Origin of the sequence: Pseudoxanthomonas sp. CF385, assembly GCF_900104255.1 — a bacterium.
Classification (GTDB): domain Bacteria; phylum Pseudomonadota; class Gammaproteobacteria; order Xanthomonadales; family Xanthomonadaceae; genus Pseudoxanthomonas_A.
Window position 1 is genome coordinate 111206 of record NZ_FNKZ01000002.1, and the last position, 57318, is coordinate 168523.

The following is a 57318-nucleotide window of genomic DNA, read 5'->3' on the forward strand; positions in this document are numbered from 1 at the left end:
ATAGGTATAGCTGTCGGCGTCCTTCAGCCGCGCCACGCTGACCAGCGCGGTGGGATGCCGGTCGACCGAACCGGTGATCTCGTCCAGCAGCGGCATCACATGCTGGGCGTCCACGCCCTTGCCCAGCCGCACTTCGCGGAACATCGCCTCGACGGCCTCGCGGCCGTCGTCGCAGATGCGGCGGGCGCGGGCCAGCTCGGCGCCCAGGCTGACGTGGCCGTCGGGCACGATGACGCGGCGGCGGTCCGAAGCAGTGCCTTCTTCCGGTGCGGATCCGCCGGCACCGTCCGGCGTGGCGTCGGCCTCGTCGACGTCGGGCTCCTCCTCGACCTCGCTCCGCGACAGGTCCACGACCACCTGCTCGACCCCACTGTCCTGCAGCTCGGCCAGGCGCGCCTCGTCCAGCAGGAAGGACGTACGCCAGAACGGATGCTGCATCCACGGGCCGACCAGCTTCTGGACGAACATCCCAGGGCGCAGGTCGGCGACGTCGAGGGTCCTCAGCATGCATGGCTCCGGCGGGCTGGGGTCCAGTATTCTCCCGGGCGGCGACCGGGAACAGCGGGGGAACCCCTACACCCCGGAACCGATATCGGCACGGGAGGCCGCATGCTGAAGACCTATACCGGCAGCTGCCATTGCGGCGCCGTCCGCTTCCAGGCCGACATCGACCTGACCCAGCCCACCTACCGGTGCAACTGCTCGGTCTGCCGGCGCAACCGCTTCTGGCCGGCGATCGTCGCGCCGGACCGGTTCAGGCTGCTGGCCGGCGAAGAGACGCTGACCGAATACCGGTTCAACTCGCTGCGCAACTCGCACCACTTCTGCCGCACCTGTGGGGTGCGACCGTTCGGCATCGGCAACAACGTCCCGGACGGCGACCGGATCTACGGCGTGAACCTGGGATGCCTCGAGAATGCGACGCCGGAAGAGCTCGCTGCCGCGCCGATCACCTACGTGGACGGTGCGCACGACCGCTGGCAGGACGCACCCGCGCTGACCGGCTATCTGTAGTGCATCTCACGGCGGCCGAAAATACCCCCGTCCGGCGACGACGAATCGTGTCATGTGATTGCCACACTCACACGCCCTTTTGCTAGGCTGCGGGAACGTCGACACCCGGTCGCGCAGGGACTTCCCGTGAGCATTTCCTCCGATTATCTGGAAAACGTTTTCAGCGACACGCATGCGCCCGCCGAGTCGCCGCTGCGTCCGCGGCCCCAGGTCGAACTGTGCCGGCGCGGAGAGATCCGCGCCGAGAAATTCCTCGACGCCGCCACCGAGGTCTTCGCCGAGAAGGGATACCAGCACGCGCGCCTGAGCGAGATCGTCGCGCGCGCCGGCGGATCGCTGGCCACGCTGTACCGCATCTTCGGCGACAAGGAAGGCCTGGCCAGCGCGATCCTCGAGCGCCGGCTGGACATGCACACCCACCTGCTGCGCGACCTCAACCTGACCGAACTGCCGCCGGAACAGGCGCTGCGTCGCGTGGCCATCCGCATGGCACAGGTGATGGCACGCACGGACTCCCAGGTGGTGTACCGCATCGTGATCGGCGAAGGCCAGTCGTTCCCGGCGTTGCGCGACTGGTTCCTCGACCACGCGGTGGCCTCCATCCGCGCCACCCTGGCCGACTACTTCGAACAGCAGATCGCCGCCGGCCGCATGCAGCTGGCGTCCCCGAAGGCCGCCGCTGCGCAGTTCTACATGAGCCTGTTCGGCGACCAGATCTTCCGTCTCGCCGCCGGCAGCCAGCACCTGCCCGATGTGGACACGCTGGAAGCGCAGGCACTGGCCTCGGTCGACCTGTTCCTCGAGGGCGCCCTGCCGCGCTGACCGCTGCAGGCGCAGCCGCGCCTTCTTCACCTCGGCCTGAACGCCGCGATGCCAGCATGGCGCATCGCGACGCACGGGCATGGCATGGACCTGAAGAGTGGCTACCCCTACTGGGCCGTAAAGAACGGGCTGATGCACGCCTTTCCGGCGCTGCAGGCCGACCACCGCTGCGACGTGGCCATCGTCGGCGGCGGCATTACCGGCGCACTGATCGCCGACCGGCTGGCAGCGGACGGCTTCGATGTCGCCGTGCTGGAGCAGCGCGACATCGGCTGGGGCAGCACGGCCGCCAGCACCGCGCTGCTGCAGTACGAGATCGACACGCACCTGGTGGACCTCGCGCGCCAGTATGGCGAAGCCGATGCCGCCCTCGCCTATCGCGCGTGCGCGCAGGCCATCGACCGGCTGAAGGAGATCGCGTCGCCCTGGCGCGATGTGGAATTCGCCCGCGCCGACAGTCTGTACTACGCCAGCCGGCGTCGCGACGTGGCGGCGCTGAAGGACGAATACGAGGCGCGGCGACGCCATGGGCTCGCGGTAACGCTGCTCGATGACGCGCGGATCCGCGAAGACTACGGCTTCGATGCGCCGGCCGCGCTTCTCAGCACGCAGGCGGCGAGGGTCGACCCGTACCGGTTGACGCACCGCCTGCTCGAACGCCTGCAGCGCCAGGGCGCCGGCATTTTCGACCGCACCTGCATGGTCGACCTGAAGACGACCGCGCGCGGCGTCGCGTTGCAGACAAACTCGGGGGCCTGCGTACGCGCCGCCCACGTGGTGCTCGCAGGCGGCTACGCCAACCAGCACTGGGTACGCCAGCGGGTGGCGCGCAACCGCAGCAGCTATGCGCTGATCACCGATCCCCTCCCCTCCGATCGCCTGGGCTTCCTGCAGGACACGTTGCTGTGGGAGACCGCGCGCCCCTACCTGTATACGCGCAGCACCGCCGACGGCCGCCTGCTGCTGGGCGGTGAGGACGACGCCGTGGACATCCCCGCCCGGCGCGACGCGCGCGTGCAGAAGAAGGCCCGCACGCTGGTGAAACGGTTGCGCCGGCTGTTTCCCGGACTGGATATCACGCCCGCCTTTTCGTGGGCGGGTACCTTCGCGGAAACCGCCGATGGCCTGCCGTTCTTCGGCACGCATCCGCAGTGGGGGCCACGCGTCCACTTCGCGATGGCCTACGGCGGCAACGGCATCACCTACAGCGTGCTGGGCGCCGACCTGCTGAGCGCACGCCTGCAGCGGCGTCGGCATCCGCTATGGCCGCTGTTCTCGTTCGAACGGACGCGATAACCGCACGGCGTTGACATCCGCATCATCCGCCGCGCCCCAGGCTGCCCGCACGTCCACCGCAGGAGACGGCACCATGCCCCGTGGAGACAAGTCCGCCTATACGGACAAGCAGAAGCGCCAGGCGGAACACATCGAAGACAGCGAGATCGAACAGGGCCGCCCGCGCAAGGTCGCCGAACGCATCGCGTGGGCCACCGTCAACAAACAGGATGGCGGCGGCAAGCAGGCCGGCGCGGGCCGCAAGGCCGCGAAGAAGACGGCCAAGAAAGCGACGAAGAAGACCGCCACGAAGACGGCGACAAAGAAAGCGGCCGACAAGACCGCCAAGAAGGCCGTGCGGAAGACCGCCAAGAAGACGGTCCGCAAGGCGTCGAAAAAATCCGCGGCCAAGAAGACGGCACGGAAGACCACCCGGAAGGCATCCGGGAAAAAGACCGTCCGCAAGCGCACCGCGCGCGACGGATGACGGATACGAGAAGGCCCAGTCACGTCGGGTGTGTCCCGGGTGGCTGGGCCCTCCTTGCCGATCCGCATTGAACGGGTTCTTTGCGGGCTTCGGACGATGCTTACGCTACGCGCTCCGCTGTGTGCATGCGGTGAAAGACGGCGCGCCGTTCGTCGGTCAGCCTGCCGGCCACCACCCCTTCCCCGTCAGCGCGTAACGGTCGGCCGCGCGTTCGAACGGATTGCGCACGCTGACGCCGCCGCACAGCAGATAGACCGGCAGGAACAGCGGCCCCAGGACCATGTACTGGTATACGTGCGCGCGCTCATGGTCGCCCAGGCGGATGCGCGGATGCTGCGTGCGCCCGGCCCGGTGTTCGTAGGTGATGCACTCCGATTCCAGCGTATCGCCGGTGTGCAGGATGCTGTTGCCGAAGGTGATCGCGCCGCCGGGTCCCCAGGGCCAGCGATGGAACACGACCGCGAAATCGCGACGGCTCCATTCCGCGCGCGCACCGAAGGCCATGCCGGCGGCGCCGGCGAGCACGCCGATCAGGGTATTGGGCGCCGCCCACACGATACCGACCACGCGCGCGACCCAGAGCCCCGCGGGCGACATGGCATCAGTCCTGTTCGTTCGGCATCAGCAGCCAGAGGATCAGGTAGACGAGGATGCCGGGGAACGCCGCGGAGGCGATGGAGACGATCACGAAGATGACCCGCAGCAGCGTGGCGCTCCATCCATAGCGGTGGGCGATGCCGCCCATCACGCCCGCGATCATGCGGTCGTTCAGCGACCTGGCAAACGGCTTGGATTCGGAACTCATCGCCAACTCCCCACGGTTGTCCGTGGCCAGTCTAGCGCGTCAGCGGCCGGGAACGGCTGAACCGCGCAGCGCGTCCAGCCGCGTCTTGAACCAGACGGCGGCAGGTTGCACCGGCTGTCCCGGACAGCGCACCTGGTAGGCGCGTCCGCTGATGCTGCTCTTGCTGGCGGCACGCTCGATGAACTGCTCGGCGGTGTCGGCCAGGTCGCGTTTCAGCAGATAGTCGTACTTGCGCTGCAGGTGCTTGCGCGCCTCGTCGCGGCCATGCCACGTGCCGTTGCGCTGGAACTCGCACGACGACGCCGACAACGCATCCATCAGGCCCCTGATCTCGCGCTGGGCCGTCGCGGACGGTGCGGCCTGCGCGACGGCCGGGAGCAGCACCGCCAGCAGGACGGCGAAGCCGTGCATCGGCGTCCTCACCGCGCGCGCTGTCCCAGCCAGTGGTGGATGGCGGTAGGCACTTCGCGCTGGGCACGGCTGGACACGTAGATGCCGATGTGGCCGCCCTTGAAGCTCAGCTCGGTGTAGTCCGACGTGCCCACCACGTCCTTCAGCGCACGCGAGGCATCCGGCGGCACCAGGTGGTCCTGCTCGGCATAGATGTTCAGCACCGGCATGTCGACGAAGCCCAGGTCCACGGTCTCGTCGCCGATCCGGATGCCACCCTTGATGAAGCCGTTGCGCTGGTAGAACTGGGTGATGAACTGCTTGAACGCCTCGCCCGCCAGGTCCGGCGAATCGAAGATCCACTTCTCCATCCGCAGGAAGTCCTCGATGGCGCGCTTGTCGTCGAGGATGTCGACCAGGCCCACGTACTTCTGCAGGTTCAGCCGGAACGGCTTCAGCATCAAGTAGCACGCATTCATCATGTCGGCGGGCACGTTGCCCAACGCCTCGACGAACAGGTCCACGTCCAGTTCGCGCGTCCAGTGCGACAGCATGTTGTCCGCGGTGTGGAAATCCACCGGCGTGACCATCGTGATGAGGTTCTTGACCTTCTCCGGATGCAGCGAGGCGTAGCACAGCGAGAACGCGCCACCCTGGCAGATGCCCAGCACGTTGACCGCATCGCGGCCGCTGCTGTCGCGCAGGTGGTCCACCGCGCCGTCGATGAAGCGATTGATGTAATCGTCGAGCTCGAGGAAACGGTCGGAGCGGTCCGGGTAGCCCCAGTCGATGACGTACACGTCTTCGCCCTGCGCCAGCAGGCCCTTCACCAGCGAGCGGTCGTGCTGCAGGTCCACCATGTACGGCCGGTTCACCAGCGCATAGACGATCAGCAGCGGGACCTTCGCGGTCGGCGCCTTCTCGCCGACGAAGCGGTAAAGCACCACCTTGCCGTCGCGCCAGACTTCCTGCTTCTGGGTGGCGCCATAGTGGACATCCTCCACCTCCGGCAGCGTATGCAGGCCGGCGGAGAGCTTCTGCGTCAGCGTGGTGGCTTCCTGGGCCAGCGCTTCGGCGGTGAAGTTGAGCGGTCCGTTCATTTGCCTTTACCCCGCTTCGTCTTCCTGGCCGCCTTCGGCGCCTCGGTGGTCGCCGCACGCGTGGCGTTGCGCGCCACCCAGTCCTTCATGGACACCACCGACGTGGGCTTCGACGCGGGCGCCGGCGTCTTCTTCGGTGCTTTCGAGACCGGCGCCTTCTTCACTGCTTTGGCGGTGGATTTCGCCGCCTTGGCCGGCGTGCGCACGGCGGCCTTGGTCGGCATAGGCACGCGTTCCTGCTTGGTCACGGCCGGCGCCACGGCGGCGACCGCGCGTCGCGCGCGCTTCTTGGCGGCGGTCTTCTTGGCCGCGGCACGCGGCTTGGGCGCGGCCTTCGGCGGTGCCGGCTTGCGGCGGGCCGGGGCGCGCTTCTTCGCGGCCTTGCGCTGCGCCGGTACGGGCGCCTTCGCGGGTTTCGCTTCGACGGGCGCCGGTGCCGGCGTTTCCACTTCCACAGGCTGCGCCGTGGCACGCGGAGCGGGGGCGCGCCGGACGGGCGCCGCCTGCGCACGGGTGATCTTGCGCAACGCGCGTTCCAGCTCGACGATCTTGCGGTGCGCGGAATCGACTTCGGTACGCGTCGGCATGCCGAACAGCCCGCAGACCTGTTCGACCTCGCGCTGCACGCCGAGACGCAGGCGCGCTTGCGCATTCGCCAGGCCGCCGTAGACGTGGCGGAAGTCGTCGGACATCGCGACCTTGGCGTAAGCCTCCTCGGCCGCGTCGATCCACAGGTCGAACAGCGCGCGCGCGTTCTGCAGCTGGCGGCCGGGCTCGGCATGCGCTTCGAGCTTGCGTTCGAACAGCGCGAACGCGTCCTGCGCGACCTGCAGCATCAGCTGGTCGTACTCGACGACCCGGTGCTGGTAGTCCTGGTAAGCCTGCGCCAGCTGCTGCCAACGCTCCTGGTGCTCACGCGCCAGGCCGAAGGTCGGCAGGTGAAGCCAGCGGTCGCCATCGCGCTGCAGACTGTCCAGCCACGGGCGCATCTGCTGCATCCAGCCGTCCAGGCCGTGCGCGCCGCCCTGCATGGTGCGGAAGATGTCGGCGAACGGATTGTGGGCAGGCGTGGGGTCGGCCATGCCGAGCGCGGAGCGCCAGGCGCGACCGATGTCCGTGGCATCGTGGTCGCGGCCGGTGAACTGGGCGGCCACCTGCTGCATCTGGCCGAACCACTGGCTGGCCTGCTGCTGGAACCGGCCCACCACATCGTCGACCTGCGGCTGGCCGCCGGGCACGAGCTTCGACCACCAGTCGACCGTCTGCTGCCAGCCGGGCACGGCGCCGGGCATGGACATCGTCGGCGCGCCGCCGGACTGCCGCAGGGCGTCGCCCCAGAGACTCCAGTACTGACGGGCCACCGACTCGAAGTCGCCCGGCCACGGTGGAACGAAATTTGCCATGAGCCCTCCCTTCCCGACCGATTCTAGCCGCGGCCGGCGGCGCGTGCATGACGCGCCTTCACCCCACGGGTCAGGGCTTGGGGATGCGCAGCGTCTTGCTGATCATCAACGTGCCGGATACCGCGTACAGCAGCACCAGCGGATGCAGCAGCCAGGGGCCGAGCTTGACCACGCCGAGCCACAGCTGCGGCCCCACGTGGCCCAGATACGCGGCGATGGCCAGCAGCACCACGAGCAGCAGACTGGTCGGGATCGGCGTGCCTTCGAAGAACTTCACCTTGTCGCCGCCCTCCGCCAGCGACTCCGCGGTGACGTTGTAGCGCGCCAGGCGGCTGACGCCGCAGGCGACGAAATACGACAGCACCAGCCAGTCCCAGCCGCCCTGCATGCCGCAGGCATACGCCAGTGCGGCCGGGGCCACGCCGAAGGAGATCACGTCGGCCAGCGAATCGAGTTCGCGCCCCAGCACCGAGGCCTGGTTGCGCCAGCGCGCGACGCGGCCGTCGAGGGCGTCGAAGATGAAGGCCAGCGGGATCAGCGCCATGCCGATCATCAGGTCGCGCAGGATGCCCTCCTGCAGGAAGCGCATCGCCGCGAAGATCGCACCGGTGCCGCAGAAGGCGTTGCCCAGCGTGAACCAGTCGGCCAGCTGGAAGTCGCGGATCATCGAGAAGTGTCGGGACATGGCGGCGCACGTGACGGACCAGCCGCAAGAGTAAAGCCAGACGGGTGAAGGTGTCGCAGCACGCCCTCTCCCCGCTGGCGGGGAGAGGGTGCCGAAGGCGGGTGAGGGGCGAACGGAGATCGGATCCCTCGAGGGACGTGGTCCTGCCGCGCCCTGCCCCTCATCCGCCCTTCGGGCACCTTCTCCCCGCATGCGGGGAGAAGGACGTTCTCAGCGCGGAATCGCCAACTGGCTCGCTTCGACGGTGCCGGCACCGCGCGGCTGGGCGTTGATGAGCGCATTGGCCGGCAGCTCGCGACTGCCGTCCAGGGTGGCGCTGACCTGGTCCAGCGCGGCGTAGACATAGGGCAGCAGCGGTACGTAGCGCGCGCCATACGCCGGCAGGGCGAGGAAGCCGTCGAAGTGTTGCGCGTTGCGCACCTGCCAGTAGCGCACGTCCGGGTTGGCGGCGCGCGCGGCCTGCACGTACGGCGCGCTCGAGAACGCCGGCGGCACCAGCCCGTCGTCCAGGCCGTGGATCACCACCACCGGACGGCGCGTCCGCGGGAAGCGCGCGGCGGTCTGTGCGATGCCGGCCTGCACGCGACGCGCCTCGTCGCTGGTGCCGGTCTGCAGCGCACGCAGGCACTGCAGGCCCGGCAGGGTGAAGTCCGGGGGGGCCAGCTTCGTGTCCACGATGCCGACGCCCGCGCCCGGCGGAATGCCGCTGCCGTCCGTCAACCAGGCCGCGCGCTCGGCGGCGCTCGCGGCGCGCGCGCTGAAGTCCGGGTTCTGGGCGGAGAACGCAAACGCGCATGGATGTTCGCCGACGCCGTAGCGGCCATAGGCGGAGGCGTACGTCACCGCCACCGCGCGCCAGAGGTCGAAGCCGACGCTCAGCGCGCCGGCCACCAGCGCCTCGTCGGTCCAGCCGTTCGCCTTCAGCTGCGCGCGGGCCGAGGCCGCCTGCGCTTTCGCATCGCCTCCGGTGACCAGGCCTGCCGCCTTCAGCGTGGCGCAGCGCGCCGTCCACAGCGGCTCCACCTGCGCGCGCAACGGCGGCTGAGGCAGCGATTCCGCCGGCAGATCCAGCAGCGCGCACGGCATCAGCAGGGCGGCTTCGGTGGTGTAGTCGTACAGTGAGCGCGCACCGGGCGCGTCGGCCGCGAGGATGTTCGGTTCGCCGGCCACCACTGCGTCCAGCCAACGACCCTCTTCCTCGCTGGCGCGCAGGACCGCGCCTCCGCCGTTGGAGATGCCGACAGCGATGACGCGCGTGTTGTCGAAACGGAACGGCGCAGCCTGCGGGAACGCCTGGTCCAGCGCGGCCAGCGCGAACTCGGCGGCCTGCTTCACGTGGCGGCCCCAGTCCGCTTCCGGGTTGTCCTTGGAATGCGCGTGCTTGACCGCCACGCCGCTGGCGCCGACCGGCGCGTCGGGCACGAAGGCGAGCGCGTCGGTGCCCAGCGCACCGAGGGTGCCGTCCTCGCGCGCACCCTGTTGTTCGTCGAGATCGAAGTAATCCGTACCCGCGCCCTTGTCGGTGTAGGCGATCGCGCAGCCCTTCGGCAGGCCCCACGGCGCAGCGACGGCGATGGCGCCGTAGATGCCGCGCGAACCCGATGATGCAGTGACGACGATGCAGCGCTTCACCGTATCGAAGCTGTCCGGCACCTGCACCAGCACGCGGTGCGGCTGGGTCGCGCCCGGCACCTTCGCCAACGCCGAATATTCGCGCCCGGGCACGCTCGCCACGCTGCCGTAGGCCTGCGCGTAGCCGCCCGTGGGCGACAGGTCGGCGATGCCGCGCCAGTTCGCCCAGATCGCGCGGCGACGCAGTTCGGCCGCCGTCGGATGGGCAGGATCGGCGAACGCGGGGGCGGCTATCGCGCGCAGGCCCTCGAGTCCGAGGCCCGCGGTGAGCAAGTCGTCGCCGCCGCGGTGCTCGGTAGTGCGCTGGGGCTGGATCATGTGGGCCACGGCCTCGGGCTTGGAGGGGGCGCTGGTGCAGCCGGCGAGCATCGCCGCCAGCCATACACCGCAGGAAACTCGGATCGTCGCGTTCATGCCTGGATTGCGTCCATGGTTCCGGTCAATGCCACGAAACTACCCCGATGGGAAAGCCCCGTCATCGTACTTTGGTACCACGAACGGATCCTGCACGCCTGCTACCCTAACCGCAGCACGCAGGAGTTCCCCCATGCAGAACACCCACACCCTCCTCATCACCGGCGCGGCCAGCGGCATCGGCGCCGGCATCGCCGCGCAGCTGGCCGAAGCCGGCCGCCACGTCATCGTCAGCGACCTGAACCTGGACGCCGCCGAGGCCGTGGCCGCGCAGATCCGCGCCGCCGGCGGTTCGGCCGAAGCGGTCGCGCTGGACGTCACCTCCCAGGACAGCATCGATGCCGCGCTGGCGGCGGTGTCGCGACCGATCGACGTGCTGGTCAACAATGCAGGCCTGCAGCATGTGTCGCCGCTGGAAGACTTCCCGATCGAGAAGTGGGATTTCCTCGTCCAGGTGATGCTGGTCGGCGTGGCCCGCCTGACCCGCGCGGTGCTCCCCGGCATGCGCGAGCGTGGCTTCGGCCGCATCGTCAACATCGGCAGCATCCACGCACTGGTCGCCAGTCCCTACAAGAGCGCGTACGTGGCGGCCAAGCACGGCCTGGTCGGCTTCTCCAAGGTGCTCGCGCTGGAAACCGCCGACACCGACATCACCATCAACACGGTCTGCCCCAGCTACGTGAAGACGCCGCTGGTCGACAAGCAGATCGCCGACCAGGCGCGCACGCGTGGCATCTCCGAGGCCGACGTGGTCAGCCAGGTGATGCTGAAGCCGATGCCGAAGGGCGTGTTCATCGGCCTGGACGAGCTGGCCGGCATCACCGCCTTCCTCACCTCGCCGGCCGCGCGCAACATCACCGGCCAGACGATCGTGGTGGATGGCGGCTGGACCGTGCAGTAAGCCGCATCGCATGCCCAACCTGCTGATCGCCGACGACCATCCGCTGTTCCGCGCCGCCCTGCGCGGCGCGGCCGCCGACGCCGTGGCGCAATTGTCGGTGCGCGAGGCCGAATCGCTGGACGGCGTCATCGCCACGCTGGAAGCGCACGACGACATCGACCTGGTCCTGTTGGACCTGCACATGCCCGGCAACCACGGGCTGGCCGGCCTGGCCGCGATCCGCGCGCAGTTTCCGGCGGTCGCCGTGGTCGTGGTGTCGGCCAACGACGACCCCCGCGTGGTGCGGCGCGCGCTGGACCACGGTGCGGCCGGCTACCTGCCGAAGAGTTCCGGCCTGGACGAACTGCGCGATGCGATCCGCAGCGTGCTGGCATGCGAGCAGTGGCTGCCGGCCTCGTTGCGCGGCGCGGTGGCGCGCGCGCAGTCGTCCGAACACGACACCGAACTGGCCGGTCGCCTGGCCAGCCTCTCGCCGCAGCAGTTCCGCGTGTTGACGCTGGTGGCGCAGGGTCTGTTGAACAAGCAGATCGCCGACCGCCTCGACGTCCAGGAGCGCACCGTCAAGGCGCACCTGTCCGCCATCTTCGACCGCCTCGGCGTGCGCAACCGCACCCAGGCCGGCGTGGTGCTGCGCGAACTGGAACTGGCGGACCCGGCGCGGCAGATCGAGGGCTGAGGTTCCACGCCGTCTCTTCGGGCGGCGTCATGACGTGGAACCCTGCGTGGATCATGCGTCGCGCGCAATGATCATATTTTCGCCACACACCTTGACAGCATTGCGGCACAACGCGCGCCGACGCTTATCCACATGTTGGTCGACAGACCATCCACACGCGGTGTGGACAACCTCGACACCCACCGGTCATCGACTGGTCAAAAATTCGCCACACACCTTGACAGGCCTGCGGCACAACGCGCTGACGCGGTTATCCACATGCTTTCCCAAACCCGATCCACACGACATGTGGACAAGCCGGAGCGTGGAACATGCGACAGCTCCCTGTAGGAGCGACATAAGTCGCGACCGTGGACGCTGGCCACCTTTGTTCCATGAATAACCCAGACGCGGAGAAACATGCGTCGTAGGAATCAGCGCTCATCCAAGGTGCAGTGACCCCTTTGCATTCCGGTAGCGACTTACATCGCTCCTACAAGGCCAAGCAGCGCGGCCTTCAGATCCGCGAGTAGTCCCACGAGACCATCCGGCCTTCGTGGTACGGCATGACGCCGTGGAAGCTGCGCGGGTCGTCGTCGAACACCAGCGGCAGGAAGTGGCGGTCGCCGTCCCACAGCGGCAGGTCCATGATCTTCTCCACCGGCACCCATTCCAGCGTCCCCTCCGGATTGCGCTCGAAGGGCGTGCCGCTGTAGGTCGTGATCAGGAAGACGAAGCCCAGCCAGTCCTCACCGTGCTTGCCGAAGCCCGGCCAGCTGATCGTCCCGCGCAGCGTCATCGCGTCGCAGTCGATGCCGGCTTCCTCGTGGATCTCGCGACGCATGCCGGCCACCACGTCTTCGTCGCGCTCGATCTTGCCGCCCAGGCCGTTGTACTTGCCCAGGTGCTGGTCGTCCGGGCGCGCGTTGCGGTGGATCAGCAATACCTGCGAGCGATCGGGCGACAGCACGTAGCCGAGGGTGGCGACGATGGGGGTATAGGGCATGCGGCAGTTCCGGAAGTCGAACGCGCATTCTAGCGGCTGCTGTTGTGGGAGCGACGCAAGTCGCGATAGGCCGCCGGCGAGCCCGAGATCGCGACTTACGTCGCTCCCACATCAGAGACCCGCGCGGCCAGCAACCGGTCCAGCACCGATTTCAGCGCGAGCGGGCGCACCGGCTTGGCCAGCAGCGGCAGGTCGGCGTCGCGCACGGCGCGGCGCACCGCATCGGTCTGGTCGGCGGTGAGGATCAAACAGGGTCGCCCGCCGTGCGCGGCGCGCAGGCGGTCGGCCAACGCCACGCCGGTATCGCCGTCGTCGAGGTGGTAGTCGAACAACCACAAATCCGCCGGTTGCGCGCGCAACGCGGCGTCCGCGCCCTCGCTCCCCGCCGCCGTGGCGACGCTGCAGCCCCACCCCGCCAGGACCTGCTGCAATGCCGACAGCGCCGCGGGATCGTTGTCGACCGCCAGCACATGGCGCCCCGCCAGCCCAGGCTTGCCGGACGATGCCGGCGACGGTGCCGGCGCCGCCACGCGCACCAGTTCCACCGCGAACACGGCGCCCTGCCCCAACCGACTGCGCAGCGACAACGGCGCCTGCAGCAGCGCGGCGATGCGGTCGGCGATCGACAGTCCCAGGCCCAGGCCCTGCCCCGGGACGTCGTCGCCCCGCCTGAACTCTTCGAAGATGCGCTGCTGCTCGGCTTCGGCGATGCCGGGGCCGGTATCCCACACCTCAACGCGCAGGCGATCGCCACGCCGGCGCACGCCCAGCAGCACGCCGCCGCGCACGGTGTAGCGCACCGCGTTGGCGAGGAAGTTCTGCAGGATGCGCCGCAGCAACTGCGGGTCCGTATGCACCCAGGCGCGCGTGGGCACGATGGCGAACGACAGGCCGCGCTCGTGGGCGAGCACGCGGAACTCGGACGCCAGCGGTTCCAGCACTTCCATCAACGGCAGGTCGCGCGGCTCCGGCAGCAGGCCGCCGGCCTCCAGCCGCGACATGTCCAGCAGGCCGGTCAGCAGGTCCGTGGTCGAATCCAGTGCGCCCCGCACCTGCAGCGCGGTATCGCGCTGGCGCGCTTCGGGCAGCTGCTGAGACAGCGCATCGGTGAACAGTTGGGCGGCGTGCAGCGGTTGCAGCAGGTCGTGGCCGATGGCGGTCAGGAAGCGGCTCTTCGCATCGTTCGCGTGCTCGGCTTCGCGCTTGGCGGTCTCCAGCAGCGCGGTGCGCTCGGCGACGCGCTGCTCCAGCGTCTCGTTCGCCTGCTTGAGCTGGCGTTCGGCCTGGCGCGAGGCGGTCACGTCGGTGTACGTGGCGACGAATCCACCGCCCGGCATCGGGTTGCCGCGGATCTCGACGATGCTGCCGTCGGGAAACACACGTTCGGTGAGATGCGGCGTGCCTGCCCGCATGAATGCAAGGCGCCGTTCCAGCGCGCGTTCGTCCTGCCCACGCTGCGGCATGCGCGCCAACGCCCAGCGCGTGAGCTCGGCGATCGGGCGTCCCACCTGCAGCAACTCCGCGGGAAAACCGAACATCTCGCGGTAGCGGCGGTTCCAGGCGACCAGGCGCTGCTCGCGGTCGATCACGCTGATGCCCTGGCTCATGTTCTGCAGCGCGGCCTCCAGCACCTGCTGGTTGAAGCGCAGATCCTGCGACACCTCGCCGACGATCGCGGCCACGGTGTCCAGGTCGCCGCTTTCGCGCCGCGCGGCGTCCAGCAGCAGACGCGCCGAAGCCGAACCGAGCACGGCGGAGAGTTCGCGCTCCAGCTGCGCTTCGATCACGCCGGGCACCGGCCCGCTGCGCGGCGCGTCGGCGAGCAGTTCCTCCACCCGTTCGCGCGGCAGGAACCGGCGACCCGCATCGCGCAGGGTCTTGCTGTCGAAGCCGCGGCTGTCGGCGCGACGCGGCGCGTTACCGCGCCATCCCATCACCAGCAACGTCACCGCCGTGCCGCAGAACAGGCTCACGCCCACCGCGCGCCCCAGCCGGCTCCAGCCGGTCAGGCCGAAGAAGCCGTCGGGCGAGAGACCGGCGATGCCGAACGGGCCGTCCTGCAGCCATGCCGGCGCCAGTCCCCGCGCATCCATCGTCACCGGCAGCAGCAACAGCCAGCCCCACACCAGGAAGCCCACGACGATGCCCGCGATCACGGCGCGTGGCGGCGTCTGCGGGCGCCAGATCGCGAATCCCAGCGCAGGCGCCAGTGTGGCCAGCGCCGAGAACGAGACCGCACCCACGTCGGCCAGCGCATCGTTGCCGGCGACCAGACGGCTGTAGGCCCATGCGAGCAGCATCACCGCGACGATGCCGATGCGTCGCTGCGCCAGTACCGCGCCGCGCAGGTCGCCGCCGGTGCCGCGCAACCAACCGCCGCGCAGCAGGCCCGGCGCCAGCCAGTGGTTGCCGATCATCAGGCTCAGCGTCAGCGTGCTGACCACCACCATGCCGGTGGCCGCGCTCAGGCCACCGAGGAAGGCCAGCAGCGCGAGCCCCTGCTGTCCCTGCGAGAGCGGCAGCGCCAACACGTACAGATCGGACGGCACGGCGTCGCCGAACATCGCGCCGCCCGCACGCGCCAACGGTAGCAGCGGCGCCGCCATCAGCACCATGTACAGCGGGAACAACCAGCGCGCCGTGCGCACGTGGCGTTCGTCGCGGCATTCGACCACGCCCACGTGGACCTGGTGCGGCAGGGTGAACATCGCCAGGACGCCGAGCGCCACAAGCGGCAGGAAGCCGTAGGTCGTGGACGGCGGCGCCTGCACCGGCGGCACCTCGGGAAGGTCGGGCAATCCCCACCAGACGAACACGCCCAGCGCCAGCATCGCCGCCAGCTTGAACAGCGACTCGAACGCCATCGCCAGCACCAGCCCGCGGTTGTGCTCCACCGCACTCGCGCGCCGCGTGCCGAACAGCATCGCGAACACCGCCATCGCCAGCGCGACGTACAGCGCGCTGTCCTGCCAGGCCGGCAGCGCGTCGTTGCCCGGCGAGCGCGTCAGCAGCGCGAAGCTCATCGCGACCGCCTTCAGCTGCAGCGCGATGTAGGGAATCAGGCCCAGCGCGGCGACCAGGGTGATGGTGGCGGCCAGCCAGCCGTCCTTGCCCAGGCGCGTCGCGATCAGGTCGGCCAGCGAGGTGGCGTTGGATTCGCGCGCCATCCGCACCAGCTTCACCAGCAGGAAGGCGCCGAACGCATACAGCAGGATGGTGCCCACGAAGGTCGGCGGCAGCGGCCAGCCGTAGCGCGCGGCCTGCGTCACCGTGCCGAAGAAGGTCCACGAGGTGCAGTACACCGCCAGCGACAGCGCGTAGATGTAGGGCCACTGCACCGCCAGCACGCGCGGATGGCGCTCGGCATACAGCGCCGAACCGAACAGCACGCCCAGCCAGAGCAGTCCCGCCAGCACCACCATGCCGACGCTCAGCATCCCCTCGCCCTCCGGTGGTCACGCGCGCGCGTCGGCATCGCGGCAGCATAACGCAGCGACGGCGGGCTTTCGCCCGCCGCCGTTGCGTTCCCGATGCGCGACCGGTGCGTCGTCAGAAGTCGTAGCGCGCGGTCAGGCTGTACTGGCGCGGCGGACCGTAGAAGCCGGTCAGCACGCCGTAGGCGGCGATGTTGTAGCCGGTGGTCCGGTATTCCTCGTCGGCCAGGTTCGTGCCCTGCAGCGACAGGCTCCACGCGTCGTCGAGCTTCCAGATCACGCCGGCGTTGACCAGGCCGTAGCCGTCCTGCTTGATCAACGGGCTGAGGTCGGTGGTCGGCCACACTTCGGACTGGTAGGAGTAGCCCACGCGGGCGGACAGGTTGCCGCCGTTGGCCAGGTCGGTGCGGTACTCCACGTTGATCGCGCCGGAGAACTCCGGTGCATTGGTGAAGTACTGGCTGTCGGCCACGTTGACGCCGCTGGTGATGAACTCGTCGTACTTCGCATCCAGCCAGGCCAGGTTGCCGCTGATCAGCCAGTTGGCGGTCGGCAGGAACTGGTACTCGACCTCCACGCCGTTGACGGTACCCTTGCCGGCGTTGGTGAAGTCGCCGAAGAAGCTCTGCGAGCCGTTCGGCAGCGTGTACGAGGTGAACACCGACAACTGGATGTCCTCGTACTTGTTGTGGAACGCCGACAGGTTCAGGAACAGGCGCTGGTCGAGGAACGACATCTTGCTGCCGATCTCGAAGCTGTCGACCGACTCGTCGTCGAACGGCTCGCCCGAGCGCGGCACCGCCGTGGTGTTGGCGCGGATGTTGTAGCCGCCCGACTTGAAGCCGCGCGACGCCAGGCCGTAGACCATGATGTCCGGGGTGATCTGGTAGTCCAGCGAGACCTTCGGCGAGACGTTCTTGAAGTTGACCGTCTTGTCGAAGTTGGCCGCCGTGCCCCACGACGTCTCGTACTGGGTGTTGGTGTAGAAGCGGTTCAGCGCGACGGCATGCTTGTCTTCGTCCGTATAGCGCGCGCCCACATCCAGCTTCAGGCGGTCGGTCAGGTCGAAGGTCCAGTCGGCGTACAGCGCGACGCTCTTGGTGTTGACCACGCCCTGGGTGTCGCCGAACAGCGGGTTGGTCAGGCTGGTGGCCAGCGCCGGGTTCCAGAAGTAGTTCAGCACCTGGCCGCCGGCATCGCCGTTGAACCAGTACAGGCCCATCACGCCGCGGGCGCGGCCGCCGCCGTCGTAGTTGGCCTGCAGTTCCTGGCTGACCTGGCTGTCGCTGTAGAACGCGCGCACGTCCACCAGCGGCAGCGGCGTGGTGTCGAAGTCGATGTTGGTCTCGGTGTCCGACTCGCGCTTGGCCGCGACGTACTTGAACGCCCAGTTGTCGCTCGGGCGCCAGTTGGCGGTCACCGAGGCGCCCTTCATCTCGGTGTCGTTGATGTTCTTCATGCCGCTACGGATGTCGTAGCGGTCGCTGGTCGGCGGATAGGCCGGGGCCAGCGGGTTCGGCGCCAGCATCTTCGCGCCGCGCACGCCGGACTGGTCGTCCATGTAGTCGAAGGCGAACTGGATGTCGAAATCGTCTTCCGAGTACGCACCCAGCTGCGCACGGATCGCGTTGATCTCCTTGTCGCTGACTTCCTGGCCGGTATACGTGTTCTCGCCGAAGCCATCGCGGTTCATGCTGGCCACCGACACGCGGCCGCGCAGGCCGCTGTCCTTGCCGCCGATCTCGCCGCCCAGCGCGGCCTTGACGTCCAGCTGGTTGTAGTTGCCCACGGTGACCGAGGCGAAGCCGGTAGTCTCCTGCGGCAGGCCGCGCGAGATGTACTTGATCGCGCCGCCGATGGTGTTCTTGCCGTACAGCGTGCCCTGCGGGCCGCGCAGCACTTCGATGCGCTCGACGTCGAACACGTCCAGCAGCGCGCCCTGCGGACGGGCGATGTAGACGTCGTCCAGGTAGATGCCCACGCCCGGGTCCACGCCCCACAGCGGATCGGCCTGGCCCACGCCGCGGATGTAGGCGGTGACGGTGCTGGTGGAGCCGCGCGCCGCGTACACGGTCAGGTTCGGCACCTGCGCGTCCAGGTCGCCCAGGTCCTTGATGTTGAGCTTGTCCAGCGTTTCCGGCGTGAACGCGGTGACGGCCACCGGCACGTCCTGCAGGGTCTCCTCGCGCTTGCGCGCGGTGACCTTGACCGAATCCAGCGTGGTGGCGTTGGTGGCTGGCGTGCTGGCGGCCGGCGTCGCGTCCTGCGCCCATGCCACCGGCACGGACGACAACAGGACGCAGCCGATGGCCAGGCTCAGGTGCTTGCGCTTCATGGGTCTCCCCCTCCCGGGTATGACGTTGGCGGCGGGCGGATGCCGCCGATTGAAGCGAACACTAGGGGGTGGGCCGCGCGGAGGGCATCGTACCTTCGTACAGTGGGACGGCCGGCACGGGCCTGCGGATACTCGCCGCACCGAAACCGGCGCTGGCCGAGGAGTGTGGGATGTCGTTCCTGATCGTGCTGGCCGCACTGTGTTTCCTGATGTTCGTGGCCTACCGCGGCTACAGCGTCATCCTGTTCGCGCCGATCGCGGCGCTGGGCGCGGTGCTGCTGACCGACCCGTCGCTGGTCGCGCCGATGTTCACCGGCCTCTTCATGGACAAGATGGTCGGCTTCCTGAAGCTGTACTTCCCGGTATTCCTGCTGGGCGCCGTGTTCGGCAAGCTGATCGAGATCTCGGGCTTCTCCAAGGCGATCGTGGCGGCGACCATCAAGGTGGTCGGCGCGCAGCGCGCGATGCTGTCCATCGTGCTGGTGTGCGCGCTGCTGACCTACGGCGGCGTGTCGCTGTTCGTGGTGGTGTTCGCGGTGTACCCGTTCGCGGCGGAACTGTTCCGCCAGAGCGACATCCCCAAGCGGCTCGTGCCCGGCACCATCGCCCTGGGCGCCTTCACCTTCACCATGGACGCGCTGCCGGGCACGCCGCAGATCCAGAACATCATTCCCGCCTCGTTCTTCGGTACCACCGGCTGGGCCGCACCCGTGCTGGGCACGATCGGCGGCGTGTTCATCCTGATCGTCGGCATGAGCTACCTGGAGTGGCGCCGCCGCGTGGCCGCGCGCAACGGCGAGGGCTACGCCGGCACCGACGAGCTGCGCAACGAGCCCGAGCCCTTCAAGGGCGACCGCCTGGCGCATCCGCTGATCGCGATCCTGCCGCTGCTGCTGGTGGGCGTGGCGAACTTCCTGTTCACCCGCTGGATCCCCGGCTTCTACGGCGACAGCCAGTCCTTCGTCCCGGCCGTCATCGGCAATCCGGCGCCGGTGGTGCAGGAGGTCTCGAAGGTCGCCGCGATCTGGGCCGTGCAGGGCGCGCTGCTGGTCGGCATCGTCTCGGTGATCGTGTTCGCGTGGAAGCCCGTGCTCGCCAGCTTCGCGGAGGGCACCAAGAGCGCCATCGGCGGCGCCCTGCTGGCTTCGATGAACACCGCTTCCGAATACGGTTTCGGCGCCGTCATCGCCGCCCTGCCCGGCTTCCTGGTCGTGGCCAATGCGCTGCAGGCCATCCCCAATCCGCTGGTCAACGAGGCGATCTCGGTCACCGCGCTGGCCGGCATCACCGGCTCGGCCTCGGGCGGCATGAGCATTGCGCTGGCGGCCATGGCCGACAGCTTCATCGCCAACGCTAATGCGGCCGGCATCCCGATGGACGTGCTGCATCGCGTGGCCTCGATGGCCTCGGGCGGTATGGACACCCTGCCCCACAATGGTGCGGTGATCACCCTGCTCGCCGTCACCGGCCTGAGCCACCGGCAGTCGTACAAGGACATCTTCGCCATCACCCTGATCAAGACCGCGGCCGTGTTCGTGGTGATCGGCGTGTTCTACGCCACAGGTCTGGTCTGAAACAGCGCCCGGCGTGACCGGGCTGTGCGCGCGGTCGCATACACCGTGCAGGTCTTGGCCAATACTCCCGCCATTCTGGGGAATGTGGGAAACACCGCATGGCGCGCTATACCCTCCCGTGGCGCCGGTTCGCCGCGCGCGGCCCGATCCGCCGGACCGCGGCCGGTCCGGTCGCGCGTCGTGACGTGGAACGCGATACGCCCTCACTGAGGCCCGCGGCCGATCTGGGCACCCAGGTCCGGCAGCGCTTCGGCCGCCTGTATGGCTGGAAGGGCGGCGAGCAGCCCAGCCCCAAAGACACCACGGCCGCGCCGGAGGCGACCGCCACCGTCGACACCGGCGGCCGCGTGGCGGCGGGACAGACGACGCCGCGCCTGATGACGATGGCGCGTCCGCCGTTCGCGGTGCAGGCGCTGAACAACCTCAGCTACGGCGCCACCGCCGCCACCATCGCCGAATTCAACGCCCTGGGCAGCACCGATCGCCAGCGGCTGGCCAACTACGTGGACTGGCAGCTCAACTGGGACGCCATCGACGACAGCGCCGTCACCAACCGTCTCAACGCCGGCGGCTACACCACGCTCAACAAGCCGCTGACCCAGCTCTGGGCGGAGCACGTGGTGCCGGACCCCGAGTACAACACCCGCATGCGCCCGGCCAACGAAGTGCAGCGCGCGGCGTTCGTGCGCGCCGTGTACTCGCGCCGCCAGCTGCGCGAAGTGCTGGTGAACTTCTGGCACGACCACTTCAACGTGCTCGGCACGGACTTCAGCGTCGGCCCGGTGTTCGTGCACTACGACCGCGACGTGATCCGCGCCAACGCCAAGGGCAACTTCCGCACGATGCTCGAGGCCGTCGCCCAGAGCACGGCGATGCTGTATTACCTGGACAACATCAGCAATTCGCGCTCGGGCCCGAACGAGAACTTCGCCCGCGAACTGCTGGAACTGCACACCTTCGGCGCCGAGAACTACCTGGGTTTCATGGACCCGTTCCAGGTGCCGCCGTGCCCGGAGGATCCGGCGTACCCGATCGGCTACACCGACATCGACGTGTACGAGACCTCGGCCGCCTTCACCGGCTGGTCGGCGAAGAACGCGCACTGGCAGTTCCCCGGCGAGAACGACGGCACCTTCGTCTACCGCCAGTCCTGGCACGATGCCGGCCCGAAGTTCCTGCTCGGCATGCTGATCTATCCGGAACAGCCGGCGATGAAGGACGGCCGCGACGTGCTCAACCGCCTGGCCAGCCATCCGCGCGTGGCCAAGTTCATCTGCAAGAAGCTGATCCGCCGCTTCATCGACGACACGCCCCGGCAGGGACTGATCGACAGCGCCGCCGCGATCTTCCGCGCGAACTGGCAGGCGCCGAACCAGATCGAGCTGGTGATGCGCCACATCCTCAACTCCGACGATTTCGTCGCCAGCTTCGGCCGGAAGAACCGCCGGCCGTTCGATGCCTCGGTCGCGGCGATGCGCACCCTGGGGGGCGACTGGACGCTGCGCCTGGACCACAGCCGCAGCAACGACTTCATGTGGCTGTACGGCTTCACCGGCCACGCGCCGTACAACTGGCCGGCGCCGAACGGGTATCCCGACAGCGCGCTGGCGTGGTCCGGTTCCAATTCGTTCGCGATGACCTGGCGCGTGCTGGGCTGGCTGACCGAAAGCAAGGACGGCGAGGTGCCGCTGCATCCCGTGGTCGACACCACGCGCGCCAACGTGCCGGTCGCGAACTGGACCGCCGCCAACATCGTCACCTGGTGGTGCACGCGCCTGCTCGGCTACCAACCGGAAGCGGCGCGCAAGCAGGCGCTGGTCGCGTTCATGGCGCAGAACGGCGATCCCAACACCTACGTCATCACCGACACCAATACGTGGCAGGGCAGCGACCTGAAACGGCACTACAACCACGAGCGCCTGCGCGGTCTGGTGGCGCTGATCCTGATGACTCCCGAATTCATGAGCCGCTGAGGGCAGCCATGCGCGACTTCCAACTGACCCGACGCGAATTCGTCAAAGGCTGCGGCAGCGCCGCCATCGTCAGCGCCACCGGCGGCAGCCTGATGTTCGCCGATCCCGTGGACGCGGCCGTCAACAGCTACGACACCGTCGTGCACCTGTTCCTGCGCGGCGGCCTGGACGGCCTCAACCTGGTGGTGCCCACCGGCGGCGTGGACCGCGGCTTCTACGAGGAAGCGCGCCCCAGCCTGAAAATCGAGACCAGTGGCGCTTACGGCGCGCTGCCGCTCACGCTCTCCGGCGGCGCGGATACCGGCTTCGGCCTGCATCCCTCGGCCACCGGCCTGCGTGATCTGTGGAACGACGGCAAGCTGGCCATCGTCCATGCCTGCGGCATGGCCACCACGGTGACGCGCAGCCACTTCGACGCGCAGCTGTACATCGACCTGGGTACGCCCGGCAAGTACGGTTCGCCGACCGGCTGGATGACGCGCGCGTGGGAAACCCGTCCGGGCGGCACCGGCACGCTGCCTGCGCTGGGCGTCAGCGGCACCCAGCCGGCGGGCCTGATGGGCGCGGTGGACGCGCTCACGATGAGCAGCCCCTCGGACTTCTCCCTCAACACCACCGCCTGGAGCTGGCAGCGCACGCGGTCGGATTCGCCCTCCGGATTGCGCGGCGTGGCCGAGACCGTGGCGTCGCTGTGGAACGGGCAGACCGGCATCGAAGTCAACGGCCGCCGCGCCGACGGCGCGCTGCGTTTGATCGGCCAGCAGGGCTACGCCAGCCTGCCGGCGAGTTGGCCGACCGGCAACTTCGCGCAGCAGCTGTGGACCATCGCGCAAAGCATCCGCTTCAACCTGGGCCTGCGCTACGCCACCCTCGACCTCGGTGGCTGGGACACGCATGAAGGCCAGGGCACCGCGGGCAGCGGCTATCACTTCTACCAGAACAAGATCAACGAACTCTCCGCCGCGCTCGCCGCGTTCTATGCCGAGCTCAACGGCACCGGCGAGATGGCGCGCGTCACTGTGGTGGTGCAGTCCGAATTCGGCCGCCGCGTGCGCGCGAACGCGAACGGCGGCACCGACCACGGCTACGGCAATCCGCTGCTGGTGCTGGGCGGTGCCGTCAACGGCCGTCGCTTCTACGGCAGCTGGCCGGGCCTGAATCCGGAAACGCTCTCGCCCACCTTCGGCGACGTGCCGGTGACCACCGACTACCGCCGCGTCCTTTCGGAAATCCTGATCCGCCGCATGGGCAACGCCAACCTCAGCCAGGTCTTTCCCGGCTATACCGGTTACGCGCCGCTCGGCCTCGTGCAGGGCACCGACCTCGCGCCGAAGCTGGAAGACATCGCCGTGGCCGCATCGATTCCCTCGCTGGCGGTGCCGGGCGCAGCCGCGGCAACGTCCACGGACCATGCCATCGGCGAACGCGTCGTGCCCGACTGGCAGCGTCGTGGTCCGGTGGACCGCACGCTGGTGCGCCGAGAGCGTTGATCCGAAGGCGGCTTGCCCTCGCCGCATCGCCATGGTGAGCTAGGCGCTCGCCATGGATGCCGGGAGATCGCAAGGATGCCTGTGTCGCGCATGTACCGCGGGTTGTCCGCACTGTTGCTGGTGGTCGCCGTAGGCGGACTGGGGTGGTGGCTGGGGCGCACCCAGTCGCCGGACACCCGTGCTTCGGAAACATCGGATTCCCCCACTCGGGAGGCCACGCCCGCTGACTCGGCTGCGCCGTCGCGGCCCCTGACTGCAGGATCGCGGCCGCCCAACCGTCCGTTGCCCGACGCCGCACGGCCCTTGCGCGAGGTGGTCGCCGATCTCCGCGCGCGCGCTGACGCCGGCGAACCGGATGCGGCCTGCCGGCTCGCGGCGGAAATGGAGTACTGCGACCGCATCGCGACGCAGCTGTCCAGTATCTCGGAGGCCATGAGGTCGTCGAACGTCCGCCTGCCTCCCGGCACCGCGATGACGCCCGAGCTGCAGGCCACGATCCGGCAGACACAACAGGCCGTCGCCGCAGGCGCCGAACGCATGCTGGAGGAAAGCGCGCATTGCGAGGGCGTCCCTGCGATCAGTGCCCACCAGCGCCTGCAGTACTGGCGCACCGCGGCGCTGGGCGGCAACGTCGTGGCGATGCGCCACTACGCGGTCGGCAACGCCTTCCGCATGAACGAAACGCTGGAGAACCTCGACAGCCTGCGCGTCTACCAGCGCGAAGCGGAAACCTTCGCAAAGCGCGCGGTCGCCCAAGGCGACCTGCCCACGGTCCTCGCGCTTGCCGCGGCCCACAATCCCGCACAGCCCGGCCGACGCCACCTGCTGGCGCAGGCGGTGACACCGGATCGATCGCAGGCCCTCGCGCTCTACCTGTATGCGCAATCACTGATGCGCGATGAAGCGCGCTTCGCCACGCCGCGGTCGTTCATCGATCAGACCGTGCGCAACCTGGAACAGGATCTGGACGCCGCCTCACTGGCGCGCGCGCGGGCGGAAGCGGCGAACCACCTGCGCGCACAACCGGCACTCCCCGCGGGCGCTCAGGGGGCCGTGTTCGGACATACCCGCGACGTGCAGCGCCAGGAGTGCGGATCGCCCTGACCGTGCGTCGGCCTCAGCCCTTGCGCGCGTGCCAGGCCTTCAGCAGTTCGGCTTCCTTCTCGCGCGGGATGCCCGCACCCAGCTTGGCCTGGCGTTCGGCCGGCAGGCTGCGGAACCACGCCAGCAGGTCCTCCACGGTCGTCGCCAGCGGACGGAACGTCAGCCCCGCCGCGATCGCCCGCTGGTTGCTGACCGCACCGTAGCCCGCATACGGGTTGTCCTTCGACGGCACCCAGATCGGCAGGCCGACCTGCTGCTCGTCGAGGAAGGCCGGCGGCACGTGCGTCAGCGTCATGCCGCCGCCGGTGACGGCCTGGCAGCCGTACAGCATCGCGTCCATCGACAGCGCGTAGTCCGGCCCGCAGGCGTTGAAGGTGCCCAGCGTGCGCGCCTCGGCCAGGCGGATCATCCATTCGCCCAGGTCGCGACCGTCGATGATCTGGATGGGGTCCTGCCCGTCGCCGGGCACCAGGATCTCGCCGCCCTGCGCCACCCGGTGCGGCCAGTAGGTGAAGCGGTCGGTCTCGTCGCGCGGGCCGACGATGTACCCGGGGCGCACGATGGTGACGTTCTTGCCGAACTGCTTGTGCGCTTCGGCTTCGCTCAGCGCCTTCAGCGGGCCGTACAGGTTCTCGATGTCGGCCCGCAGGGTCTGCTGCGTTTCGGCCATCGCGTCCTTGCCCTTGTACTGCGCCAACGGCGAGGTCTCGTTGATGCCCGGCTTGCTGCCGTCGGCGTACACCGAGATGGTGGAGATGAAGAGGTAGTGGTCCACGTTGCCCTTCAGCACCTGGCCCGCATCGCGCACCCAGAACGGCAGGCTGGTGGGGTTGTCGATGCACACGTCCCACTTCCTGCCCTTCAGCGCGGCGAGGTCGCCGGTGTTGCGGTCGCCGTGCAGCTGCTCGACGGCGGACGGCCATTCCGGCGAGGGCCGCTTGCCGCGGTTGAAGAGGGTGACCTTGTGCCCGCGCTTGAGCGCGTACTCGACCTGGAACGGCCCGGTGAAGCCGGTGCCGCCGAGGATCAGGATGTTCAGCGGCTTGGCCGCCTTGCCCACGGGCTTGGCCTCGCTGGCGGCGGAGGCGAACGACGGCAGCGCGGCCGCGGCGGCGGCCAGCGCGCCCAGCTTGAACAGGTCACGACGGGTGGTCATGCGGTGCTCCCCAGCGGTGTCAGGAAACCGACTAGATAGCACCGCCCCGGCCGGCAAACCCCTGCCGGAAGTCGTTGTGACTTCCTGTGAACGGTCGGTATGGCCGGGACGACGCAGGCCGCCCGGGTCCGGAACATCGGCCCGACAGGCTGGCCTTCGACACCTCCCACCTCATGCGCCGACCCCACGTGCAGCGAACTCGTCGACTAGTCGCTCAACGCGACCTGCTGGAACCTCCGCTGCGCCTTGTCCCAAAAATAAAGGGATGACGTACTGCCGAGACGGAAATACTCGATCCCTGTGCTGGAGAGGACCAGACTACGTGCGGGGCCTTCTAGTTCCTGCTGACAGACCGCCTCCGCCTCGGGGCACGCGTAGACCCCGGGTTCCGCCGTGTCGATCCTCATGACGAGACCGACGTTGGCGTAGTCACTCCCCCACGAAATTTCATTGACCCGGATCCAGGCGGGCGCCTCCTTACCCGACATCCGCACCCAGAGCGCTTCAGCATTACTTGTCATGCTTTTCAGGAGCAGCGCGGTGTCATCGCCGCCATCGTCATCCAGGTCCGCAATCACGCTTGTAAACGCTGCTGGCGACTCTGGCAGCATCGGATGCTGAAGTTCTGCGCTGGTCGGCAAGCGCCAACCTTCAGGCAAGTCACTCACCATCGGGCTGACAACCCATCCCATCATCAACACGGAAGCGAGCATGGCCGGACTCCAGAGCTTCGAAGATGCAGTGCGTGCGACAACCAACGGCCCACTCGGCGGGCCTACCGGACGGATGCAGCACTGGCGATGCATGATCGTAGGGGCGGCCGCCCTCGCCCATCAAGTGCGTTGATCCCTCTTGGGGACCCCTGCCCCATGGAGATGCACGATGCCCGCTTCGCAGTCATTGATGACCACCCGCCGCGGTGAATTCCGCACGTTGTACCGGGCGCTGGCCCGCAAGCCGGAGGCGTTCGCCTCCACGCCCATCGTGTTCTGCGAAGGCGATTCCTGGTTCTCCACGCCGCTGTCGATGAACCTGCTGGACTGGCTGGTGTACCCCGCGCCCGAGGATGAGAAGAAAGGCGTACCGCTGTTCGGCGCCGGCGGCCTGTTCTTCCGCACGGAAGACAGCGGCGACCTCGCCGTCGACATGTTCACTGCGCGCGGCATCCGCGATCTGTCCACGTGGTACCGCGGCTTCGAATTCGACCTGGTGCTGATCAGCGCCGGCGGCAACGACTTCGTCGACACCTTCCTGCAGACCACGTTCCGCGGTGCGGCGCCGATGAGCCCGGCCGCGGCGTTCCAGCGCGTCGTGGACACCGGGCGCTACGCCGAGGTACTGGACCGCTACCGCGCCTTCGTCACCGCCTTCCAGGCCATCCGTCCACACACCCCCATCCTGGCGCACACCTACGACTACCCGCGCGAGCTGGGCCGGGCCGCGCAGCTGACGCTGGGCAACCTGGGCGCCGCCGCCCTGCTCAAGAAGGGCGTGGGCCCGTGGATCGGCAACAAGGTGGCGCACGTGCTGCCGCGCATCGAACAGCAGCGCGAATTCGCCCGCCTGCTGATCGACGGCTTCGTCGACCGCGTGCTGGTGCCCCTGCGCGACGACCGCACCACCGGCAAGGTCTTCGACTTCGTCGACCTGCGCGGCGTGCTGACCACCAGCGGCCAATGGTTCGACGAGATGCATCCCACCGGCGCCGGCTTCGCCGCGCTGGCGACGAAGTTCCGCCAGCAGATGCGGGCGAAGCTGGAGATCAAGCTGGGATGACGTTGGGCGTCCTGCGCATTACCTCCGCAGAAACGGCTGCTCGTAGCGCTCGACCTCGTGAGGCCGGAGCACGGCGAGAGCCTCGTCGATCGTGGCAGGTGCAGGATCGCTGACGTAGACCGCGACATCCCGGTACGGCACCCGCAGACAGATCGCGATGCTGGCACCGGTCGAGGTGGCGTAGAACCACCAATCCTCGTCGCCTCCGTAGGTCCTGTGCGTATCCGTCTCGACGTAGGCCGGCTCGCCCAGTTGCGAGCGAAGGTCGCTGCGGACCAGACCTCGCAGCAGGCCGACTTCCCAGAGAGGGAGTGTCAGCGCTTCTCCTGAGATGGCGCGGAGCGCGCTAGCCAAAGGTACACCTCAAGTAGATCGCCCAACCGAAGGCAAGAAACCCGGCGAGCTTGATGACCGCCGTCGCCACATCCTCGGCACCGCGCCGATATGCCAGCACCAGACTGGCGAGAAACGCCGTACCCGCGAAGACGAGGCCGCGGTCGGGCACCAGGCTCGGCGGTTCGGGCAACGAAGACACGGGAGGAATGAGGTAGAAGCACGCAATGCCCACCAGACACAGCTCCAACGCCCGCAGACCCGCCTTTTTCAGTTGAGCGTCGTTCACCGGTAGACATTCCAAGGACGGTGCCCGGATGCTCCCGCCCTGCCGACGTCTCGTCAATCCTGCGGACCTTTCCAGTCGGCAGGACCGGCATGGCAACCCCGCCGTGGCCGGTTTCCCCCCCTATCCACGTATCACGGGTGTGGACAGGGGGAAGGACACCTTGACGAAGATTGATTCGAACCGGCCCGTGCGGCTGGGCATTGTCGGCTGCGGGGCGATCACCCGCGAAGCGCACCTGCCGGTGATCGTCGGCGACCGCCGGGTCGAGTTGGCCGTGCTCTGCGACCGCGACCGCAGCAACGCCACCCATGCCGCGCATGCCAGCGGCGTCGACGCCGCGATCGCCACCGACGTGGCCGACCTCGCCGGCAAGGTCGACGCCGCGATCGTGGCCGTGCCCCCGCGCTTCCATGCACCCATCGCGATCCAGCTGATGGAGATGGGCATCGACGTACTGTGCGAGAAGCCGCTGGCGATCACCGCCGCCGACGGCCGGAAGATGGTCGACGCCGCGCGCCGGACCGAACGGATCCTGGCCGTCGCCCTGATGATGCGGTTCTTCCCGCACAACCGCTGGCTCGCCGACCTGGTGGAGGAAGGCGAGATCGGCGAGGTCCGCGAGGTGATCGTCGAGGATGGCGCACCGCTGGACTGGCCGATGGCCAGCAACAGCTATTTCGACCGCAACGCGACCGGCGGCGGCGTGCTCTTCGACAGCGGCGTGCACCTGCTCGACCGCGTGCTCTGGCTGTTCGGCGACCTCACCGACATCGCCTACGAGGACGATGCCTTCGGGGGTTTCGAGAGCAATGCGAAGTTGACCGGCACGCTGCAGATCGGCGGACGTGCGGTGCCGGCGCGCATGGAGTTCAGCTGGTCGCACCGCCTGCGCCGCAGCATCCGTGTCGTCGGCGAGCGCGGCACGCTGGAAGCGCATACGTCCGATCCTCGCACCCTGACCCTGCACCGGCGCACGCGACGCGGCCCGATGGAGATGCAGATCCTATGCGCTCAGCGCTGGGACGGACGCAGCCATTACCGCGCGCAGCTCAACGATTTCATCGGCGCGATCCGCGAACGTCGCGCGCCGTTCGTGACCGGGGAATCGGCCCTGCAGGCGCTGTCCGTCATCGAGACGGCCTACGCACGGCGGACTTCGATGGCGCAGCCCTGGCTGGCGCGGCTGGAGGCTTCGGCATGACGCCCACCAAGATCCTGGTCACCGGCGCCAGCGGCTTCATCGGTTCGCGCCTGTGCGAACTGCTCTCGCTCGAATACCGGCTGCCCTACCGCGCGATGGTCCGCGACTTCTCGCGCGCCGCACGCATCGCACGCCTGGATGCCGAACTGGTCGCCGGCGACATGCTCGACGCCGCCAGCCTCGCCCGCGCGGTGGAAGGCTGCGACGCCGTGGTCAACCTCGCCCACGGCGACGACGAGAGCGCGCAGAAGCAGACCACCCAGTTGATCGAGGCGTGCACGCGCGCGGGCGTGCGCCGCATCGTCCACATCAGTTCGATGGCCGTGCACGGCCCGTCGCCGAAGCTGGACGTGCTGACCGAGGCCACCGCGCCGATCGAGCGCTGGAACGAGGCCTACTCCGACGCCAAGGCGGCCGCCGAGGCCGTGGTCGTGGCCGCCGGCAAGCGCGGCGCGCTGGAGACGGTGGTGATCCGCCCGACCATCGTGTACGGCCCCTACAGTTTCTTCGTCACGCCCATCGTGCATGACGCGCGCGGTGGCAAGATCAGCCTGATCGACGGCGGCCGCGGGCTGTGCAACGCGGTCTACGTGGACGATGTCTGCGAAGCGATCATGGCGGCGATCGAGCGCGACGACGCGGTCGGCGAGGTCTTCCTGATCAACGGCGATGGCCGCCTCACCTGGGGCGAGTTCATCACCACGTTCGCCGGCATGGTCGAGGGCGAGAAGACGGTCCATGACCACGCACTCGACGATATCGCCGCGTACTGGAAATCAAAGCAGCCCAACGCACGCGACAGCGTCAAGGCGGCGATCCGACTGGCGGCCTCGCCGGCGTTCCATGCCCAGTTGGGCACCATCCCGTCGCTGGGCCAGCTGATCCGCGGGGCCAAGGAAATGGTGGCCCGCCGGATCACGCCCGAGCAGAAACTGAAGATCAAATCGCGCCTGCGGGGCCGTGGTGCGCCTGCGCCCATCGACGACGTGCCATCGGTGCGCATGCCGAGCGAGGGCCGCGTGGTCCGCGAAGCCTACCGCGCGTGGGTCGCCAACGACCACGCCAAGGCGCGGTTGGGCTGGAAGCCGGCGCATTCGTTCGAACTCGGCGCCCAGCGCACAGCGGAATGGATGCGGTTTGCGCGGTTGATCTGATCGGCACGCGAGCCACCTGGCCGCCCAATCCAGCTCGTAGGATGGGTTGAGCGAAGCGATACCCATCGAGCCACTCGTAGGACGGCGTGAGCGAAGCGGTACTCAGCGGCGAAGTCCGGACTACCCGTCAAGTAGGACCACGATGATGGGTATCGCCTTCGGCTCAACCCATCCTACCTATGCATGCCAGGTGTCTTCCAGGTATCGCGGGCGGCAGGCCAGATATCCGCCGACCAGCAGCACGCCGACGCAGGCGGCGAGGAAAGCCATCGGCCATGCCCAACCGTGCGTGTACTCGTGCAACAGACCGAAGGCCAGCGGTCCGGCGCAGGACAGCGTGTAGCCCACGCCCTGCATAAAGCCCGACAGGGCGGCTGATCCTTCTGGCGTACGCGTGCGCAGGTTGATCATCGTCAGCGACAGCGGGAACGTGCTGGGGCCCAGGCCGAGCAGCGCGACCCACAGCGCGGGCGCGGCCATCGGCGCCAGCAGCAGGCCGGCGAACGCCGCCGCGTAGAACCCGGCGCAGACCACGACCACGATGAAGGGATTGCGCATGCGCACCGCGATCAGCGGCATGGTCAGCGAGGCCACCAGGCCCAGCGTGGAGAACAGCGCCACCATCGTGCCGCCCAGCGCGGGCGTGCCGCCGGCTTCGACCAGCAGCTTCGGTAGCCAGGTGAACATGGAATACGTCACCAGCGAGGTCATGCCGAACATCAGCGCCATGCCCCAGGCCACCGGCGAGCGCCAGGCGCGGCCGGTGGGACGCGGCGCGGCGAGCTCCGGCGCTTCGTCGTCGACGGTGACGGCGGCATCGTGGGCGCGCGCCAGCGGCGAGGCGGCGAGGCGCTCTTGCCACAGCATCAGGCACCACGGCACGGCGGAGGCCGCGGCGAACACCGCCCACAGGCCCAGCGAGATGCGCCAGCCCGCGGCTTCCATCATCGGCACCGCGACCAGTGCGGGCAGGATGGTGCCGGCCTGCAGCACGGTGATGTACAGCGTGCTGACCGCGCCGACGCGATCGGCGAAATAGCGCTTCACCAGCGGCGGCAGCACGATGTTGCCGATGCCCATGCCCGCCAGCGCCGTCAGCGACGCGGCCATCAGCGCCGCGGTGTCGTGGGCGCCACTGCGCAACAGCAAGCCCAGCGTGGCCAACAGCATCGCCACCAGGGCGGTGCGCTCCAGACCGATGCGATGCGCGAGCGCCGGTGTGGCGGCGCCGAACAACGCGAACGCCGCCGTCGGCAGCATGCCGAACACGCCGGTCGTGGTGGCACCGAAGCCGAAGGTATCGCCGAGCGTGTCCAGCAGCGGCGTCAGCGACGTGACCGCCGTGCGCAGGTTGAAGGCGGACAGCACGATGCCGAGCAACACCAGCCCTCGACCGGACCAGCGCGGCGCGGATGCGGCGGCGTGTGTCTTCTTGGATTCCATGCCCGTCATTATCGTCGACCGCATGACAGCCGTCGGCGCGCGCATGAAGACGCTGTGTCCTGCGCGCTTCCCCGCGACGTCGCGAACGCGAAGAACAGGCAAAGAAAAAGCGGGCCGAAGCCCGCTTTTCCGTATCGCATCGCGATGTCGTGCGGCTTACTCGGCCGACACGCCCTCGCCTTCTTCCACGGCCTTGATCGACAGGCGGATGCGGCCCTGCTTGTCGACTTCCAGCACCTTGACCTTGACCACGTCGCCTTCCTTCAGCGCGTCGCTGACCTTCTCGACGCGGTCGTTGGAGATCTGCGACACGTGCACCAGGCCGTCCTTGCCCGGCAGGATGGTGACGAACGCACCGAAGTCCATGATCTTGGCGACCTTGCCTTCGTAGATGCGGCCCGGCTCGACGTCGGACGTGATCTGCTCGATGCGGGCCTTGGCGGCCTGGCCGGCGGCGCCGTTCACCGAAGCGATGGTGATGGTGCCGTCGTCCTGGATGTCGATCTGCGTGCCGGTTTCCTTGGTGATCGCCTGGATCACCGAGCCGCCCTTGCCGATCACTTCGCGGATCTTGTCGGGGTGGATCTTGATGGTGATCAGGCGCGGCGCGAACTCGCTCAGTTCCTGGCGCGGTGCGGTCATCGCGTGGGCCATCTCGCCCAGGATGTGCAGTCGGCCGGCCTTCGCCTGCGTCAGCGCCTGCTTCATGATCTCTTCGGTGATGCCTTCGATCTTGATGTCCATCTGCAGCGCGGACACGCCGTTCGCGGTACCGGCCACCTTGAAGTCCATGTCGCCCAGGTGGTCTTCGTCACCCAGGATGTCGCTCAGCACGACGAAGTCGTTGCCTTCCTTCACCAGGCCCATCGCGATGCCCGCGACCGGGGCGGTGATCGGCACGCCGGCATCCATCAGCGCCAGCGAGCTGCCGCAGACCGAAGCCATCGAGGACGAACCGTTCGACTCGGTGATTTCCGAGACGACGCGGATGGTGTACGGGAAGGATTCCATCGTCGGCATCACGGCGAGCACGCCGCGCTTGGCGAGGCGGCCGTGGCCGATTTCGCGACGCTTCGGGCCCATCATGCGGCCGGCTTCGCCCACCGAGAACGGGGGGAAGTTGTAGTGGAACAGGAAGTGGTCCTTCCACTCGCCGCCGACGGCGTCGATCACCTGGCCGTCGCGCGCGGTGCCGAGGGTGACGGCGACGATCGCCTGCGTCTCACCACGGGTGAACAGCGAGGAGCCGTGCACGCGCGGCAGCACGCTGACCTTGGAGGAGATCGGGCGGACGGTGTCCAGCGCACGACCGTCGATGCGGACCTTGGTAGCCAGCACGGAGCCGCGCATGGTCTGGTATTCCAGCTCGCCGAATTCCTTCGACAGCGCGCCGGCGGCCCAGCCTTCCGATTCCGCACGGCCGGCCAGCTGCGCCAGCACGTCCTTCTTGATCGCCGAGATGGCGTCGCGGCGCTGCAGCTTGTCGCGCACCTGGAAGGCGCCGTCGAGCTGCGTGCCCACGGCTTCCTTCAGCGCCGAGATCAGCACTTCGTTCTTGGCCGGCGCGGACCAGTCCCAGCTCTTGGTACCGGCTTCAACGACCAGCTCGTTGATGATGTGGATGACCTTCTGCATTTCGCGATGGCCGAACATCACGGCGCCCAGCATCACGTCTTCCGACAACTCGGCGGCTTCGGATTCGACCATCAGCACGGCGTTGGAGGTACCGGCGACGACGAGCTCCAGCTTGGAGTCCTTCAGCTCGCTGACGGTCGGGTTCAGCACGTACTCGCCGTTGATGTAGCCGACCTTGGCGGCACCGATCGGGCCGTTGAACGGCGCGCCGGTCAGGGCGACGGCGGCGGAGGCGCCGATCAGCGCCGGGATGTCGCCGTCGATTTCCGGGTTCAGCGACATCACCGTGGCGATGACCTGCACTTCATTGCGGAATTCTTCCGGGAACAGCGGACGCAGCGGGCGGTCGATCAGGCGGGAGATCAGCGTCTCCTTCTCGGTCGCGCGACCTTCGCGCTTGAAGAAGCCACCCGGGATACGGCCGCCGGCGTAGAACTTCTCCTGGTAATCGACCGTCAGCGGGAAGAAGTCCTGGCCTTCACGGGCCGACTTCGCCGCCACGGCGGTGACCAGCAGCACGGTGTCATCGACCTTGACGATGACGGCGCCGCCGGCCTGACGGGCGATTTCGCCGGTTTCCAGGGTGACCTGGTGCTTGCCGTACTGGAAGGTTTTGGTGATCTTTGCCACGTGGGTTCCTTGGGGATGCCTTGTTCGGTTGGACCGCGCACGACCCTTGCCGCGCGCAGGTGGCCGGGGGTAGCGGCCGGTGTTTCAGCGAGGGCGGGCCCGGTGCGGCCCGCGGTTACAGCATTCCGTTCCCTGAAATGCAAACCGCGGCGCATCTCTGCGCCGCGGTGGGGTGTTGCATCAGCGACGCAGACCGAGCTTCTCGATCAGGGTCTTGTAGCGCTCGTTGTCTTTCTTCTTGAGGTAGTCAAGCAGGCTGCGACGGCGGTTGACCAGCTGCAGCAGACCACGACGGCTGTGGTGATCCTTCTTGTGGGTCTTGAAGTGGCCGCTCAGGTGCTCGATGCGGGCGGTCAGCAGGGCGACCTGCACTTCCGGGGAGCCGGTATCGTTGGCGCCGCGGGCGTTGTCGGCAATCACTTTCTTGGTATCGACGGACATGATGTTCTCTCGTTGGATGCGTGACCTGCAGGAACGCGGGCTGTCCTCCGCGCGCACCGCCTGGTTCGCCGTTTGCGAAGCAAAAGGATGGGAAACCACCGGTGAAAACCGGCGGCGTAGTGTAGCCGCCAGGGCCTTGTGAAACAAGGTTTTATTGGCTGCGGCCCGGCGACGCCGCGGCTTCCGCGGTCCATGTGAACAGGCGTTGCGGCGACAGCACGCCCGCGGGATCGACCGTTGCCAGCCCCAGTACGCGGCCCTCCGGGCCATGCACGGCCACGGGACCGTCGCTCGGCGGCTGCCCGCGCAGGCGCTGGCCCTGCCCCAGCCGGCGGGCACCCTCGGCATCCACGTCGACCCGTGGGAAGCCGGTCAGGCCAGCCTCGATCGGCAGCAGGCAGGCGTCGAGGGCGGCTTCCCCGCCCTCCGCCGCCAGGGCCTGCAGCGCTTCGAGCGTGAACATCCGTGGCTGCCTGAACGGCTCCACCCAGAGCCGGCGCAGGACGCCGACGTGGGCGCCGCAGCCCAGGGTCTCGCCCAGGTCGCGAACCAGGCTGCGCACGTAGGTGCCCGAGCCGCATTCCACCCGCAACGCGATGCGCTCCGGGGCAATGTCGAGGATCTCGAGGCCATGCACCTCGACGTCGCGCTCGGGGGCCTCGATCGCCTCGCCCCGGCGAGCCTTGGCGTACAGCGGCTCACCGCCCTGCTTGAGGGCCGAATAGATGGGGGCACGCTGGCGGATGCGGCCCAGCAACGGCGCCAGGGCGTCCAGGACGGCCGCCTCGTCCAGCGTCGGCACGGGACGCTCGCGCAGTGGCGCGCCGTCGGCATCGTCGGTATCGGTGGTGGTGCCGAGGATGGCCACGGTGTCATAGGCCTTGCGCGAACCGAGCAGCAGGCCGGCGATCTTGGTCGCCTCGCCGAAGCAGAGCGGCAGCAGGCCGGTCGCCAGGGGATCCAGGCTGCCGGTGTGGCCGCCCTTCTCGGCGCGGAAGAGGCGGCGGGCCAGCTGCAGGGCCGCGTTCGAACTCATGCCCTGCGGCTTGTCCAGCAGCAGCAGGCCATCCAGCGGGCGGAATTGGATGCGTCCTGCCATGGGTCCCAGATTACGTGGTTTGGCGGGGAGTCGCCGCATCGTAGCGTCGCGCTTGCGCGACGTGCTTGCGAAACAGGTATCAGGACGCCGGAGCGGAGAGCAGCGGAGCAAGCTCCGCTTTACGGTCTTGCCGTACCGACACTCAGGTTTCGTCGTCGGACTCGGGGAGCAGCGGGTTGTCGCGCAGCAGGGTCTCGATGCGCTCGCCGCGATCGACGGAATCGTCGTAATGGAAATGAAGTTCGGGCACGTGCCGCATCTTCACCCTGCGCGCGAGTTCCATACGAAGGCCCCAGGCGAGTTCCTTCAGGCCCTTCACCGCTTCGGCCGAACGTTCCGGCATCAGCGCGGTGACGAACACCTTGGCGTGCGCCATGTCGCGGGTGACTTCCACGTCGGAGACGCTCACCGACGGCAGGCCGTGCTCGCGCACGGCCTCGTGCACCAGCGTGCCCAGCTCGCGACGGAGCTGGGCGGAAACGCGGTCGGTGCGATGGAACGACTTGGTCGGCATGATCAGAGCGTGCGCTGCACTTCGATGCGCTCGAAGCACTCGATCTGGTCGCCCGGCTGGACGTCGTTATAGGCCTTCACGCCGATGCCGCACTCGGTGCCGTTACGCACTTCGTCGACGTTCTCCTTGAAGCGGCGCAGCGATTCCAGCTCGCCCTCGAACACCACGGTGCTGGCGCGCAGGACGCGGATCGGCTTGTTCCGCTTGACCACGCCCTCGACGACCATACAGCCCGCGACCGCGCCGAACTTGGAGCTGCGGAACACGTCGCGCACTTCGGCGATACCGATGATCTCTTCGCGGATCTCCACGCCCAACAGGCCGGAGGCCACCTGCTTCACCTGGTCGATCACGTCATAGATGATCGAGAAGTAGCGCAGGTCCACGCCATTGGATTCGATGATGCGACGCGCGGAGGCGTCGGCACGCACGTTGAAGCCGATGACGGTCGCCTTGGAGGTGACCGCGGAGTTGGCGTCGGACTCGGTGATGCCGCCCACGCCGGAGCTAATGATGTTGATGCGGATCGATTCGTTGGACAGCGCGGTCAGCGAATGGCGCAGCGCTTCCACCGAACCCTGCACGTCGGCCTTGATGATCAGGTTGAGGCTGAGCTGGCCTTCGCCCTTGCCCAGCTGCGCCATGATGTCTTCCATGCGGCTGCCGGCGGACTGGACCAGGCGCGACTCACGGCGCTTGGCGTCGCGCTGCTGCGCCACGTCCTTGGCCAGGCGCTCGTCGTCGACGACCACGAAGTCGTCGCCCGCTTCCGGCACGCCCGACAGGCCAAGCACCTGCACCGGGATGGACGGACCGGCCGAGGCCGGCTGGCCACCGGTTTCGTCGAACAGCGCACGCACGCGACCGTACTGGATGCCACAGACCAGGTAATCGCCCTTCTTCAGGGTGCCCTGCTGCACCAGCACCGTCGCGACCGGGCCACGGCCCTTGTCCAGCGAGGATTCGATGACCACGCCGCTGGCGCGGCCGTCTTCCACGGCCTTCAGTTCCAGCAGTTCCGCCTGGATGGAGATGGCGTCCAGCAGAGTGTCGACGCCCAGGCCCGTCTTGGCCGAGATCTCGACCATCTGGGTGTCGCCGCCGAAGTCTTCGGCGACCACTTCCTCGGCCAGCAGCTCGTTCTTGACGCGCAGCGGGTCGGCGTCGGACTTGTCGATCTTGTTCACCGCCACGATCAGCGGCACCTTGGCCGCCTTCGCATGCTGGATGGCTTCGCGGGTCTGCGGCATGACGCCGTCGTCCGCGGCCACGACCAACACCACGATGTCGGTCAGCTTGGCGCCACGGGCACGCATCGCGGTAAACGCGGCGTGGCCCGGGGTATCGAGGAAGCTGATGACGCCCTTCGGCGTTTCGACGTGGTACGCGCCGATGTGCTGGGTGATGCCGCCGGCTTCGCCGCTGGCGATCTTGGTGCGGCGGATGTAGTCCAGCAGCGAGGTCTTGCCGTGGTCGACGTGGCCCATGATGGTGACCACCGGCGGACGCGAGACCTTCTCGCCCTGCTGCTCTTCCGAATGCGCCAGCAGTTCGTTCTCGACGTCGTTGGCGTCGGCACGCACAGCCTTGTGGCCGAGCTCTTCGGTGATCAGCGCGGCGGTGTCGTGGTCGATGGTCTGGGTGATGGTGGCCATCACGCCCATCTTGAACAGCGCCTTCACCACGTCGCCGCCCTTCAGCGCGAGCTTCTGCGCGAGGTCGGCAACGGTGATGGTTTCGCCGATCGCCACTTCACGCACGATCGGGGCCGTCGGCCGCTCGAAGCCATGCGCACCGCCGCCACCGCGGCTCTGCTCGTGGCGGCGCTGAGGCTTGGGCTTGCCGCGCGAGGCGCCACGGCGGGCACGATCGGCTGCGGACAGGTGCAGCTGGCCGGCGAAGCGGCTGGTGTTGTCGTCGTCCTCGACGCCGGCCACCATCGCGTGCGAACCGCGGGTCTTGTGCTTGGCGGCGGCGGCGTTGTTGCGATCGTCGGTACGCGGCGGATCCTTGCGCACGACCATCTTCGGCACGTGGTGCCCCGGCGTGCCCGGCTTGGCCGGACGCGGCGCTTCGTCGCCATCCACGGCCACCGCGCCGGCGGCCAGCGCAGCGGCTTCGGCGTCCGCCTGTGCGCGCGCGGCGTCGGCCTCGGCGCGTGCGGCGGCCTCTTCCTGGCGACGGCGCTCGAGCTCTTCGGCCCGCTTGGCGTCTTCCTGGGCCAGGCGCTGCTGCTCGTCGAGGTTGCGCTGGCGGGATTCCTCCAGCTTGCGCAGGATTTCGGCACGTTCCGGATCGGCTTCGTTCTGCCAGTTCGTGATGGCGGACTCGGCGTCGGTCGGTTTCACGTACGTGCGCTTCTGGCGCACTTCGACGTTGACCGTGGTCTTGGTCCGGCCGGCGGCGACCGTCACTTCCTGGACCTTGCGGCGGGCCAGGGTGATCTTCTTGGGCGCGGCATCATCCGCGGCGCTCTCGGCCTTGCCGTGGGAGCGCTTGAGGAAGCCGAGCAGCTTCACTTTTTCCATGCTGGTCACGACCTGGTCGGGACCGCTGAAGCTCATGCCGGCCTCGGCCAGTTGCTCCAGCAGTTTCTCGACCGGCGTGTTGACCAGTTCGGCAAGCTTGCGGATGGTGGTTTGCTGCGACATTCGGATCCTAGGTTCTGTGTTGCGCCCCTCCAACCCAGAAGGGAACGCGGATTCTAAGCCCTGCGGGTGCCAGGGCGGTGTTCATCGCTGGCTCATGCGCCGCGTTCCAGGCGGGCCCCGATGGTGCTCACGCACCACGCTCCAGACGGGCAATTTCGTCGGCGCGGGCGGCCAGGATCAGCGCGGCGGCGCGCGCTTCGTCCAGCCCCTCGATGCCGAATTCGACCACTTCGTCGGCCGCCAGGTCGGACAGGTCCTCGCTGGTGCGGACGCCGTGCGAGGCCAGCGCGAACGCGGTCTCCTCGTCCATGCCCTCCAGGGCCAGCAGGTCGTCGGCCGGATGGTTCTCCTCCAGGCCTTCTTCCTCGGCCAGCGCCTCGTTCAGCAGCGCATCGCGGGCACGCGAGCGCAGCTCCTCGACGATGTCCTCGTCGAAGCCTTCCACGGCCAGCAGCTCGCCGACCGGGACGTAGGCGATTTCCTCGACCGTGCTGAAGCCTTCGGCGACCAGGATGGCGGCGATCTCGTCGTCCACTTCCAGCTTGTCCATGAACAGCTGGCGGGCGACGGCCTGTTCGGCCTCGCTCTTGGCCTGGACTTGGTCGGCGGTCATGACGTTGAGCTGCCAGCCGGTCAGGCGGCTGGCCAGGCGCACGTTCTGGCCGCCCTTGCCGATCGCCTGCGCCAGGCGGTCTTCCGCCACGGCCAGGTCCATCGAGTGCTTCTCTTCATCGACGATGATCGACTGCACTTCCGCCGGCGCCATCGCGTTGATGACGAAGGTGGCCGGGTTGTCGTTCCACAGCACGATGTCCACGCGCTCGCCGTTGAGCTCGTTGCTCACGGCCTGCACGCGCGAACCGCGCATGCCGATGCAGGCGCCGATCGGATCGGTGCGGGTGTCGTGCGCGAGCACGGCGATCTTGGCGCGGTCGCCCGGATCGCGCGCGCAGGCCTTGATCTCGACCAGACCCTGGCCCACTTCCGGCACTTCGAGCTTGAACAGCTCGATCATGAACTCCGGCGCCGCGCGGCTGATGAACAGCTGCGGGCCGCGCGGTTCGTAGCGCACGTCGAACAGGTAGCCGCGGACGCGGTCGCCGGCGCGCAGCACGTCGCGCGGGATGCCCTTGTCCTTCGGGATGAAGGCCTCGGCGTTGCCGCCCAGGTCCACGTAGATGTTGCCGCGCTCGGCGCGCTTGACCACACCGGTGACCAGCTCGCCCACGCGGTCCTTCCACGCATCGACCACCTGCGCGCGCTCGGCCTCGCGGACGCGCTGCACGATGACCTGCTTGGCGGCCTGCGCCGCGATGCGGCCGAAGTCCGGGTTTTCGATCTTTTCTTCGATCCAGTCGCCGACCTCGGCGCCTTCGGCTTCGTCCTCGGCGTCCATCAGGCGGATCTGGCGATCGGGCGATTCCATCACCACGTCGTCGGCGACGACTTCCCAGCGACGGAATGTCTCGTAGCTGCCGTCCTTGTGGTCGATGGTGACGCGCACCTGCACGTCCTGGTCGAGGTAACGCTTCTTGGCGGCGGACGCCAGCGCGGCCTCGATGGCATCGAAGATGACTTCGCGCGGCACGCCCTTTTCGTTGGCCACCGCATCAACGACCAGCAACAATTCCTTACTCATTGATCACTCCGCGCGCGGCTTGCGGGCCGCCGGTTGGTTGGGTTTTTTCTTGGCTTTCTTCGCCGGCGCGCGCTTGGCGTCGCCGGTCTTGGCGGGAGCCTTGCGGCCGCCGCCGGGTTTCTCGGGCGCCAGGCCCAGCGCTGCCCAGTCGGGGACCAGGCGCGCCTTGTCGATGTTGTCGAACGCCACCTTCAGCTCGGCGCCCTCGACGTTGAACACGATGTCGCCGCCCTCGACGCGGCTGATCACGCCCTGCAAGCGGCGACGGCCATCCTGCGGGAGCTTCATGACCACCTTGGCCGACTCGCCCAGGAAACGCACGTAATGGGCCTGGCTGAACAGCGGACGGTCCACGCCGGGCGAGGACACTTCCAGCGTGTAGTTGCCGGTGATCGGATCCTCGACGTCCAGCTGCGCGGAGACCTCGCGGCTGACCGACTCGCAATCGTCGATGTTGACGTGTCGGGTGGCGCGCTCGGCTTCCTGCACGTCGATGTACAGGCGCAGCGTCGCGCCGCCGGGCGCCGGCAGGTACTCGATGCCGAGCAGCTCGAGCCCCAGCGCCTGGACGGTCGGGGCCAGCAGTTCGACGATGTGGTGGGCCTTCTCGCTCACGTGGTCTGTGCCGTGGTGTCGTGGATGCGGATCGGATAACGCCAGAAACGACAAAGGGCCCGGCGGGCCCCTTGTCCGATAACGCTGGATGTCGGTGCAACGACGGGAACATGCGTCGTTGCGTGCCCGAGTTGCCCGGAACATCGGGCCGGAGGACCGACCGATGAACCGGAAAACTTGGTAGCGGGGGCAGGATTTGAACCTGCGACCTTCGGGTTATGAGCCCGACGAGCTGCCAGACTGCTCCACCCCGCAGCAGAAGCGAAATTATGATGAATGCGCGGCCGCTTTGCAAGCCTTGGCGCGCACCTCAATGAGGCATCGCGTTCATCACGCGTTGCCGGCGACAGGCCGCCGGCGCAGAAAACGCCTGTTTCCAGGCCTCAGCCGGCGAACGCCAGCTTGCACCACGCCATGATCGGGTTCCAGGCGATGCCCAGGGCCAGCAGGCCCAGCGCGTTGACGCCGAATACCATCGGCACCACGCGGTCGGCGCGCGGCGGGGGCATTTCGCCCACCGGCTCGTCGAAGTACATCACCTTGATCACCCGCAGGTAGTAGAACGCGCCGATCACCGCGCACAGCACGCCCAGGATCGACAACCACAGGAATCCGCCGTTCACCGCGGCACCCAGCACCACCAGCTTCGCCCAGAAGCCCAGGAACGGCGGGATGCCGGCCAGCGAGGCCATCACGCACAGCACCAGCCCGGCCTGCCAGGGATTGCGGGCGTTCAGGCCCTTGAAGTCGTCGATCTTGTCGGCTTCGAAGCCCTGGCGCGACAGCACGATGATGGCGCCGAACGCGGCAGCGGACATGATCGCGTAGCTGATCGCGTAGAACAGCGCGGCCGAGTAGCCGACTTCACCGCCCCCGGCGAAGCCCACCAGCAGGAAGCCCACGTGCGACACGGTGGAGTACGCCAGCATGCGCTTGAGGTTCGTCTGCGCGATGGCGATGACGTTGCCGATCACCAGCGATGCGGCGGCCAGGCCCGCCAGCAGCCATTGCCACTGCGCCGCGGCCGGACCTACGCCGTCCTGCAGCAGGCGGAACGCCATGCCGAAGGCCGCCAGCTTGGGAGCCGCGCTGATGAACAGCGTCACCGGTGTCGGCGCACCCTGGTAGACGTCCGGGAGCCACATGTGGAACGGCGCCGCGCCCAGCTTGAACGCCACGCCGGCGACCATGAACACCACGCCGGTGAGCAGCAGCAGGCGCTGGTCGCCGCCACCGGCGAGCGCGTCGCCCGTGGCCTGGAAGATCGCCGGCAGGTTCAGCGAGCCGGTCGCGCCGTATACCAGCGACATGCCGTACAGCAGCAGGCCCGAGGCGAGCGAACCGAGCACGATGTACTTCATCGCGGCTTCCGTCGACAGCCCGTCATCGCGATTCAACGCGACCAGCGCGTAGGAGCACAGGGCCAGCAGCTCCAGCCCCAGATACATCATCACCAAGCTGCCGGCGGACACCATCATCATCATGCCCGCCGTCGCGAACATGACCAGCACGGGCGCCTCGCCCGGATACAGGTTGCGCTCGCGCAGGTACGGCCAGCCGTAGACCAGCGACAGCGCGCTGACCGCGACGATCACGACCTTGCTGACGTCGGCCAGGGTATCGCGGACGAACATGCCGCTGAACACACTGCCCTGCCCGCCCACACCGGTCGCCAGCATCCAGACGACGACGGCCATGATGACCAGCGTCAGGGCATGGGTGATGATCCGGCGGGAGCTGTCCAGGAACAGGTCCAGCATCAGCAGCGCGAACGCGCCGGCGATGAGGGTCAGCTCGGGCAGCAGGGGCTGCAGGTCGGCGGCGGAGATGGGCATCGGCGTCGTCATGATTCGTCCTTACAGCTTGCTGTTGGCGAGCTGCATCGCCAGTTGCGCGATCGACGGCTCCATCAGGTCGGTCAGCGGCTTGGGGTACACGCCCAGCGCCAGCACGCACGCCGCGAAGCCACCCAGCACGACCGCCTCGCGCAGCGACACGTCCTTGAGCTCGGCCACGTGGGCATTGGCCACATCGCCCAGGATCACGCGCTTCACCAGCCAGAGGGTGTACGCCGCACCGATCACCAGCGTGGCGGCGGCGAAGAAGGCGATCAGCGGATGCTGCTGGAAGCTGGCCAGGATCACCATGAACTCGCCGACGAAACCGCTGGTGCCGGGCAGGCCGGAGTTGGCCATGCCGAACAGGATGAAGAACGCGCCGAACCACGGCATCGTGTTGATGACGCCGCCGTAGTCCTTGATCATGCGGGTGTGCATGCGGTCGTACAGCACGCCCACGCAGGTGAACATGGCGCCCGAGATGAAGCCGTGGCTGATCATCTGCACCATCGCGCCCTGCAGGCCCAGGCGCGCGCCATCGACGTTGCCGTAGTCGCGCACCAGGGTGAAGGCGATGAAGATGCCCAGCGTGACGAAGCCCATGTGCGAGACCGACGAATAGGCGATCAGCTTCTTCATGTCGTCCTGCACCAGCGCGACCAGGCCCACGTAGACCACGGCGATCAGCGACAGCACGATGACGAAGGTCGACCACTCGTGGCCGGCGTCCGGCACGATCGGCAGGCTGAAGCGCAGCAGGCCGTAGCCGCCGATCTTCAGCGCGATCGCGGCCAGGATCACCGAGCCGGCGGTGGGTGCCTCGACGTGCGCGTCGGGCAACCAGGTGTGCACCGGGAACATCGGGATCTTCACCGCGAACGCGATCAGGAACGCGAAGAACAACCAGGTCTGCTCTTTCGCGGTCAGCGGCATCGCGTACAGGTCGGCCAGCTGGAAGCTGCCGCCCTTGATGTACAGGTACACCAGGCCGACCAGCATCAGCACCGAGCCGAGGAAGGTGTACAGGAAGAATTTCAGCGACGCGTAGATCCGGCGCGGACCGCCCCAGACGCCGATGATCAGGAACATCGGGATCAGCATGGCCTCGAAGAACACGTAGAACAGCACCGCGTCGCTGGACGCGAAGATGCCGTTGGTCAGGCCTTCCAGGATCAGGAACGCGGCGACGTACTGGGCCACGCGCTTGTTCACCGAACCCCAGGCACCCGCGAGCGTCAGCACCGTGATCAGCGTGTTGAGCAGCAGCAAGGCCACGGCGATGCCGTCGGCACCCAGGTTGTAGTGGATGTCGAAGCTCGGGATCCAGGCGTGGCTCTCGACGAACTGCAGGCCGGGGTTGGCGTAGTCGAACCCGCTCAGCAGGCCCAGGCTGAGCACGAAGGTCAGCACGGCCACCGCGAGGCTCAGCCAGCGCGCCGCATCCGCGCGGGCGTTGCCGAGCGCGAGTATCAGCGCGCCGCCCAGGATGGGCAGCCAGATCAGGACACTAAGCAGGGGCCAGTTCGACACGTTGTGATATCCGTTGAGTTCTTCGCCAGGACGGTCCGCGAGCGGTTACGTCAGGTCGTTACTGCCAAAACTTGATGACCGCGCCCAGCAGCAGGATCAGGCCGATGATCATCGCGAACGCGTAGTGGTACAGATAACCGGACTGGGTCTTGCGCAGCAGCTGCGCGCCCAGGTCGACCAGCTTCGCCGTACCGTTGACCGCCGCACCGTCGATGACATGGCTGTCGATCGCGCGCGATACCTGGCCCAGCTTCACGCCGCCGCCCGCGAACCCGTTGATCCACAGGTGGTCGGCCCAGTACTTCTTGTCCAGGATGTTGGTCAGGAAGGCGCCGACGGCACTGCTGCGGATCTTGCCCGGCAGTTCCGGCTTGAACAGGTACAGGAACGTCGCGAGGGCAAAGCCGCCGAACGCCAGCCACAGCGCCGGGGTCTGTACGCTATGAAGCGCGAACTTGACCGCGCCGTGCCATTCCGGCAACAGCGCCATGACCGTGTCGCGCGGCGAAGTCGCCAACGACGGGTCGAGACGGATGAAATCGATCGCGCCCTGGAAGAACGGCGTCACGAGATGGTGGGCGTCGTTCCAGGCCGTGCCGAACAGCATCGGACCCGCGGTGAACATGCCGACCAGGATCGACGGGATCGCCAACAGCACCAGCGGCACCGTCACCACCCATGGCGACTCGTGCGGCTCATGCGGACCATGGTGGCCGTGATCGTCGTGCGCATCGGCATGTGCGTCGCCGTGGTCGTCGTGGCCATGGTCGCCATGGGCGTCCCGGAACCGTTCCTTCCCGTGGAAGGTCAGATACAGCAGGCGGAAGCTGTAGAAGCTGGTGACGAACACACCCAGCAGCACCGCCCAGTAGCCGTAGGTCGCGATCCATTCGCTGGGGCCCTGGTAGCCCTGTGCGGCCATCACGCCCATTTCGGACATCTTCTCACCCAACTCGTGCGCCACCTCATGGTGGTGGTGCGCCGCCTCGATGATGACGTCCTTCGAATAGAAGCCCGAGAAGAACGGCGTACCGACCAGCGCCAGCGTACCGATCAGGCTGGTGATCCAGGTGATCGGCATGTACTTGCGCAGGCCGCCCATCTTCCGCATGTCCTGCTCGTGGTGCATGCCGATGATGACCGAGCCGGCCGCCAGGAACAGCAGCGCCTTGAAGAAGGCGTGCGTCATCAGATGGAACACGGCCGCCGAGTAGGCCGACACGCCCAGCGCCACCGTCATGTAACCCAGCTGCGACAGCGTCGAGTACGCCACCACGCGCTTGATGTCGTTCTGCACGATGCCGATCAGGCCGGTGAACAGCGCGGTGGTCGCGCCGATGAACAGCACGAAATCCAGCGCGGTCTGCGACAGTTCGAACAGCGGCGACATGCGCGCCACCATGAAGATGCCCGCGGTCACCATCGTCGCAGCATGGATCAGCGCCGAGATCGGGGTGGGGCCTTCCATCGAGTCCGGCAGCCAGACATGCAAAGGCACCTGCGCCGACTTGCCCATCGCGCCGATGAACAGACAGATGCAGGTCAGCGTCGCCATCGACCAGATCACCGGCTGGTCCAACACTTGCGTGGTGTGGCCGAACAGGGTGACGGCGCCCGACCATACCGGCACGGCCTTGCCCGCCAGCATCGGCGCATTGGCGAACACGGTGGCGTAGTCCAGCGTGCCGAACATCAGCAGCACGCAGCCGATGCCCAGCAGGAAGCCGAAGTCGCCGACGCGGTTGACCAGGAACGCCTTCATGTTGGCGAAGATCGCCGTCGGGCGCTTGAACCAGAAGCCGATCAGCAGATAGGACACCAGGCCCACGGCTTCCCAGCCGAAGAACAGCTGCAGGAAGTTGTTGCTCATCACCAGCATCAGCATGCTGAAGGTGAACAGCGAGATGTAGCTGAAGAAGCGCTGGTAGCCCGGATCCTCGGCCATGTAGCCGATGGTGTAGACATGCACCAGCAGCGACACGAAGGTCACCACGACCATCATCATCGCGGTCAGCTTGTCGATCATGAAACCGACGTGGCCGGCGTAGTTGCCGACCTCGAAGAACGTGTACAGGTTCTCGTTGAACGGCGACGCGCCCTGCGCGACCAGCTGGTAGAGCACCCAGCAGGACAGCGCGCAGCTGACGGCCACGCCCAGGATGGTGACCGTGTGCGCGCCTGCGCGACCCACCAGCCGACCGAACAGGCCAGCGACGATCGAGCCCAGCAGCGGCGCCAGCACGATCGCCAGCAGCACGTTCTTGGAGAGGAGGACTTCCATACCGGTCATCGGTGCATCAGCCTTTGAGCGTATCGACTTCGGCCACGTTGATCGTGCGCCGCGTGCGGAACAGGGTGACCAGGATCGCCAGGCCGATGGCGGCCTCGGCCGCGGCCACGGTGAGGATGAAGAACACGAAGATCTGCCCGGCGGCGTCGCCCAGCTCCCGCGAGAAGGCGACGAAGTTGATGTTGACCGACAGCAGCATCAGTTCGATCGACATCAGCAGGACGATGACGTTCTTCCGGTTGAGGAAGATGCCGGCCAGGCTGATGCAGAACAGCACCGCGCCGAGCGCCAGCAGGTGGCCTACGGAAATCATGCCTTGCCCTCCCCTTCCACCGGCGCGCTAGCCGGCATTTCGCGCACCGGCTTCTCGGCCGGCATGGACACCAGGCGGATGCGGTCGCTGGCCTTCACCCGCGACTGTTCGGCCGGATCCTGCGTCTTGGTGCCGGTGCGCTTGCGCAGCGTCAGCATCACCGCGGCCACCACGGCGACGGTCAGGATGACGGCGGCGAACTCGAACGGCAGCAGGAATTCGGTGAACAGCGTGCGCGCCAGCCAGGCGGTATTGGAGACGTCGGCCGCCGCGGATGCGGCGTTGTCCGGGAACGGCGTGGCGGTGCGCGCCTTGATGCCGATCAGCACCAGCATCTGGCCCAGCATCACCACGGCCACCAGCAGGCCGATCGGCAGGAACCTCACCCAGCCCTCGCGGATCTTCACGATGTCGATGTCGAGCATCATCACCACGAACAGGAACAGCACCATCACCGCGCCCACGTAGACGAGGATCAGGGCGACGCCCAGGAACTCGGCGCCCACCAGCAGCCAGGTACAGGCCACCGAGAAGAACGTCAGGATGAGGCACAGCACGGCATGCACCGGGTTGCGCACGCTGATCACCGCGCCGGCGGCGATGACCGCGACGGAGGCGAAAGCGTAGAAACTGATCAGGACCCAATCCATGCTTCGGACCTCAACGGAAGGCGGCGTCGGCGGCGCGGCGCTCGGCGATCTCGGCTTCCAGCCGGTCTCCGATCGCCAGCAGCTGCGGCTTGGTGACGATGTTCTGCCCGCGCTTGTCGAAGTGGTACTCCAGCACGTGCGTTTCCACGATCGAGTCCACCGGGCAGCTCTCTTCGCAGAAGCCGCAGTAGATGCACTTGAACAGGTCGATGTCGTAGCGCGTGGTGCGACGGGTACCGTCGTCGCGCGGGGCCGAATCGATGGTGATCGCCAATGCGGGGCACACGGCCTCGCACAGCTTGCACGCGATGCAGCGCTCCTCGCCGTTCGGGTAGCGACGCAGCGCATGCAGGCCGCGGAAGCGCGGCGACTGCGGGAACTTCTCCATCGGGTACATCAGCGTGTACTTCGGCTTGAAGGTGTACTTCAGCGTCAGCCACAGGCCCTGGAGCAGTTCCAGCAGCATCAGGCTCTTGAAGTAGTGCACAACCTTGCTCATGTCTTACACACCCTTCTCGAACACGCCGAAGAACACCAGCAACGCCGTCACCGCGATCCAGAAGATCGTGAGCGGGATGAACACCTTCCAGCCCAGGCGCATGATCTGGTCGTAGCGGTAACGCGGGAAGCTGGCGCGGAACCAGATGTACGCGCTGGCGAAGAACAGGACCTTCAGCAGCAGCCACGGCCAGCCGCCGGTCCAGATCCAGTTGATCCAGGGCGACACGTCGGCGGTGATCCAGCCCTGCAGCGGACTCAGCCAGCCGCCGAGGAAGAACAGCGCGACCAGGAAGCTGACCAGGATCATGTTGGCGTATTCGGCCAGGAAGAACAGCGCGAACGCCGCGCCCGAGTACTCCACCATGTGGCCGGCCACGATCTCCGATTCGCCTTCCACCACGTCGAACGGCGAGCGGTTGGTCTCGGCGACGCCGGACACCCAGTAGACGATGAAGAGCGGGAACAGGGGCAGCCAGAACCATTCGAAGAAACCGGCATCGCCCGCCTGCGCCATCACGATGTCGGTCAGGTTCAGGCTGCCGGCGGCGATCAGCACGCCCACCAGCGCGAAGCCCATCGCGATCTCGTAGCTGACGACCTGCGCGGCCGAGCGCATCGCGCCGAGGAAGGCGTACTTCGAGTTCGATGCCCAGCCGGCGATGATGATGCCGTACACGCCCAGCGAGGTCATCGCGAGCAGGTACAGCAGGCCGGCATTGGCGTTGGACAGGACCAGTTGGTAGTCGAACGGCACCACCGCCCACGCGGCGAACGCCGGCGCCAGCACGATCAGCGGCGCGATCACGTACATCGCCTTCTGCGCGCTGCTGGGCTGGATGATTTCCTTGAACAGCAGTTTGAAGACGTCGGCGAAGGCCTGGAAAATGCCCATGCCCACATACATCGGCCCGTGGCGCACGTGCATCCAGCCGATCAGCTTGCGCTCCCAGACCACGTAGAACGCGACCGAAATGATCACCGGCATGGCGATCGCCAGGATCTTCAGCACGATCCACAACACCATGCCGATGTCGCCCAGCCCGAAGAACCACTCGCGCAGGGGCCCGACGGCGTTGATCAACAGTTCGTTCATGCGCTCACCACCGTCACGCGTCCGGCACCCAGCGGGGCCGTGGCGCCGTAGCCACTTTCGATCCAGGCCGCGCCCGCGGCGACGCGGGCATCCACCACCACCGGCAGCGCCGCGGTGCCGATGCCGTTGCCGACCTTGGCGACCTGGCCATCCGCCACGCCGGCAGCCTGTGCATCGGCCGGGTTGAGGACGATGCGCGCGCCGGTGTTCAGCGGGTGCGCCTGCAGGGCTTCCGCACGACGGACCGTGCCGTCGGTGCGGTAAATCGCGGCGCTGACGGCAAGTTCCAGCCCTTGGCCCTGTGCGGCAGGCGCCGCCGAGGTGGCCACGGACACGGCCTTCGGATGAGCCACGGCATCGCGCATGCCCGCCGCATCGGCAAACTCGAAGCCACCCAGTTGCAGTTCACCGCCCAGGGCGCGCAGCACCTTCCAGCCCTCGCGGGCCTCGCCCGGCAGCTTGCCGGCGGCCTGCGTGTGCTGGTCCTTGCCATCGAGATTGGTCAGCGTCGCTTCGATTTCCGGCAGCGCGCCGATCGGCAGGATCACGTCGGCCACGTCGCGCGTGGACTTGCAGGCGAATTGACTGAACGCCACGACCCTCGCCGAAACCAGCGCCTGGGTGGCGGCCGGCGTGTCGGCGAAATCCAGGCCCGGCTCGATGCCGTAGATGACGTAGGCGTTGCGCGGCGCGGCGAACATGCCGGCCACGTCGCGACCGCTCGGCAGCACGCCCTGGCGCGCCAGGCCGACGGCGTTGGCGCCCTGCGGAATGCGGCACAGCGAAGCGCCGGTCGCGGCGGCGAACTCGCCGGCAGCCGCACGCAGCGCGGCGGCCTGCGGGTGGTTCTCGGCGATGCCGCCGACGATCACGACCGCACGGTTGCCGGCCTTGGCGACGTCGCGCAGTGCGGCGGCGTTGAGCGCACCGCCCAGCTGCGACGGCGCCACGATGTGCTTGCCGGCGAGGCTGAAGGCGAAATCGAAGTCGACCGGATTGACCGCGTGCACCTTGGCGCCCTTGCGGACGGCCTTGCGGATGCGCTGGTGCAGCAGCGGCAGCTCGTGGCGGATGTTGGTGCCGAACAGCACGATGACATCGGCCTGTTCGATCTCCGCCAGCGGCAGCGCGAACGGCTGGGCGACCGCGCCATCGGAGAAGTCGCGGTTGTTGATGCGGTGGTCGAGGTTGCCGGTACCGAGGCCGTCGGCCAGCTTTGCGAGCAGGCCACCCTCCTCGTTCGACACCGCCGGATGCACCAGCACGCCGAGACCGTCGCCGCGGTTCGCGCGCAGGATCTCGGCGGCCGCCGCCAGGCCTTCGGCCCAGGACACTTCGCGCCACTCACCGTTGACCTTCTGCAGCGGCTTCACCGCGCGATCATCGGCATACAGGCCCTGGTGCGAATAGCGGTCGCGGTCGGACAGCCAGCACTCGTTGACGGACTCGTTCTCGCGCGGGACGGTACGCAGCACTTGGCCGCGGCGCGAGTGGTAGAACACGTTGGAACCCATCGCGTCGTGGAAGCCGACGGATTCGCGCGCGATCAGTTCCCACGGACGGGCGCGGAACTGGAACACCTTGTTGGTCAGCGCGCCCACCGGGCACACGTCGATGACGTTGCCGGAGATTTCGGTGGTCAGCGGCTTGCCGTCGTAGGTGCCGATCTGCAGGTTCTCGCCACGGTACATGCCGCCCAGCTCGTAAGTGCCGGCGACGTCCGCGGTGAAGCGCACGCAGCGCGTGCACTGGATGCAGCGGGTCATCTCGGTGGCGACCAGCGGACCGATGTCCTCGTCCGGCACCACGCGCTTGCGTTCCTGGAAGCGGCTGACCGAGCGGCCATAGCCCAGCGAGAGATCCTGCAGCTCGCACTCGCCGCCCTGGTCGCAGATCGGGCAATCGAGCGGGTGGTTGATCAGCAGGAATTCCATCACGTTGCGCTGCGACTTCAACGCCTTGTCGCTGCGCGTGGCGATCTTCATGCCGTCCATCACCGGCGTGGCGCAGGCCGGCGCCGGCTTCGGCATCTTCTCGACTTCGACCAGGCACATGCGGCAGTTGGCCGCGATCGGCAGCTTCTCGTGGTAGCAGAAGCGCGGGATCGGGATGCCTGCCTTGTCGGCGGCCTGGATGATCATCGAACCCTTGGGCGCGGCCAGTTCCTGACCGTCGATGAAGACGGTGACGTGGTCCGGCGGCAGGTTGGGATTCACGGGCTGCGCACTCACGCGGCCACCTCCAGGTTGGAACGGACCACCGTGCCATCGCGCTCGTCGTCGACGAGGAAACGCTTGTTGACGATCGCGTATTCGAATTCGTGCCAGAAGTGGCGCAGCATGCCCTGCACCGGCCATGCGGCGGCTTCGCCGAACGCGCAGATGGTGTGGCCTTCGATCTGGCCCGCCGCCGCGCGCAGCGTCTGCAGGTCCTCGATCGTGGCCTTGTGCTCGGCCACACGGGTCAGCATGCGGTACATCCAGCCGGTGCCTTCGCGGCACGGCGTGCACTGGCCGCAGCTTTCCTTGTAGTAGAAGCGCGCGATGCGCTGGCACGCACGCACCATGCAGGTGGTGTCATCCATCACCACGACGGCACCCGAGCCCAGGCCGGAACCGGCCTTCTGGATGCTGTCGTAGTCCATCGTCAGGCCCATCATCACCTCGCCCGGCAGCACCGGCATCGAGGAGCCGCCCGGGATGACGGCCTTGAGCTTGCGGCCTTCGCGCATGCCGCCGCACAGCTCGAGCAGGTCGGCGAACGAGGTGCCCAGGCGGATCTCATGGTTGCCCGGCTTCGCGACGTGGCCGGAGACCGAAAAGATCTTGCAGCCGCCGTTGTTGGGCTTGCCCAGGCTCATGAACCATTCGGCGCCGTTGCGCACGATGGCGGGCACCGAGGCGTAGGTCTCGGTGTTGTTGATCGTGGTCGGCTTGCCGTACAGGCCGAAGTTGGCCGGGAACGGCGGCTTGAAGCGCGGCTGGCCCTTCTTGCCTTCCAGCGACTCCATCAGCGCGGTCTCTTCGCCGCAGATGTAGGCACCCGCGCCCAGCGCGTTGTACAGGTCGATGTCCACGCCCGAACCGAGGATGTTCTTGCCCAGCCAGCCGTGCTTGTAGGCTTCGGCGGTGGCTTCTTCCAGGTGCTCGAAGGGCTCGTGGTGGAACTCGCCGCGCAGGTAGTTGTAGCCCACGGTCGAACCGGTGGCGTAGCAGGCGATCGCCATGCCCTCGATCACCGCATGCGGGTTGTAGCGCAGGATATCGCGGTCCTTGGCGGTGCCAGGCTCGGATTCGTCCGAATTGCAGAGGATGTACTTCTGCATGTCGCCCTTGGGCATGAAGCTCCACTTCAGGCCGGTCGGGAAGCCCGCGCCGCCGCGGCCGCGCAGGCCGGACTGCTTGACCATCTCGACGACGTCGGCCGGCGGGATCTTCTCTTCGATGATCTTGCGCAGCGCGGCGTAACCGCCGGTCTTGAGGTAGTTCTCGTAGGACCAGGGCTTGTCGAAGTGCAGCGTCGTATAGACGGCCTGGTGCTCCTTGGGAGCGGGGCCGACCGGGCCGTAGCCTTCGGAATAGTGTGAATGGCCTGCCATGCGCTTACTCCAGCCCGTCCAGCAGCTCGTCGACCTTCGCCGGCGTGAGATTCTCGTGGTAGTGGCCGTTGATCACGACCACCGGCGCGCCACAGCACGCGGCCACGCACTCTTCTTCGCGCTTCAGGTACACGCGGCCATCGGCGGTGGATTCGCCCAGCTTGCAGCCCAGCTTCTTCTCCGCGTGCGCGACCAGGTCCTGGGCGCCGTTGAGCCAGCAGCTGATGTTGGTGCAGAAGGCGACGTTGTTGCGGCCCACCTTCTCGGTCTCGAACATCGAGTAGAAGCTGGCGACCTCGTAGGCCCACACCGGCGGCAGGTCCAGGTACTTCGCGACCGCGGCGATCAGCTCATCGGTCAGCCAGCCGGCGTTCTGCTCCTGTGCGGCGTGCAGGCCCTGCAGCACCGCGGAACGCTTGCGGTCCGGCGGGAACTTGGCCAGCCAATGATCGATGTGCGCGCGCGTCTGGTCGCTCAATGCCACCAGCGGATCGACGTTCTGCGCCGCTTCGAAATTACCTGTGGCCCTCATCGGTCCACCTCACCAAAGACAAGATCATAGGTACCGATCATCGCGACGACGTCGGGGAGCATGTGGCCGCGCACGATCTCGTCCATCGAGGACAGGTGCGCGAAACCCGGCGCGCGCAACTTCACGCGGAAGGGCTTGTTGGCGCCGTCGGACACCAGGTAACAGCCGAACTCGCCCTTCGGCGCCTCGACCGCGGCGTAGGTCTCGCCGGCCGGCACGCAGTAGCCTTCGCTGAAGAGCTTGAAGTGGTGGATCAGCGCTTCCATGTCGTCCTTCATCTCCTCGCGGGAGGGCGGAGCGACCTTGAAGTTCTGCACCATGACCGGGCCGGGATTGGCCTTCAGCCACTTCACGCACTGCTGGATGATGCGGTTGGACTGGCGCATCTCGGCGACGCGGACCAGGTAACGGTCGTAGCAGTCGCCGTTGGCGCCGACCGGGATGTCGAAATCGACCACGTCGTACTTCGCGTACGGCTGCTTTTTGCGCAGGTCCCAGGCGATGCCCGAGCCACGCAGCATCGCACCGGTCATGCCGAGGGCACGCGCCTGCTCCGGCGACACCACGCCGATGCCGACGGTGCGCTGCTTCCAGATGCGGTTGTCGGTCAGCAGTGTCTCGTACTCGTCGACGCGCTTGGGGAACTCGTTGGTGAAGTCTTCCAGGAAGTCGAGCAGCGAGCCTTCGCGCGCCTGGTTGAAATGCGCCAGCGCCTTGCCTTTGCGCCAGGGCGATTCCTTGTACTTCGGCATGCGGTCAGGCAGATCGCGGTATACGCCGCCGGGGCGGTAGTACGTCGCGTGCATGCGCGCGCCGCTGACCGCCTCGTAGCAGTCCATCAGCTCTTCGCGTTCGCGGAAGGCGTACAGCATGACCGCCATCGCGCCGAGGTCGAGCGCGTTGGAGCCGATCCACATCAGGTGGTTCAGGATGCGGGTGATCTCGTCGAACATCGTGCGGATGTACTGCGCACGCTCCGGCGCCTCGATGCCCATCAGGGTCTCGATGGCGCGCACGTAGGCGTGCTCGTTGCACATCATCGACACGTAGTCCAGGCGATCCATGTAGCCGATCGACTGGTTGAACGGCTTGGATTCGGCCAGCTTCTCGGTGCCCCGGTGCAGCAGGCCCACGTGCGGATCGGCACGGACGATGGTTTCGCCGTCCATCTCCAGGATCAGGCGCAGCACGCCGTGCGCGGCCGGATGCTGCGGGCCGAAGTTCAGCGTGTAGTTGCGGATCTCCTGCTTGGCCTCGGCAGGATTGCTGGCGAACGCGGCGCCGGATTGCGGATTGCTCATGCCTTGCCCTCGCGCGCCGCGGCTTCGCCGGCGGCGGTCTGGTAGCGTGCGTCATCGCGGATCACGCGCGGCACGCCGACACGCGGCTCGACCGAGGTGACCGGTTCGTAGACCACGCGCTTCTTCTCTTCGTCGTAGCGGACTTCGACGTTGCCGATCAGCGGGAAGTCCTTGCGGAACGGATGGCCGACGAACCCGTAGTCCGTCAGGATGCGGCGCAGGTCCGGATGGCCTTCGAAGATGATGCCGTACAGGTCGAACGCCTCGCGCTCGAACCAGTTAAGGCCGGGCCACACATCGCTCACCGAGGCCACGACCGGCAGCCCGTCGTCCGGCGCGAAGCAGCGCACGCGCACGCGGCGGTTGTGCTGGTACGACAGCAGGTGCAGGACCACGGCGAAGCGGTTCGGCCGGGCGGCGTCGCGCGGACGCTGTTCCCAGCTGAAACGGCCCGGGCCGAAGCCTTCGACGCCGCGGCTGAAGCCTTCGGACGACACGTCGGCGGTATCCCACTCGGCGTCGCCGTAGCCCAGGTAGTCCACGCCGCTGACGTCGACGGCCTGCTCGAAGCCGAATTCGTCGCGCAGCGCGAGCGCCACCGCATGCCAGACCGCGGACGGCACTTCCAGGGTGACCTCGCCGCGCGGCTCGGCGACGCTGACCGTCGCGTCGGCGAAACGCGCGCGCAACTGGTCGGTGAAGTTTGCAGCTTGCTCAGCCATGGGGCGTGGCGTGCTCTAGAAAGGGAACGGGGGAGAGGCGGATCAGCGCGCGATGGTCTGCGTGCGCCAGATCTTCTTCTGCAACTGCAGGATGCCGTACACCAGCGCTTCGGCCGTCGGCGGGCAACCGGGCACGTACACGTCCACCGGCACGATGCGGTCGCAACCGCGCACCACCGAGTACGAGTAGTGGTAGTAGCCGCCACCGTTGGCGCAGCTGCCCATCGAGATCACCCACTTCGGTTCGGGCATCTGGTCGTAGACCTTGCGCAGCGCCGGAGCCATCTTGTTGACCAGCGTACCGGCGACGATCATCACGTCGGACTGGCGCGGCGACGGGCGGAACACCACGCCGTAGCGGTCCAGGTCCAGGCGCGAGGTGCCGGCGTGCATCATCTCCACGGCGCAGCAGGCCAGGCCGAACGTCATCGGCCACATCGAGCCGGTGCGCGCCCAGTTCATCAGCGCGTCGACGCTGGTGGTGACGTAGCCCTTTTCCAGCAGCGGGTTGTCGCCCTCGGGGCGCAGGATGTCGTCCACCCGCCCTTCCGGGATCGGGTTGTTCATCAGACGGTCGACGGTCTGGATCACTCCCATTCGAGCGCTCCCTTCTTCCAAACGTAAATGAAGCCGAGGAACAGCATGCCCACGAACAGACCCATCGTGACCAGCGCACGCGGACCCAGCTCCTGGAACACCAGCGTCCACGGAACAATGAAGATGATTTCCAGATCGAAGACGATGAACTGGATGGCAATCAGGTAGTAGCGCACGTCGAACTTCATGCGCGCGTCTTCGAACGCCTCGAAGCCGCATTCGTACGGGGACAGCTTCTGCACGTCCGGCCGGCGGGGGCCGAGGAAGCGTCCGGCCACCATCAGCGCGATGCCGATGCCGGTGGCGACGATCAGGAACAACAGGGTGGGCAGGTAATTGGCCAGCACTCGCTTGTCTCTTCTTGTCCTTTCCGCCCGACCGCATGCGACTGCGTCCGGGCCTGAACGGGGCTCGCGCCATGGGCCGGGGCTCGGCGTTCGCCGTGGCCCTGGCCAGCGGCGCAGGGGCATCGGGACTTCCGTACGGCCCGGAGCCCGACGGCACATCCACCTCGGCATACCGGCGCGTACTGCGTCGGCGTGCCATTCGCGGGCCCCCTTCCGCAACACGTACCGGGCGCCCGATGAATCGACGGGATTGTAACGGTTGGTGAACTTGGTAGTAAACGATTACCCGCGTGTATCGCCGTGCGCGAGCCAACAAAAAACCCGCCTCGCGGCGGGTTTTTTACCAGTTCCGCGCGGTGGCGGTCCTGTTTGCTGCTGGTGCCCAAGAGGGGACTCGAACCCCTACGACTTTCGTCGCTACCACCTCAAGGTAGTGCGTCTACCAATTCCGCCACCTGGGCTTTGAAACCTGCGCAGCTGCGCGCCGCGCCATTGTAGCCGGGCTCAGCCGCCCTGCGGCGGCGTCACCGGCGCCTGCTGCTCGCCGGCGGCCGGCGCGGGCGCGGCTTCCTGCGGGGCGGCGGGCACGGTACCGGCGGGCGCCGGCGCCTGGATCGGGGTGCTCGGCACGGTCGACGGCTTGGGCAGTTCGCCCGCCGGGACTTCCGACGTGGCGGCCGGCAGCTGCGACATCACGCCCAGGTTCTGCTGGGTGGTCGGGCGCGCACTGTGGGTCGCGTACCACGCCATGAACAGGCTGATGCCGAAGAACGCTACGGCCAGCCACTTGGTGCTCTTGGACAGGAAGTTGGACGCGCCGCGCGCACCGAACACCGTGCCCGACGCACCGGCGCCGAAGCCGGAACCGGCCTGCGCGCCCGAGCCGCGCTGCATCAGCACCAGCGCGATGATCGCGATGGCCACCAGCACG

At 67.7% G+C, this 57318-nt stretch carries 51 protein-coding genes and 2 tRNA genes (2 of these 53 only partly in view); 13 read left to right on the top strand and 40 right to left on the bottom strand.

Going from position 1 to position 57318, the window contains the following annotated elements:
* On the bottom strand, nucleotides 1-507 hold the start of the coding sequence (locus tag BLT45_RS10735; protein WP_093299282.1) for an HD-GYP domain-containing protein. 723 nt of this gene lie to the left of the window's left edge; the window shows 507 of its 1230 coding nt (coding positions 1-507); it begins with the start codon at nucleotides 505-507; its stop codon lies off the left edge, out of view.
* 102 nt (nucleotides 508-609) lie between these two features.
* Here BLT45_RS10735 and BLT45_RS10740 point away from each other — a divergent pair, with 102 nt between their 5' ends.
* The 4 genes from BLT45_RS10740 (at nucleotide 610) to BLT45_RS18350 (ending at nucleotide 3598) form a co-directional block, all read left to right on the top strand.
* Complete coding sequence (locus BLT45_RS10740) at nucleotides 610-1014, top strand: GFA family protein (RefSeq protein WP_093299287.1); 405 nt, start codon at nucleotides 610-612, stop codon at nucleotides 1012-1014.
* 126 nt (nucleotides 1015-1140) lie between these two features.
* On the top strand, nucleotides 1141-1836 hold the full coding sequence (locus tag BLT45_RS10745) for a TetR/AcrR family transcriptional regulator (protein ID WP_175455818.1): 696 nt from the start codon (nucleotides 1141-1143) through the stop codon (nucleotides 1834-1836).
* A gap of 84 nt (nucleotides 1837-1920) precedes the next feature.
* Nucleotides 1921-3132, top strand: coding sequence for an NAD(P)/FAD-dependent oxidoreductase (locus BLT45_RS10750; RefSeq protein WP_093299290.1), 1212 nt, complete (start codon nucleotides 1921-1923; stop codon nucleotides 3130-3132).
* 73 nt (nucleotides 3133-3205) lie between these two features.
* Nucleotides 3206-3598, top strand: a complete 393-nt coding sequence (locus BLT45_RS18350; RefSeq protein ID WP_175455819.1) for a hypothetical protein — start codon at nucleotides 3206-3208, stop codon at nucleotides 3596-3598.
* Between the two features lie 156 nt (nucleotides 3599-3754).
* On the opposite strand, the gene BLT45_RS10760 is transcribed toward BLT45_RS18350, so the two are convergent.
* The 7 genes from BLT45_RS10760 to BLT45_RS10790 all read right to left on the bottom strand — a co-directional run bounded on the left by BLT45_RS10760 (nucleotide 3755) and on the right by BLT45_RS10790 (nucleotide 10027).
* Entirely contained in the window at nucleotides 3755-4195 is a 441-nt protein-coding gene (locus BLT45_RS10760; RefSeq protein ID WP_093299299.1) for a hypothetical protein, read from the bottom strand.
* Between the two features lie 4 nt (nucleotides 4196-4199).
* Nucleotides 4200-4403 carry a PspC domain-containing protein gene (locus tag BLT45_RS10765; protein ID WP_093299303.1) on the bottom strand — a complete coding sequence of 68 codons (204 nt, stop codon included), beginning with the start codon at nucleotides 4401-4403 and terminating at the stop codon, nucleotides 4200-4202.
* A 39-nt stretch (nucleotides 4404-4442) separates the two neighbouring features.
* Nucleotides 4443-4814: a YfeK family protein gene (locus BLT45_RS10770; RefSeq protein WP_093301904.1), complete on the bottom strand. Its 372-nt coding sequence runs from the start codon at nucleotides 4812-4814 to the stop codon at nucleotides 4443-4445.
* 8 nt (nucleotides 4815-4822) lie between these two features.
* Entirely contained in the window at nucleotides 4823-5893 is a 1071-nt protein-coding gene (locus BLT45_RS10775; protein WP_093299309.1) for a class III poly(R)-hydroxyalkanoic acid synthase subunit PhaC, read from the bottom strand.
* On the bottom strand, nucleotides 5890-7296 hold the full coding sequence (gene phaE / locus BLT45_RS10780; protein ID WP_093299313.1) for a class III poly(R)-hydroxyalkanoic acid synthase subunit PhaE: 1407 nt from the start codon (nucleotides 7294-7296) through the stop codon (nucleotides 5890-5892). Before phaE ends, BLT45_RS10775 begins: the two co-directional genes overlap by 4 nt.
* A gap of 70 nt (nucleotides 7297-7366) precedes the next feature.
* Nucleotides 7367-7981, bottom strand: coding sequence for a CDP-diacylglycerol--serine O-phosphatidyltransferase (pssA, locus tag BLT45_RS10785; protein ID WP_175455820.1), 615 nt, complete (start codon nucleotides 7979-7981; stop codon nucleotides 7367-7369).
* A gap of 210 nt (nucleotides 7982-8191) precedes the next feature.
* The gene (locus tag BLT45_RS10790; RefSeq protein ID WP_254771863.1) at nucleotides 8192-10027 is read right to left on the bottom strand and encodes a D-(-)-3-hydroxybutyrate oligomer hydrolase; all 1836 of its coding nucleotides are present in this window, start codon (nucleotides 10025-10027) and stop codon (nucleotides 8192-8194) included.
* A 133-nt stretch (nucleotides 10028-10160) separates the two neighbouring features.
* On the opposite strand from BLT45_RS10790, the gene BLT45_RS10795 reads away from it, so the two are divergent.
* A complete protein-coding gene (locus BLT45_RS10795; protein WP_093299323.1) occupies nucleotides 10161-10928 on the top strand; it encodes a 3-hydroxybutyrate dehydrogenase in 768 nt (255 codons plus the stop codon).
* A gap of 10 nt (nucleotides 10929-10938) precedes the next feature.
* On the top strand, nucleotides 10939-11604 hold the full coding sequence (locus BLT45_RS10800) for a response regulator (RefSeq protein ID WP_093299330.1): 666 nt from the start codon (nucleotides 10939-10941) through the stop codon (nucleotides 11602-11604).
* Between the two features lie 496 nt (nucleotides 11605-12100).
* On the opposite strand, the gene BLT45_RS10805 is transcribed toward BLT45_RS10800, so the two are convergent.
* The 3 genes from BLT45_RS10805 to BLT45_RS10815 form a co-directional block, all read right to left on the bottom strand.
* Nucleotides 12101-12589, bottom strand: coding sequence for an NUDIX hydrolase (locus BLT45_RS10805; protein ID WP_093299335.1), 489 nt, complete (start codon nucleotides 12587-12589; stop codon nucleotides 12101-12103).
* Between the two features lie 95 nt (nucleotides 12590-12684).
* Nucleotides 12685-16026 carry a hybrid sensor histidine kinase/response regulator gene (locus BLT45_RS10810; protein WP_093299339.1) on the bottom strand — a complete coding sequence of 1114 codons (3342 nt, stop codon included), beginning with the start codon at nucleotides 16024-16026 and terminating at the stop codon, nucleotides 12685-12687.
* 112 nt (nucleotides 16027-16138) lie between these two features.
* Entirely contained in the window at nucleotides 16139-18358 is a 2220-nt protein-coding gene (locus tag BLT45_RS10815; RefSeq protein WP_093299344.1) for a TonB-dependent receptor, read from the bottom strand.
* Between the two features lie 170 nt (nucleotides 18359-18528).
* On the opposite strand from BLT45_RS10815, the gene BLT45_RS10820 reads away from it, so the two are divergent.
* The 4 genes from BLT45_RS10820 to BLT45_RS10835 all read left to right on the top strand — a co-directional run bounded on the left by BLT45_RS10820 (nucleotide 18529) and on the right by BLT45_RS10835 (nucleotide 24499).
* Nucleotides 18529-19932, top strand: a complete 1404-nt coding sequence (locus BLT45_RS10820; RefSeq protein WP_093299348.1) for a GntP family permease — start codon at nucleotides 18529-18531, stop codon at nucleotides 19930-19932.
* A gap of 98 nt (nucleotides 19933-20030) precedes the next feature.
* A complete protein-coding gene (locus tag BLT45_RS10825) occupies nucleotides 20031-21905 on the top strand; it encodes a DUF1800 domain-containing protein (RefSeq protein WP_093299352.1) in 1875 nt (624 codons plus the stop codon).
* 8 nt (nucleotides 21906-21913) lie between these two features.
* Nucleotides 21914-23395 carry a DUF1501 domain-containing protein gene (locus tag BLT45_RS10830; RefSeq protein ID WP_093299357.1) on the top strand — a complete coding sequence of 494 codons (1482 nt, stop codon included), beginning with the start codon at nucleotides 21914-21916 and terminating at the stop codon, nucleotides 23393-23395.
* 75 nt (nucleotides 23396-23470) lie between these two features.
* Nucleotides 23471-24499 carry a hypothetical protein gene (locus BLT45_RS10835; RefSeq protein ID WP_139188001.1) on the top strand — a complete coding sequence of 343 codons (1029 nt, stop codon included), beginning with the start codon at nucleotides 23471-23473 and terminating at the stop codon, nucleotides 24497-24499.
* A 13-nt stretch (nucleotides 24500-24512) separates the two neighbouring features.
* On the opposite strand, the gene BLT45_RS10840 is transcribed toward BLT45_RS10835, so the two are convergent.
* The gene (locus tag BLT45_RS10840; RefSeq protein ID WP_093299363.1) at nucleotides 24513-25655 is read right to left on the bottom strand and encodes an NAD-dependent epimerase/dehydratase family protein; all 1143 of its coding nucleotides are present in this window, start codon (nucleotides 25653-25655) and stop codon (nucleotides 24513-24515) included.
* Nucleotides 25656-25861: 206 nt separating this feature from the next.
* Entirely contained in the window at nucleotides 25862-26368 is a 507-nt protein-coding gene (locus tag BLT45_RS10845; RefSeq protein ID WP_093299374.1) for a hypothetical protein, read from the bottom strand.
* Between the two features lie 190 nt (nucleotides 26369-26558).
* On the opposite strand from BLT45_RS10845, the gene BLT45_RS10850 reads away from it, so the two are divergent.
* Nucleotides 26559-27431 carry a hypothetical protein gene (locus BLT45_RS10850; protein ID WP_093299378.1) on the top strand — a complete coding sequence of 291 codons (873 nt, stop codon included), beginning with the start codon at nucleotides 26559-26561 and terminating at the stop codon, nucleotides 27429-27431.
* An 18-nt stretch (nucleotides 27432-27449) separates the two neighbouring features.
* Here BLT45_RS10850 and BLT45_RS10855 read toward each other — a convergent pair whose 3' ends face one another.
* Nucleotides 27450-27785 (bottom strand): hypothetical protein, encoded by a 336-nt coding sequence (locus BLT45_RS10855; protein WP_093299383.1) that lies wholly within the window; start codon nucleotides 27783-27785, stop codon nucleotides 27450-27452.
* Nucleotides 27778-28053 carry a hypothetical protein gene (locus tag BLT45_RS10860; RefSeq protein ID WP_093299388.1) on the bottom strand — a complete coding sequence of 92 codons (276 nt, stop codon included), beginning with the start codon at nucleotides 28051-28053 and terminating at the stop codon, nucleotides 27778-27780. Before BLT45_RS10860 ends, BLT45_RS10855 begins: the two co-directional genes overlap by 8 nt.
* A gap of 160 nt (nucleotides 28054-28213) precedes the next feature.
* Between BLT45_RS10860 and BLT45_RS10865 the strand changes: the two genes are divergently transcribed.
* Nucleotides 28214-29254: a Gfo/Idh/MocA family protein gene (locus tag BLT45_RS10865; RefSeq protein ID WP_175455821.1), complete on the top strand. Its 1041-nt coding sequence runs from the start codon at nucleotides 28214-28216 to the stop codon at nucleotides 29252-29254.
* Nucleotides 29251-30408, top strand: coding sequence for an NAD-dependent epimerase/dehydratase family protein (locus tag BLT45_RS10870; protein ID WP_175455822.1), 1158 nt, complete (start codon nucleotides 29251-29253; stop codon nucleotides 30406-30408). The genes BLT45_RS10865 and BLT45_RS10870 overlap by 4 nt, the downstream gene beginning before the upstream one ends.
* 177 nt (nucleotides 30409-30585) lie before the next feature.
* Here the strand turns inward: BLT45_RS10870 and BLT45_RS10875 are convergent, their stop codons facing one another.
* The 25 genes from BLT45_RS10875 to secG all read right to left on the bottom strand — a co-directional run.
* Nucleotides 30586-31851: a CynX/NimT family MFS transporter gene (locus BLT45_RS10875; protein WP_093301914.1), complete on the bottom strand. Its 1266-nt coding sequence runs from the start codon at nucleotides 31849-31851 to the stop codon at nucleotides 30586-30588.
* Nucleotides 31852-32007: 156 nt separating this feature from the next.
* Nucleotides 32008-34116 (bottom strand): polyribonucleotide nucleotidyltransferase, encoded by a 2109-nt coding sequence (pnp, locus tag BLT45_RS10880; RefSeq protein WP_093299402.1) that lies wholly within the window; start codon nucleotides 34114-34116, stop codon nucleotides 32008-32010.
* A gap of 180 nt (nucleotides 34117-34296) precedes the next feature.
* Nucleotides 34297-34557: a 30S ribosomal protein S15 gene (rpsO, locus tag BLT45_RS10885; RefSeq protein ID WP_093299406.1), complete on the bottom strand. Its 261-nt coding sequence runs from the start codon at nucleotides 34555-34557 to the stop codon at nucleotides 34297-34299.
* 151 nt (nucleotides 34558-34708) lie between these two features.
* Entirely contained in the window at nucleotides 34709-35656 is a 948-nt protein-coding gene (gene truB, locus BLT45_RS10890) for a tRNA pseudouridine(55) synthase TruB (RefSeq protein WP_093299411.1), read from the bottom strand.
* A 142-nt stretch (nucleotides 35657-35798) separates the two neighbouring features.
* The gene (rbfA, locus tag BLT45_RS10895) at nucleotides 35799-36170 is read right to left on the bottom strand and encodes a 30S ribosome-binding factor RbfA (RefSeq protein ID WP_093299416.1); all 372 of its coding nucleotides are present in this window, start codon (nucleotides 36168-36170) and stop codon (nucleotides 35799-35801) included.
* 2 nt (nucleotides 36171-36172) lie between these two features.
* Entirely contained in the window at nucleotides 36173-38821 is a 2649-nt protein-coding gene (gene infB / locus BLT45_RS10900) for a translation initiation factor IF-2 (RefSeq protein ID WP_093299421.1), read from the bottom strand.
* A 127-nt stretch (nucleotides 38822-38948) separates the two neighbouring features.
* The gene (gene nusA / locus BLT45_RS10905; RefSeq protein ID WP_093299426.1) at nucleotides 38949-40460 is read right to left on the bottom strand and encodes a transcription termination factor NusA; all 1512 of its coding nucleotides are present in this window, start codon (nucleotides 40458-40460) and stop codon (nucleotides 38949-38951) included.
* A gap of 3 nt (nucleotides 40461-40463) precedes the next feature.
* Nucleotides 40464-41075, bottom strand: coding sequence for a ribosome maturation factor RimP (gene rimP / locus BLT45_RS10910; protein ID WP_093299430.1), 612 nt, complete (start codon nucleotides 41073-41075; stop codon nucleotides 40464-40466).
* 178 nt (nucleotides 41076-41253) lie between these two features.
* A tRNA-Met gene (locus BLT45_RS10915) sits at nucleotides 41254-41330 on the bottom strand.
* A 128-nt stretch (nucleotides 41331-41458) separates the two neighbouring features.
* On the bottom strand, nucleotides 41459-42922 hold the full coding sequence (gene nuoN / locus BLT45_RS10920; protein ID WP_093299433.1) for an NADH-quinone oxidoreductase subunit NuoN: 1464 nt from the start codon (nucleotides 42920-42922) through the stop codon (nucleotides 41459-41461).
* A gap of 9 nt (nucleotides 42923-42931) precedes the next feature.
* The gene (locus BLT45_RS10925) at nucleotides 42932-44443 is read right to left on the bottom strand and encodes an NADH-quinone oxidoreductase subunit M (RefSeq protein ID WP_093299438.1); all 1512 of its coding nucleotides are present in this window, start codon (nucleotides 44441-44443) and stop codon (nucleotides 42932-42934) included.
* A 58-nt stretch (nucleotides 44444-44501) separates the two neighbouring features.
* Nucleotides 44502-46724 carry an NADH-quinone oxidoreductase subunit L gene (gene nuoL / locus BLT45_RS10930; RefSeq protein ID WP_093299443.1) on the bottom strand — a complete coding sequence of 741 codons (2223 nt, stop codon included), beginning with the start codon at nucleotides 46722-46724 and terminating at the stop codon, nucleotides 44502-44504.
* Nucleotides 46725-46740: 16 nt separating this feature from the next.
* Nucleotides 46741-47046, bottom strand: a complete 306-nt coding sequence (nuoK, locus tag BLT45_RS10935) for an NADH-quinone oxidoreductase subunit NuoK (RefSeq protein WP_056881218.1) — start codon at nucleotides 47044-47046, stop codon at nucleotides 46741-46743.
* Nucleotides 47043-47696: an NADH-quinone oxidoreductase subunit J gene (locus BLT45_RS10940; protein ID WP_093299448.1), complete on the bottom strand. Its 654-nt coding sequence runs from the start codon at nucleotides 47694-47696 to the stop codon at nucleotides 47043-47045. Before BLT45_RS10940 ends, nuoK begins: the two co-directional genes overlap by 4 nt.
* Before the next feature lie 10 nt (nucleotides 47697-47706).
* The gene (gene nuoI, locus BLT45_RS10945) at nucleotides 47707-48195 is read right to left on the bottom strand and encodes an NADH-quinone oxidoreductase subunit NuoI (RefSeq protein WP_093299453.1); all 489 of its coding nucleotides are present in this window, start codon (nucleotides 48193-48195) and stop codon (nucleotides 47707-47709) included.
* A gap of 3 nt (nucleotides 48196-48198) precedes the next feature.
* Nucleotides 48199-49290 (bottom strand): NADH-quinone oxidoreductase subunit NuoH, encoded by a 1092-nt coding sequence (gene nuoH / locus BLT45_RS10950; protein ID WP_093299457.1) that lies wholly within the window; start codon nucleotides 49288-49290, stop codon nucleotides 48199-48201.
* Nucleotides 49287-51521: an NADH-quinone oxidoreductase subunit NuoG gene (gene nuoG / locus BLT45_RS10955; RefSeq protein ID WP_093299462.1), complete on the bottom strand. Its 2235-nt coding sequence runs from the start codon at nucleotides 51519-51521 to the stop codon at nucleotides 49287-49289. Before nuoG ends, nuoH begins: the two co-directional genes overlap by 4 nt.
* Complete coding sequence (gene nuoF, locus BLT45_RS10960) at nucleotides 51518-52888, bottom strand: NADH-quinone oxidoreductase subunit NuoF (protein WP_093299468.1); 1371 nt, start codon at nucleotides 52886-52888, stop codon at nucleotides 51518-51520. Before nuoF ends, nuoG begins: the two co-directional genes overlap by 4 nt.
* Before the next feature lie 4 nt (nucleotides 52889-52892).
* Nucleotides 52893-53420 (bottom strand): NADH-quinone oxidoreductase subunit NuoE, encoded by a 528-nt coding sequence (gene nuoE / locus BLT45_RS10965; protein ID WP_093299476.1) that lies wholly within the window; start codon nucleotides 53418-53420, stop codon nucleotides 52893-52895.
* A complete protein-coding gene (locus tag BLT45_RS10970) occupies nucleotides 53417-54721 on the bottom strand; it encodes an NADH-quinone oxidoreductase subunit D (RefSeq protein WP_093299479.1) in 1305 nt (434 codons plus the stop codon). Before BLT45_RS10970 ends, nuoE begins: the two co-directional genes overlap by 4 nt.
* The gene (locus BLT45_RS10975; RefSeq protein WP_093299483.1) at nucleotides 54718-55443 is read right to left on the bottom strand and encodes an NADH-quinone oxidoreductase subunit C; all 726 of its coding nucleotides are present in this window, start codon (nucleotides 55441-55443) and stop codon (nucleotides 54718-54720) included. Before BLT45_RS10975 ends, BLT45_RS10970 begins: the two co-directional genes overlap by 4 nt.
* Nucleotides 55444-55485: 42 nt before the next feature.
* Nucleotides 55486-56040: a NuoB/complex I 20 kDa subunit family protein gene (locus tag BLT45_RS10980; RefSeq protein WP_093299488.1), complete on the bottom strand. Its 555-nt coding sequence runs from the start codon at nucleotides 56038-56040 to the stop codon at nucleotides 55486-55488.
* The gene (locus tag BLT45_RS10985) at nucleotides 56031-56387 is read right to left on the bottom strand and encodes an NADH-quinone oxidoreductase subunit A (protein ID WP_093299493.1); all 357 of its coding nucleotides are present in this window, start codon (nucleotides 56385-56387) and stop codon (nucleotides 56031-56033) included. The genes BLT45_RS10980 and BLT45_RS10985 overlap by 10 nt, the downstream gene beginning before the upstream one ends.
* Nucleotides 56388-56763: 376 nt before the next feature.
* A tRNA-Leu gene (locus BLT45_RS10990) sits at nucleotides 56764-56848 on the bottom strand.
* A gap of 43 nt (nucleotides 56849-56891) precedes the next feature.
* A protein-coding gene (gene secG / locus BLT45_RS10995; RefSeq protein ID WP_093299497.1) for a preprotein translocase subunit SecG crosses the window boundary here: on the bottom strand, nucleotides 56892-57318 show its 3' portion. It continues 29 nt past the right edge of the window; only the last 427 of its 456 coding nucleotides appear in the window; its start codon lies beyond the right edge, outside the window; its stop codon occupies nucleotides 56892-56894.

Bases quoted from the DNA above. Each gene is read 5' to 3' on its own strand.
- BLT45_RS10740 (WP_093299287.1), top strand. From the start codon at position 610: ATGCTGAAGACCTATACCGGCAGCTGCCATTGCGGCGCCGTCCGCTTC.
- BLT45_RS10750 (WP_093299290.1), top strand. From the start codon at position 1,921: ATGGACCTGAAGAGTGGCTACCCCTACTGGGCCGTAAAGAACGGGCTG.
- BLT45_RS18350 (WP_175455819.1), top strand. From the start codon at position 3,206: ATGCCCCGTGGAGACAAGTCCGCCTATACGGACAAGCAGAAGCGCCAG.
- BLT45_RS10760 (WP_093299299.1), bottom strand. From the start codon at position 4,195: ATGTCGCCCGCGGGGCTCTGGGTCGCGCGCGTGGTCGGTATCGTGTGG.
- BLT45_RS10765 (WP_093299303.1), bottom strand. From the start codon at position 4,403: ATGAGTTCCGAATCCAAGCCGTTTGCCAGGTCGCTGAACGACCGCATG.
- BLT45_RS10770 (WP_093301904.1), bottom strand. From the start codon at position 4,814: ATGCACGGCTTCGCCGTCCTGCTGGCGGTGCTGCTCCCGGCCGTCGCG.
- BLT45_RS10775 (WP_093299309.1), bottom strand. From the start codon at position 5,893: ATGAACGGACCGCTCAACTTCACCGCCGAAGCGCTGGCCCAGGAAGCC.
- phaE (WP_093299313.1), bottom strand. From the start codon at position 7,296: ATGGCAAATTTCGTTCCACCGTGGCCGGGCGACTTCGAGTCGGTGGCC.
- pssA (WP_175455820.1), bottom strand. From the start codon at position 7,981: ATGTCCCGACACTTCTCGATGATCCGCGACTTCCAGCTGGCCGACTGG.
- BLT45_RS10790 (WP_254771863.1), bottom strand. From the start codon at position 10,027: ATGAACGCGACGATCCGAGTTTCCTGCGGTGTATGGCTGGCGGCGATG.
- BLT45_RS10795 (WP_093299323.1), top strand. From the start codon at position 10,161: ATGCAGAACACCCACACCCTCCTCATCACCGGCGCGGCCAGCGGCATC.
- BLT45_RS10800 (WP_093299330.1), top strand. From the start codon at position 10,939: ATGCCCAACCTGCTGATCGCCGACGACCATCCGCTGTTCCGCGCCGCC.
- BLT45_RS10805 (WP_093299335.1), bottom strand. From the start codon at position 12,589: ATGCCCTATACCCCCATCGTCGCCACCCTCGGCTACGTGCTGTCGCCC.
- BLT45_RS10810 (WP_093299339.1), bottom strand. From the start codon at position 16,026: ATGCTGAGCGTCGGCATGGTGGTGCTGGCGGGACTGCTCTGGCTGGGC.
- BLT45_RS10815 (WP_093299344.1), bottom strand. From the start codon at position 18,358: ATGAAGCGCAAGCACCTGAGCCTGGCCATCGGCTGCGTCCTGTTGTCG.
- BLT45_RS10820 (WP_093299348.1), top strand. From the start codon at position 18,529: ATGTCGTTCCTGATCGTGCTGGCCGCACTGTGTTTCCTGATGTTCGTG.
- BLT45_RS10825 (WP_093299352.1), top strand. From the start codon at position 20,031: ATGGCGCGCTATACCCTCCCGTGGCGCCGGTTCGCCGCGCGCGGCCCG.
- BLT45_RS10830 (WP_093299357.1), top strand. From the start codon at position 21,914: ATGCGCGACTTCCAACTGACCCGACGCGAATTCGTCAAAGGCTGCGGC.
- BLT45_RS10835 (WP_139188001.1), top strand. From the start codon at position 23,471: ATGCCTGTGTCGCGCATGTACCGCGGGTTGTCCGCACTGTTGCTGGTG.
- BLT45_RS10840 (WP_093299363.1), bottom strand. From the start codon at position 25,655: ATGACCACCCGTCGTGACCTGTTCAAGCTGGGCGCGCTGGCCGCCGCC.
- BLT45_RS10845 (WP_093299374.1), bottom strand. From the start codon at position 26,368: ATGCTCGCTTCCGTGTTGATGATGGGATGGGTTGTCAGCCCGATGGTG.
- BLT45_RS10850 (WP_093299378.1), top strand. From the start codon at position 26,559: ATGACCACCCGCCGCGGTGAATTCCGCACGTTGTACCGGGCGCTGGCC.
- BLT45_RS10870 (WP_175455822.1), top strand. From the start codon at position 29,251: ATGACGCCCACCAAGATCCTGGTCACCGGCGCCAGCGGCTTCATCGGT.
- BLT45_RS10875 (WP_093301914.1), bottom strand. From the start codon at position 31,851: ATGGAATCCAAGAAGACACACGCCGCCGCATCCGCGCCGCGCTGGTCC.
- rpsO (WP_093299406.1), bottom strand. From the start codon at position 34,557: ATGTCCGTCGATACCAAGAAAGTGATTGCCGACAACGCCCGCGGCGCC.
- truB (WP_093299411.1), bottom strand. From the start codon at position 35,656: ATGGCAGGACGCATCCAATTCCGCCCGCTGGATGGCCTGCTGCTGCTG.
- rbfA (WP_093299416.1), bottom strand. From the start codon at position 36,170: ATGCCGACCAAGTCGTTCCATCGCACCGACCGCGTTTCCGCCCAGCTC.
- infB (WP_093299421.1), bottom strand. From the start codon at position 38,821: ATGTCGCAGCAAACCACCATCCGCAAGCTTGCCGAACTGGTCAACACG.
- nusA (WP_093299426.1), bottom strand. From the start codon at position 40,460: ATGAGTAAGGAATTGTTGCTGGTCGTTGATGCGGTGGCCAACGAAAAG.
- nuoN (WP_093299433.1), bottom strand. From the start codon at position 42,922: ATGACGACGCCGATGCCCATCTCCGCCGCCGACCTGCAGCCCCTGCTG.
- nuoL (WP_093299443.1), bottom strand. From the start codon at position 46,724: ATGGAAGTCCTCCTCTCCAAGAACGTGCTGCTGGCGATCGTGCTGGCG.
- nuoK (WP_056881218.1), bottom strand. From the start codon at position 47,046: ATGATTTCCGTAGGCCACCTGCTGGCGCTCGGCGCGGTGCTGTTCTGC.
- BLT45_RS10940 (WP_093299448.1), bottom strand. From the start codon at position 47,696: ATGGATTGGGTCCTGATCAGTTTCTACGCTTTCGCCTCCGTCGCGGTC.
- nuoI (WP_093299453.1), bottom strand. From the start codon at position 48,195: ATGAGCAAGGTTGTGCACTACTTCAAGAGCCTGATGCTGCTGGAACTG.
- nuoH (WP_093299457.1), bottom strand. From the start codon at position 49,290: ATGAACGAACTGTTGATCAACGCCGTCGGGCCCCTGCGCGAGTGGTTC.
- nuoF (WP_093299468.1), bottom strand. From the start codon at position 52,888: ATGGCAGGCCATTCACACTATTCCGAAGGCTACGGCCCGGTCGGCCCC.
- nuoE (WP_093299476.1), bottom strand. From the start codon at position 53,420: ATGAGGGCCACAGGTAATTTCGAAGCGGCGCAGAACGTCGATCCGCTG.
- BLT45_RS10970 (WP_093299479.1), bottom strand. From the start codon at position 54,721: ATGAGCAATCCGCAATCCGGCGCCGCGTTCGCCAGCAATCCTGCCGAG.
- BLT45_RS10975 (WP_093299483.1), bottom strand. From the start codon at position 55,443: ATGGCTGAGCAAGCTGCAAACTTCACCGACCAGTTGCGCGCGCGTTTC.
- BLT45_RS10980 (WP_093299488.1), bottom strand. From the start codon at position 56,040: ATGGGAGTGATCCAGACCGTCGACCGTCTGATGAACAACCCGATCCCG.